56 protein-coding genes and 6 pseudogenes (2 of these 62 only partly in view) are annotated in these 55,133 nt (G+C 70.8%); 29 read left to right on the top strand and 33 right to left on the bottom strand.

Translation table 11 applies throughout. The annotated features are described in order from the left end of the window. Window positions 1-174 carry the start of an NAD(P)-dependent oxidoreductase gene (locus SACE_RS17670; protein ID WP_009946892.1) on the bottom strand. It extends 462 nt beyond the left edge of the window, so 174 of the gene's 636 nt are visible here — the first part of the coding sequence; its start codon is at window positions 172-174; its stop codon lies off the left edge, out of view. 80 nt (window positions 175-254) lie between these two features. Between SACE_RS17670 and SACE_RS17665 the strand changes: the two genes are divergently transcribed. Both SACE_RS17665 and thrS read left to right on the top strand, forming a co-directional pair. Further along, the gene (locus SACE_RS17665) at window positions 255-896 is read left to right on the top strand and encodes a TetR/AcrR family transcriptional regulator (protein ID WP_009946893.1); all 642 of its coding nucleotides are present in this window, start codon (window positions 255-257) and stop codon (window positions 894-896) included. 189 nt (window positions 897-1,085) lie between these two features. After that, window positions 1,086-2,303: a threonine--tRNA ligase gene (gene thrS / locus SACE_RS17660; protein WP_009946894.1), complete on the top strand. Its 1,218-nt coding sequence runs from the start codon at window positions 1,086-1,088 to the stop codon at window positions 2,301-2,303. A 152-nt stretch (window positions 2,304-2,455) separates the two neighbouring features. Here the strand turns inward: thrS and SACE_RS17655 are convergent, their stop codons facing one another. After that, window positions 2,456-3,652 (bottom strand): tyrosine-type recombinase/integrase, encoded by a 1,197-nt coding sequence (locus tag SACE_RS17655; RefSeq protein WP_009946896.1) that lies wholly within the window; start codon window positions 3,650-3,652, stop codon window positions 2,456-2,458. 300 nt (window positions 3,653-3,952) lie between these two features. On the opposite strand from SACE_RS17655, the gene SACE_RS17650 reads away from it, so the two are divergent. Beyond that, on the top strand, window positions 3,953-5,116 hold the full coding sequence (locus SACE_RS17650; RefSeq protein ID WP_193788363.1) for a coiled-coil domain-containing protein: 1,164 nt from the start codon (window positions 3,953-3,955) through the stop codon (window positions 5,114-5,116). An 18-nt stretch (window positions 5,117-5,134) separates the two neighbouring features. On the opposite strand, the gene SACE_RS17645 is transcribed toward SACE_RS17650, so the two are convergent. From SACE_RS17645 to SACE_RS17635, 3 genes are all read right to left on the bottom strand, one after another. Then, window positions 5,135-6,448, bottom strand: a complete 1,314-nt coding sequence (locus SACE_RS17645) for an SLC13 family permease (RefSeq protein ID WP_009946899.1) — start codon at window positions 6,446-6,448, stop codon at window positions 5,135-5,137. 148 nt (window positions 6,449-6,596) lie between these two features. After that, window positions 6,597-9,545, bottom strand: coding sequence for an FAD-binding and (Fe-S)-binding domain-containing protein (locus SACE_RS17640; protein WP_009946900.1), 2,949 nt, complete (start codon window positions 9,543-9,545; stop codon window positions 6,597-6,599). Between the two features lie 90 nt (window positions 9,546-9,635). After that, a complete protein-coding gene (locus SACE_RS17635; protein ID WP_009946901.1) occupies window positions 9,636-10,280 on the bottom strand; it encodes a pyridoxal-phosphate-dependent aminotransferase family protein in 645 nt (214 codons plus the stop codon). 277 nt (window positions 10,281-10,557) lie between these two features. Here SACE_RS17635 and SACE_RS17630 point away from each other — a divergent pair. Further along, window positions 10,558-11,636, top strand: a pseudogene (locus tag SACE_RS17630) (IS110 family RNA-guided transposase). 606 nt (window positions 11,637-12,242) lie between these two features. Here the strand turns inward: SACE_RS17630 and SACE_RS17625 are convergent. The 6 genes from SACE_RS17625 to SACE_RS17605 all read right to left on the bottom strand — a co-directional run bounded on the left by SACE_RS17625 (window position 12,243) and on the right by SACE_RS17605 (window position 15,554). Next, the gene (locus tag SACE_RS17625; RefSeq protein WP_231850022.1) at window positions 12,243-12,833 is read right to left on the bottom strand and encodes an NAD(P)/FAD-dependent oxidoreductase; all 591 of its coding nucleotides are present in this window, start codon (window positions 12,831-12,833) and stop codon (window positions 12,243-12,245) included. Between the two features lie 88 nt (window positions 12,834-12,921). Beyond that, on the bottom strand, window positions 12,922-13,314 hold the full coding sequence (locus tag SACE_RS39295) for a transposase (protein WP_009946906.1): 393 nt from the start codon (window positions 13,312-13,314) through the stop codon (window positions 12,922-12,924). Between the two features lie 23 nt (window positions 13,315-13,337). After that, complete coding sequence (locus SACE_RS17615; RefSeq protein ID WP_009946908.1) at window positions 13,338-13,727, bottom strand: hypothetical protein; 390 nt, start codon at window positions 13,725-13,727, stop codon at window positions 13,338-13,340. After that, on the bottom strand, window positions 13,709-13,933 hold the full coding sequence (locus SACE_RS39765; protein ID WP_269453548.1) for a DUF4158 domain-containing protein: 225 nt from the start codon (window positions 13,931-13,933) through the stop codon (window positions 13,709-13,711). The genes SACE_RS17615 and SACE_RS39765 overlap by 19 nt, the downstream gene beginning before the upstream one ends. Then, a complete protein-coding gene (locus tag SACE_RS38750) occupies window positions 13,911-14,324 on the bottom strand; it encodes a DUF4158 domain-containing protein (RefSeq protein WP_009946909.1) in 414 nt (137 codons plus the stop codon). Before SACE_RS38750 ends, SACE_RS39765 begins: the two co-directional genes overlap by 23 nt. A 135-nt stretch (window positions 14,325-14,459) precedes the next feature. Continuing rightward, window positions 14,460-15,554 (bottom strand): IS630 family transposase, encoded by a 1,095-nt coding sequence (locus SACE_RS17605; RefSeq protein WP_011873748.1) that lies wholly within the window; start codon window positions 15,552-15,554, stop codon window positions 14,460-14,462. Between the two features lie 221 nt (window positions 15,555-15,775). On the opposite strand from SACE_RS17605, the gene SACE_RS17600 reads away from it, so the two are divergent. Both SACE_RS17600 and SACE_RS17595 read left to right on the top strand, forming a co-directional pair. After that, window positions 15,776-16,204, top strand: coding sequence for a hypothetical protein (locus SACE_RS17600; protein WP_009951598.1), 429 nt, complete (start codon window positions 15,776-15,778; stop codon window positions 16,202-16,204). A gap of 105 nt (window positions 16,205-16,309) precedes the next feature. Beyond that, on the top strand, window positions 16,310-16,690 hold the full coding sequence (locus tag SACE_RS17595; RefSeq protein WP_009951599.1) for a VOC family protein: 381 nt from the start codon (window positions 16,310-16,312) through the stop codon (window positions 16,688-16,690). A gap of 55 nt (window positions 16,691-16,745) precedes the next feature. Here the strand turns inward: SACE_RS17595 and SACE_RS17590 are convergent, their stop codons facing one another. Further along, the gene (locus tag SACE_RS17590; RefSeq protein ID WP_009951601.1) at window positions 16,746-17,312 is read right to left on the bottom strand and encodes a TetR/AcrR family transcriptional regulator; all 567 of its coding nucleotides are present in this window, start codon (window positions 17,310-17,312) and stop codon (window positions 16,746-16,748) included. 188 nt (window positions 17,313-17,500) lie between these two features. On the opposite strand from SACE_RS17590, the pseudogene SACE_RS40180 reads away from it, so the two are divergent. Next, window positions 17,501-17,863: pseudogene (locus SACE_RS40180) on the top strand (GNAT family N-acetyltransferase); the annotation flags it as partial. Here SACE_RS40180 and SACE_RS38745 read toward each other — a convergent pair. After that, window positions 17,755-19,158 carry an IS5 family transposase gene (locus tag SACE_RS38745; RefSeq protein WP_408005363.1) on the bottom strand — a complete coding sequence of 468 codons (1,404 nt, stop codon included), beginning with the start codon at window positions 19,156-19,158 and terminating at the stop codon, window positions 17,755-17,757. The pseudogene SACE_RS40180 and the gene SACE_RS38745 overlap by 109 nt on opposite strands. Before the next feature lie 90 nt (window positions 19,159-19,248). Here SACE_RS38745 and SACE_RS17580 point away from each other — a divergent pair, with 90 nt between their 5' ends. Continuing rightward, a complete protein-coding gene (locus tag SACE_RS17580; RefSeq protein WP_009948997.1) occupies window positions 19,249-20,115 on the top strand; it encodes an alpha/beta fold hydrolase in 867 nt (288 codons plus the stop codon). A 2-nt stretch (window positions 20,116-20,117) separates the two neighbouring features. Here the strand turns inward: SACE_RS17580 and SACE_RS17575 are convergent, their stop codons facing one another. From SACE_RS17575 to SACE_RS17555, 4 genes and pseudogenes are all read right to left on the bottom strand, one after another. Further along, entirely contained in the window at window positions 20,118-21,095 is a 978-nt protein-coding gene (locus SACE_RS17575) for a phosphotransferase family protein (protein ID WP_009948998.1), read from the bottom strand. Between the two features lie 803 nt (window positions 21,096-21,898). Further along, window positions 21,899-22,378: a hypothetical protein gene (locus SACE_RS17570; RefSeq protein WP_009948999.1), complete on the bottom strand. Its 480-nt coding sequence runs from the start codon at window positions 22,376-22,378 to the stop codon at window positions 21,899-21,901. Then, a pseudogene (locus tag SACE_RS17560) lies at window positions 22,375-24,198 on the bottom strand (glycoside hydrolase family 15 protein). The gene SACE_RS17570 and the pseudogene SACE_RS17560 overlap by 4 nt, the downstream one beginning before the upstream one ends. Window positions 24,199-24,285: 87 nt before the next feature. Further along, a complete protein-coding gene (locus SACE_RS17555) occupies window positions 24,286-24,987 on the bottom strand; it encodes a helix-turn-helix transcriptional regulator (protein WP_009949003.1) in 702 nt (233 codons plus the stop codon). 88 nt (window positions 24,988-25,075) lie between these two features. Here SACE_RS17555 and SACE_RS17550 point away from each other — a divergent pair, with 88 nt between their 5' ends. Continuing rightward, a complete protein-coding gene (locus SACE_RS17550; protein WP_009949004.1) occupies window positions 25,076-25,546 on the top strand; it encodes a hypothetical protein in 471 nt (156 codons plus the stop codon). 68 nt (window positions 25,547-25,614) lie between these two features. Here SACE_RS17550 and SACE_RS17545 read toward each other — a convergent pair whose 3' ends face one another. Continuing rightward, window positions 25,615-26,169: a hypothetical protein gene (locus SACE_RS17545; protein ID WP_011874089.1), complete on the bottom strand. Its 555-nt coding sequence runs from the start codon at window positions 26,167-26,169 to the stop codon at window positions 25,615-25,617. 268 nt (window positions 26,170-26,437) lie between these two features. On the opposite strand from SACE_RS17545, the pseudogene SACE_RS40395 reads away from it, so the two are divergent. From SACE_RS40395 to SACE_RS17535, 3 genes and pseudogenes are all read left to right on the top strand, one after another. Then, window positions 26,438-26,533: pseudogene (locus SACE_RS40395) on the top strand (hypothetical protein); the annotation flags it as partial. A 99-nt stretch (window positions 26,534-26,632) separates the two neighbouring features. Then, a complete protein-coding gene (locus tag SACE_RS17540) occupies window positions 26,633-26,815 on the top strand; it encodes a hypothetical protein (RefSeq protein WP_011874088.1) in 183 nt (60 codons plus the stop codon). Window positions 26,816-26,930: 115 nt separating this feature from the next. Next, window positions 26,931-27,770, top strand: a complete 840-nt coding sequence (locus SACE_RS17535) for a GNAT family N-acetyltransferase (protein ID WP_009949008.1) — start codon at window positions 26,931-26,933, stop codon at window positions 27,768-27,770. A 350-nt stretch (window positions 27,771-28,120) separates the two neighbouring features. Here SACE_RS17535 and SACE_RS17530 read toward each other — a convergent pair whose 3' ends face one another. Next, complete coding sequence (locus SACE_RS17530) at window positions 28,121-29,083, bottom strand: asparaginase (RefSeq protein WP_011874085.1); 963 nt, start codon at window positions 29,081-29,083, stop codon at window positions 28,121-28,123. A 233-nt stretch (window positions 29,084-29,316) separates the two neighbouring features. On the opposite strand from SACE_RS17530, the gene SACE_RS17525 reads away from it, so the two are divergent. Further along, the gene (locus SACE_RS17525; RefSeq protein ID WP_009949011.1) at window positions 29,317-29,730 is read left to right on the top strand and encodes a DnaJ family domain-containing protein; all 414 of its coding nucleotides are present in this window, start codon (window positions 29,317-29,319) and stop codon (window positions 29,728-29,730) included. Window positions 29,731-29,811: 81 nt separating this feature from the next. After that, complete coding sequence (locus tag SACE_RS17520) at window positions 29,812-30,636, top strand: aminotransferase class IV family protein (protein ID WP_009949012.1); 825 nt, start codon at window positions 29,812-29,814, stop codon at window positions 30,634-30,636. Here SACE_RS17520 and add read toward each other — a convergent pair. After that, a complete protein-coding gene (gene add / locus SACE_RS17515) occupies window positions 30,601-31,620 on the bottom strand; it encodes an adenosine deaminase (RefSeq protein WP_009949013.1) in 1,020 nt (339 codons plus the stop codon). The genes SACE_RS17520 and add overlap by 36 nt on opposite strands. Before the next feature lie 244 nt (window positions 31,621-31,864). Between add and SACE_RS17510 the strand changes: the two genes are divergently transcribed. Together SACE_RS17510 and SACE_RS17505 are read left to right on the top strand one after the other, a co-directional pair. Beyond that, window positions 31,865-32,422, top strand: coding sequence for a hypothetical protein (locus tag SACE_RS17510; RefSeq protein WP_009949014.1), 558 nt, complete (start codon window positions 31,865-31,867; stop codon window positions 32,420-32,422). A 76-nt stretch (window positions 32,423-32,498) separates the two neighbouring features. After that, window positions 32,499-33,089, top strand: coding sequence for a GrpB family protein (locus SACE_RS17505; RefSeq protein WP_009949015.1), 591 nt, complete (start codon window positions 32,499-32,501; stop codon window positions 33,087-33,089). Window positions 33,090-33,171: 82 nt separating this feature from the next. On the opposite strand, the gene SACE_RS17500 is transcribed toward SACE_RS17505, so the two are convergent. Beyond that, window positions 33,172-33,729, bottom strand: coding sequence for a GNAT family N-acetyltransferase (locus SACE_RS17500; RefSeq protein WP_011874083.1), 558 nt, complete (start codon window positions 33,727-33,729; stop codon window positions 33,172-33,174). Window positions 33,730-33,932: 203 nt separating this feature from the next. Between SACE_RS17500 and SACE_RS17495 the strand changes: the two genes are divergently transcribed. From SACE_RS17495 to SACE_RS17480, 4 genes are read left to right on the top strand one after another with little or no spacing between them, the layout of a single operon-like run. Beyond that, on the top strand, window positions 33,933-34,967 hold the full coding sequence (locus SACE_RS17495; protein ID WP_009949018.1) for a s-methyl-5-thioribose-1-phosphate isomerase: 1,035 nt from the start codon (window positions 33,933-33,935) through the stop codon (window positions 34,965-34,967). Further along, the gene (gene mtnC, locus SACE_RS17490; protein WP_009949019.1) at window positions 34,964-35,686 is read left to right on the top strand and encodes an acireductone synthase; all 723 of its coding nucleotides are present in this window, start codon (window positions 34,964-34,966) and stop codon (window positions 35,684-35,686) included. The genes SACE_RS17495 and mtnC overlap by 4 nt, the downstream gene beginning before the upstream one ends. Further along, on the top strand, window positions 35,683-36,300 hold the full coding sequence (mtnB, locus tag SACE_RS17485; protein ID WP_009949020.1) for a methylthioribulose 1-phosphate dehydratase: 618 nt from the start codon (window positions 35,683-35,685) through the stop codon (window positions 36,298-36,300). Before mtnC ends, mtnB begins: the two co-directional genes overlap by 4 nt. A 33-nt stretch (window positions 36,301-36,333) precedes the next feature. Beyond that, window positions 36,334-36,906: a 1,2-dihydroxy-3-keto-5-methylthiopentene dioxygenase gene (locus SACE_RS17480; RefSeq protein ID WP_009949021.1), complete on the top strand. Its 573-nt coding sequence runs from the start codon at window positions 36,334-36,336 to the stop codon at window positions 36,904-36,906. 81 nt (window positions 36,907-36,987) lie between these two features. Here the strand turns inward: SACE_RS17480 and aac(3) are convergent. Together aac(3) and SACE_RS17465 are read right to left on the bottom strand one after the other, a co-directional pair. Further along, a pseudogene (gene aac(3), locus SACE_RS17475) lies at window positions 36,988-37,869 on the bottom strand (aminoglycoside 3-N-acetyltransferase). A gap of 165 nt (window positions 37,870-38,034) precedes the next feature. After that, complete coding sequence (locus SACE_RS17465; RefSeq protein WP_009949024.1) at window positions 38,035-38,739, bottom strand: GAF and ANTAR domain-containing protein; 705 nt, start codon at window positions 38,737-38,739, stop codon at window positions 38,035-38,037. Window positions 38,740-39,018: 279 nt separating this feature from the next. On the opposite strand from SACE_RS17465, the gene SACE_RS17460 reads away from it, so the two are divergent. Beyond that, window positions 39,019-39,471 carry an STAS domain-containing protein gene (locus SACE_RS17460; protein ID WP_009949025.1) on the top strand — a complete coding sequence of 151 codons (453 nt, stop codon included), beginning with the start codon at window positions 39,019-39,021 and terminating at the stop codon, window positions 39,469-39,471. 207 nt (window positions 39,472-39,678) lie between these two features. Here SACE_RS17460 and SACE_RS17455 read toward each other — a convergent pair whose 3' ends face one another. Beyond that, a complete protein-coding gene (locus tag SACE_RS17455) occupies window positions 39,679-40,857 on the bottom strand; it encodes a macrolide family glycosyltransferase (protein WP_009949027.1) in 1,179 nt (392 codons plus the stop codon). 196 nt (window positions 40,858-41,053) lie between these two features. Continuing rightward, window positions 41,054-41,875, bottom strand: a complete 822-nt coding sequence (map, locus tag SACE_RS17450; RefSeq protein WP_011874080.1) for a type I methionyl aminopeptidase — start codon at window positions 41,873-41,875, stop codon at window positions 41,054-41,056. A gap of 25 nt (window positions 41,876-41,900) precedes the next feature. Here map and SACE_RS17445 point away from each other — a divergent pair, with 25 nt between their 5' ends. After that, on the top strand, window positions 41,901-42,170 hold the full coding sequence (locus tag SACE_RS17445; RefSeq protein WP_009949030.1) for a helix-turn-helix domain-containing protein: 270 nt from the start codon (window positions 41,901-41,903) through the stop codon (window positions 42,168-42,170). A 90-nt stretch (window positions 42,171-42,260) separates the two neighbouring features. On the opposite strand, the gene SACE_RS17440 is transcribed toward SACE_RS17445, so the two are convergent. After that, complete coding sequence (locus SACE_RS17440; RefSeq protein WP_009949032.1) at window positions 42,261-43,451, bottom strand: RtcB family protein; 1,191 nt, start codon at window positions 43,449-43,451, stop codon at window positions 42,261-42,263. A 521-nt stretch (window positions 43,452-43,972) separates the two neighbouring features. Continuing rightward, window positions 43,973-44,383: a hypothetical protein gene (locus tag SACE_RS17435; RefSeq protein ID WP_009949033.1), complete on the bottom strand. Its 411-nt coding sequence runs from the start codon at window positions 44,381-44,383 to the stop codon at window positions 43,973-43,975. A 108-nt stretch (window positions 44,384-44,491) separates the two neighbouring features. On the opposite strand from SACE_RS17435, the gene SACE_RS17430 reads away from it, so the two are divergent. Beyond that, window positions 44,492-45,439 (top strand): hypothetical protein, encoded by a 948-nt coding sequence (locus SACE_RS17430; protein WP_231850021.1) that lies wholly within the window; start codon window positions 44,492-44,494, stop codon window positions 45,437-45,439. A gap of 76 nt (window positions 45,440-45,515) precedes the next feature. On the opposite strand, the gene SACE_RS17425 is transcribed toward SACE_RS17430, so the two are convergent. From SACE_RS17425 to SACE_RS17415, 3 genes are all read right to left on the bottom strand, one after another. After that, window positions 45,516-45,968 (bottom strand): DUF6314 family protein, encoded by a 453-nt coding sequence (locus SACE_RS17425; protein WP_009949038.1) that lies wholly within the window; start codon window positions 45,966-45,968, stop codon window positions 45,516-45,518. Next, window positions 45,955-46,656, bottom strand: coding sequence for a histidine phosphatase family protein (locus SACE_RS17420; RefSeq protein ID WP_009949039.1), 702 nt, complete (start codon window positions 46,654-46,656; stop codon window positions 45,955-45,957). The genes SACE_RS17425 and SACE_RS17420 overlap by 14 nt, the downstream gene beginning before the upstream one ends. 108 nt (window positions 46,657-46,764) lie before the next feature. Continuing rightward, window positions 46,765-47,586 (bottom strand): undecaprenyl-diphosphate phosphatase, encoded by an 822-nt coding sequence (locus SACE_RS17415; RefSeq protein WP_011874077.1) that lies wholly within the window; start codon window positions 47,584-47,586, stop codon window positions 46,765-46,767. Window positions 47,587-47,838: 252 nt separating this feature from the next. On the opposite strand from SACE_RS17415, the gene SACE_RS17410 reads away from it, so the two are divergent. The 3 genes from SACE_RS17410 (at window position 47,839) to SACE_RS17400 (ending at window position 50,182) form a co-directional block, all read left to right on the top strand. Continuing rightward, window positions 47,839-48,822 (top strand): aldo/keto reductase, encoded by a 984-nt coding sequence (locus SACE_RS17410; protein WP_009949042.1) that lies wholly within the window; start codon window positions 47,839-47,841, stop codon window positions 48,820-48,822. Window positions 48,823-48,977: 155 nt separating this feature from the next. Beyond that, the gene (locus SACE_RS39760) at window positions 48,978-49,964 is read left to right on the top strand and encodes a YncE family protein (protein ID WP_009949043.1); all 987 of its coding nucleotides are present in this window, start codon (window positions 48,978-48,980) and stop codon (window positions 49,962-49,964) included. After that, a complete protein-coding gene (locus SACE_RS17400) occupies window positions 49,961-50,182 on the top strand; it encodes a DUF5703 family protein (RefSeq protein ID WP_009949044.1) in 222 nt (73 codons plus the stop codon). Before SACE_RS39760 ends, SACE_RS17400 begins: the two co-directional genes overlap by 4 nt. 4 nt (window positions 50,183-50,186) lie before the next feature. Here the strand turns inward: SACE_RS17400 and SACE_RS17395 are convergent, their stop codons facing one another. Then, window positions 50,187-51,236 (bottom strand): lipoate-protein ligase LplAB, encoded by a 1,050-nt coding sequence (locus SACE_RS17395; RefSeq protein ID WP_009949045.1) that lies wholly within the window; start codon window positions 51,234-51,236, stop codon window positions 50,187-50,189. A gap of 147 nt (window positions 51,237-51,383) precedes the next feature. On the opposite strand from SACE_RS17395, the gene SACE_RS17390 reads away from it, so the two are divergent. Both SACE_RS17390 and SACE_RS39285 read left to right on the top strand, forming a co-directional pair. After that, a complete protein-coding gene (locus SACE_RS17390; protein ID WP_009949046.1) occupies window positions 51,384-52,946 on the top strand; it encodes an N-acyl-D-amino-acid deacylase family protein in 1,563 nt (520 codons plus the stop codon). Between the two features lie 192 nt (window positions 52,947-53,138). Next, window positions 53,139-53,300, top strand: coding sequence for a hypothetical protein (locus SACE_RS39285; RefSeq protein WP_193755463.1), 162 nt, complete (start codon window positions 53,139-53,141; stop codon window positions 53,298-53,300). 24 nt (window positions 53,301-53,324) lie between these two features. Here the strand turns inward: SACE_RS39285 and SACE_RS36550 are convergent. Beyond that, window positions 53,325-54,788: pseudogene (locus SACE_RS36550) on the bottom strand (FAD-dependent monooxygenase); the annotation flags it as partial. Here SACE_RS36550 and SACE_RS39280 point away from each other — a divergent pair. Then, window positions 54,724-54,876, top strand: a complete 153-nt coding sequence (locus tag SACE_RS39280; protein ID WP_231850131.1) for a hypothetical protein — start codon at window positions 54,724-54,726, stop codon at window positions 54,874-54,876. The pseudogene SACE_RS36550 and the gene SACE_RS39280 sit on opposite strands and share 65 nt — an antisense overlap. A gap of 71 nt (window positions 54,877-54,947) precedes the next feature. Here the strand turns inward: SACE_RS39280 and SACE_RS17380 are convergent, their stop codons facing one another. Then, a protein-coding gene (locus SACE_RS17380) for an acyl-CoA-like ligand-binding transcription factor (RefSeq protein ID WP_011874075.1) crosses the window boundary here: on the bottom strand, window positions 54,948-55,133 show its 3' portion. Its footprint extends 435 nt past the window's final position; 186 of the gene's 621 nt are visible here — the last part of the coding sequence; its start codon lies beyond the right edge, outside the window; the stop codon is at window positions 54,948-54,950.

Below are 55,133 nucleotides of genomic sequence, written 5' to 3'. Positions count from 1 at the left end.
CTTCACCGAGTCGGCGTCGAGGGCGTCGGTGCGCACCACGGTCAGGTCGGCGTGCCGGGTGGCCACCTTGGCGGGGTTGCGGACGGCGGCGGTGACCTGGTGGCCGTCGGACAGGGCGTGGGTGAGCAGGTGCTGCCCGACGCCGCCGGTCGCACCGAGCACGGTGATCTTCATCGGAGGTCGCTCCAGGGGGTGAGTGAGTACTCACCCACTATGGTGAGTGTCCACTCACCTGTCAAGGTAGGGTTGCTTGCATGACTGACGACGCCGCTGCGCCCGCGCTGACCGGCGGGGCGCTGACGCGGTCGCGGATCCTCGACGCCGCCGCCCGGCTGATGAGCACCGCGGGGATCGTGCGCACCACGACCAAGGAGATCGCGCGCGCGGCGGGATGCTCGGAAGCGGCGCTGTACAAGCACTTCCGGGACAAGGAAGAGATCTTCGTGCGCGTGCTGCACGAACGCGCACCGCGCCTGGCCCAGGCGGTGACCGAGCTGCCGGGCCGCGCCGGCGACGGGGAGGTGGCCGGGCACCTGCGGGAGGTCGTCGGGATCGCCGTGCGCTTCTACCGCGAGTCGTTCCCGATGGCGGCCTCGCTGTTCGCCAGCCCGGAGCTGCTGGCCGCCCACCGGCGCAAGCTCGTGCCGGGCACCGGCCCCGAGGTCCCGACCCGGCACCTGGCCGACTACCTGCGCGCGGAGCAGCACTTGGGCCGGGTCGCGGCCGACGTCGACGCGGACGCGGCGGCGACGCTGCTCATCGGCGCGTGCTTCCACCGGGCGTTCCTCGATCTGTTCTTCGACGCCGCTGCCACCTCGGGGCCGCAGGACGATGAGCGGTTCGCCGCCGGCATCGTGCGCGCGGCGCTCGGCGGCATCGCCGCGGACCAGCACTAGCGGGTCCGCAGCGGAAATTCGGGTGCGCGGTGGCGGGGCGTCCCGCTACTGTCGCCGCCATGCAGCGCGCTGGCATGACCACGACGCCGGAGAAGGTCCCGGCGCGCTGAGCTGTTCGTATCCGAAGCCCCGGGGCGAGTGCCCCGGGGCTTCGGCCTGTGGTCACCCGCCCCCTGTGAGGAGACCACGATGCCCGACCACCGCAAGCTCGGCCGCGAGCTCGGACTGTTCGACAGCGACCCGCTGATCGGCGCGGGACTGCCCTACTGGCTGCCCGACGGCGCACTCGTGCGCCACACCCTGGAGGAGTACATCCGCGACGCCGAGCGTCGCGCCGGCTACCAGCACGTGTACTCGCCCGTGCTGGGCAAGCGGGAGCTCTACGAGATCTCCGGCCACTGGGACCACTACCGCGACGACATGTTCCCGCCCATGCGGCTGGGGGCCGAGCAGGTCGTCCTGCGTCCGAGCCTGTGCCCGCACCACGCGCTGATCTACCGCTCCCGCTCCCACAGCTACCGCGAGCTGCCGCTGCGGATGGCCGAGCTGGGCGGGATGTACCGCTCGGAGCTCTCGGGCGTGCTGGGCGGGCTGACCCGGGTCCGGGCCATCCACCTCAACGACGCGCACATCTTCTGCACCCTGGAGCAGGTCGCCGAGGAGGCCGCGGCCGCGCTGGAATTGATCCGCCGCGCTTACGACGCGCTGGGCATCCGGGCCGCCCGCTACCGGTTGTCCCTGCCCGGTTCGGGTGGCAAGTACGTCGCCGCCCCGCGGATGTGGCAGCGGGCGGCGGCTCTGCTGGTCGACGTGCTCGACCGGTGCGGCGTGGTCTACGAGTCCGTCGAGGGCGAGGCCGCGTTCTACGGACCCAAGATCGACGTCCAGGTCGCCGACAGCGCGGGCCGGGAGGCGACCCTGTCGACCGTGCAGGTCGACTTCCACCAGCCCGATCGGTTCGACCTGCACTACATCGGTGGCGACGGCGACCGGCACCGGCCGGTCATGGTGCACCGCAGCATCATCGGCAGCGTGGAACGGGCGGTGGCGCACCTCGTCGAGCTGCACGGCGGCGCGTTTCCCGCCTGGCTTGCCCCGACCCAGCTGGTGGTGCTGCCGGTGTCGGACGCCGAAGCCGAGCAGGCCCGCGCGCTCGTGCGGGGCTGCCATGAGCGGGGACTGCGGGCCGAGGTGGCCGGTCCGGAACGAGGAAGCCTGGGCGCCCGCATCCGCGCGGCGCGGCTCGTGCCGTACCAGGCGGTGATCGGCGCGAAGGAAGCCGCGGCGGAAGAGGTCGCGCTCCGGCTGCGCGACGGGCGTCGCCTGGATTCCCTGCCTGCCGCGGACGTGCTCGCCCGCATCGGTGAGCTCGTCGGTGCACGCAGCACCGACCTGTGGCAGGTGTAGCTCCTCGGGCTCCTGGTGGTGGTCGCGCTCCCTCCGGCCACCACCAGCGTGGGGTGCCCGTGTCGCGGCTGCACCGCGAACCCCTGATCATTTCGTCACCGTGACGGAGATCGTCTTAGTGACTGGATGTGTGTGATTACGTCGAAATGCGCTCACGGAGTGGTTGTGGTCGTGGGAAATCCGCGGTGCAGGGCCGGGGACAGGTCGTGGGCGGCGGAGTTGGCCAGGTTCTCGGCGTCGTGCAGGTAGCCCTCGGTGGTGCTCAGGGAGGTGTGGCCGAGGTCTTTTTGCACCTGGCGGGCTTCGGCGCCGCGGTTTTTGGCGTGCGTGGCGTAGGAATGCCTGGCCGAGTGGGGGTGGATGCTGTCGCGCAGCGGTGCGAGGTGCTCGGCGATGAAGGCGGCCCGCTCGGTGGCCAGCAGGTCCCGCAGCCATCGCGCGCGCGGCGGCGGTGCGTCCGGGTCCGGGGCGAAGGTCGTGCACAGTCGGCGCAGGACGGCCTGGACGTGGGAGACGTGCACCCGAGCGCCGGTGCGGGTGAGGAACAGCGGTTCCCGGGTGGCGGGACCGGTGTGTCCGGGCAGGGCGGGCACGGTGGGCGGCAGGCGGACGGCGAGGTAGGCCTCGACCGCGTCGGCGACCGGTGGTGCGAGTGCGACGAGACGGTCCTTGGCGCCTTTGCCGTGCACGCGCAGGGATGCGCTGCCACCGGGGGTGGGGCGGTCGTAGTCGTCGAGGTTGACGCCGACGAGTTCCTCGGCGCGGACGCCGGTGCCGACGAGGATTTCGACCATGGCCCGGTCGCGGGGGCCGTCGCGGCGGTGGTCGGCGAGCAGGCAGGCGGCCAGCAGCAGCGCGCGGCAGGCTTCGAAGGACCACATCGTGGTCTGCGACGGGGTGCCGCCGGGGCGGTTGAGGTGCTGGGCGGCGCGGTCAACGAGTGCGGCCGGGTTGTGCTCGGCGAGGCCTTCCCGCATGAGGTACTTGCGGTAGAAGGCCGAGACCGCGGAGAGCATCCGGGCGCGGGTGGCGTCGCGGTAGCCGGCTTCGGCCAGTTCGGCCAGCCAGCGTTCGACGTGCTCGACGCGGATGTCGACGAAGGAGTCGAATCCGTTGCGCACGCACCAGGTCAGCCATTCCAGCCCGGTGGGCTGCGTGCGGCGTGCGCGGCCGCGGCGCCGGGTCGGGTCCGGTGGGCGGTAGCCGGGCACCCATTCCAGCGGGATGCCGAGGTCGGTGGCGTAGGCCAGCCGGGTGTTCAGCGAGGCGTAGATGCGCAGGAACTCCGCGAACCGCTCCCGCGTGGTTTTGTCCGCCCGATCCTCCAGCGGGACCACCGCCTTGGTCATCGCCGACTTCTCCTCTCCGTCCTGTCCCTGTGGTGTGCGGCCGAGTCGAGTACGGCCGCCCGGGTGGCAGCTTGCCGCGCCGCCGTCCTCCCCTGCTCACGAGATCATATCCATAATCCTCCTTATCCATATGATCTCCCCGTTCGACGTGTCTGCCGCAGGTTTGAGATTCAGAACTAGAAGTTGATGTTAGAGTTCTGTATCAGAAACCGATGTATGACTGAAAGTGCAGGTCAGGGCAGGATGGAGGTCACGGTGGATGGACAGGGTGATGCTGCGGTCGCCAGTGCGGAGGACAGGGTGGTTCCGCCTGCGCGGCGAGGCAGCAGAGACCAGCGGCGGGAGACGACGCTGCGCGCCCTGGCCGCGGGCGATGAGGCGTATTGCGCCTATTGCGGGCAGGTGCTGCCGCCGTTGCCCTCGCGTGGTGGTCGGCCCACGCCGTACTGCCCGGCCGATCCGCAGCGCTACGGGAACTGGGGGGCCAAGACCATCACCTGCGCGATGCTGGATGAGCACCGCGAGATCTGGGTCCAGGTCTACGGTCCCGACCAGCCCATGACCCAGCTCGACGTGCACGCCCTGGACGAACGGATGTCGGCCGTGCTGGCCGTGCTCGATCCGGTGCGCACGGAGGTCGCCGCCCTGCAGCAGCACGCCACCGGCGAACTCTCCTCCGCTCTGGATTCCCGCGACACCGCGGACGCCGAGCGCCGGCAGGCGGAGAAAGCCGCGCGGGCCGCCGAAGCCGAACGGGACCGGGCCGTGGCCGACGCGGAACGCGCCCGCGCCGAAGTCGAGGCAGCGCGCGGCGAGCAGGCCGCTGCCGCGCAGCAGGCGGAGCAGGCGCTCGCTGACCGGGACCAGGCGCTCAGCGAACGTCGGGCGGCCCAGGAGGAAGCCGAGGCCGCTCGCACCGATCGCCAGCACGCCTTGGACCGGGTCAGCGCGGCCCACGAGCGCATCACCGGGTTGCAGAGCGCGCTTGCCGAGGAGCGCGCCACCGCGCTGGAAAGGCTCGACGAGCTGCGGCGCCAGGAGGAACAGGCCCGGCAGTCGCTGCGGGCCGCTCTCACCGAGGAACACGAACAACGGTTGCGGGAGCAGAGCCAGGACTTCACCCAGCGCCTGCGGGACCTCCAGCGCGCGGCTGATGAGCGCGTCGCGGAGCTCACCGAGCAGCTCACCTCATCCACCCGCGGGTATGCCGAGAGCCTGGCTCCCCTGCACGAGGAGATCGGCACCCTGCGCCGCGACCTGGCGGCACGGACCGCCGCGGCCACCGACGCCCATCGCCGGCTCGACGCGCTGCGCGACAGTCTTGGCCACGCCCTGGACGCCACGGGAGACGATGAGGTCCGGCAACGCCTGCGCGGCATCCTCGAACGCCTCCCGGTGGCCGACGCGCATGCCGACGACCACGCGCAGCCTCAGGACGCGTCGCCTTCCGACGACGCGTCCTGAGGTGCCGGGCGGAATCCGTCAGAGCCAGCCTGGCAACACGAAGATCGTGAACAACAGCACCGGCGCGACCAGGATCATGCTCATGCCCCACACCATGAGTCCCCGGAACGTCGCGTCGCGGTTGTCCTCCGGGGTGCTGGCCACGACCAGGGCGCCGCTGGTGGAGAACGGGGAGGAGTCGACCACCGACGAGGAGATCGCCAGGGCGATGATCAGCCCGACCGCGCCGATCTGCCCGGTGTGCAGGAACGGCACGGCGAGCGGGATGAGCGCGCCGAGGATGCCGGTGGTCGAGGCGAAGGCGGAGACGCCGCTGCCGATGAGGCAGATGACGAACGCGGCCAGCAGCGGGATGCCGATGCCCGCGACGCTGTTGCCGAGGTAGTCGATGGTGCCCACGCTTTCCATCAGGCCCACGTAGGTGACCACGCCGCAGATCAGCAGCACGGTGGGCCAGGCGACCTCGGCGACGCACGTCTTGGTGGTCTGGGGCCAGAGCAGGATCATGACGGTGGCGATGCTCATCGACAGCAGGCCCACGTCGAACTCCAGCACCAGCGCGCCGACGGCGAGCACGACCAGTCCGGCGAGGGTCGCGGTGCGCTGGGTGTTGAGGGCGGTGGCCTTGGTCAGCACCGCGGTGTTCGTGCGGGTGGTGGTCGCCGTGCCGCCCGGTTCGCCGCCGTGCTCGTCCTGCGGCGGCGCGTCGGTGGCGGTGACGCGCCGGTCGAGCAGTTTCCTGCCGCCGAACAGGAAGAACACCACGATGCTCAGCAGCGTGTTGAACAGCAGGGAGCTGATCCACAGCAGGATGGGGTTTCCGGGCAGTCCGCTGCGTTCCACGACGCCGTTGGTGATGCTGCCGAAGATGCTGATGGGTGAGAAGCCGCCGGCGCTGGCGCCGTTGATGATGAGCAGTCCCATCAGCATCGGGCTGATGCGGTAGCGGGCGGCGAAGTTCAGCCCGATCGGTGCCATCATCGCCACCGCGCCGGGCACCACCGCGCCCACCATCGTCAGCAGGCCGGTGACCAGGAACATCACCCAGGGGATGAGGGCGATCCGCCCTCGCACGGCGCGTACTCCGGTGTGGACCAGCCAGTCGACGGTGCCGTTGTGCTTGGCGATGGCGAACAGCAGGGTGACGCCGACCAGCACGACGAACAGGTCACCGGGGAAGCCGGCGAACAGGTCGTCCTCGGAGGTGCCGAACACGAACGTGCCGAGCAGGAAGGTTCCCAGGAAGGCGACCGCGCCCATGTTGACCGAGCGCAGGGTGGCGCAGAGGAAGATGAGAACCAGGCCGGTGATCGAGATGATTTGGGCGGACATCGAGGCTCCTCGAGGCAGACGTTGGCTCGCAGGGCTTGATGGGGTTGGCCGGATGGGTCTGGGGGTGGCGGCGGGTTCTGCCGGGCATCCGGCGTGTGTTGCTGTCCACCGCTTGGTTCTCGTGGGTGCGCGGCCGCCGTGGCCGCTCTTACGAGTTGCCGGTGGCCAGCGCTTCGCGCACCAGCTCCACGGGGTGCCATGCGGTGCGCCCCGCGCCGTGGAAGATCTGCTGCCGGCACGACACGCCGGTCGCGGCCACGATCGTGTCCGCCGGTTCGGCGGCCAGCGCGGGGAGCAGGCGGTCCCGGCCGATGGTCATGGACGTCTCGTAGTGCTCGGCCTCGAAGCCGAACGAGCCGGCCATCCCGCAGCAGCCCGCGTCGATCTCGACGACCTGCGCTCCCGGGATCCGGCGCAGCAGGGCGAGGGTGGCGGCCGTGCCGACCTCGGCTTTCTGGTGGCAGTGACCGTGCAAGACGATGCGCCGCCCGGCGAGCCAGGAGTCGGCGCGCAGGGGCAGCCGTCCTGCGTCGATGGCGTCGGTGAGCAGTTCCTCGACCTGCTTGACACGCGCCGCGACCGCCTGCGTCTCCGCCGTGCCGGGAAGCAGCGCGGCGTGCTCGTCGCGCAGCATGAACACGCACGACGGCTCGCAGCCGACGATCGGCGAGTCCGGCTCGGTGCCGGCGGTCAGCGAGGTGACCAGTGCCGCGGTTTTCTTCTTCGCATCGTCGAGCATCCCTTTGGACAGGCTGGACCGTCCGCAGCAGCCGCCGCCGGCGAGCTCGACGCGCCAGCCGCAGTGCTCCAGCAGTTCGATGGCGGCCTGGCCGATGTGCGGCTCGGTGAAGGTGGTGAACGAGTCGGCGAGCCAGGTGACGGTGCCCATCGGTGCCGGGGCGTCGCTGCGCCGGTGGCGGCGGAACCACCGCAGCAGGCTGGTCCGCTGGAACGCCGGCAGCGGCCGGGCGGCGGTGATGCCGAGGGCTCGCTGCATGAGCCGGCGCAGGAATCCGGTGCGCCCGGGCAGGTTCGACAGCGGAGCGGTGGCCGAGCCGATGCGGTTGAGCAGGCGGATCGAGGCGAACAGGCGTGAGCGCAGCGGCACGCCGTGGATCTGCTGGTGGTGGGCGAGGGTTTCGGCCTTGAGCGAGGCCATGTCCACGCTCATCGGGCATTCGCTCTTGCACGCCTTGCACATCAGGCACAGGTCGAGGATCCCGTGCAGCCGCTCGTCGCCCAGCGCGGCGTGCGGGTCCGGTTCGGACAGCGCCTTGACCAGCGCGTTGGCGCGGCCGCGGGTGGAGTGCTCCTCGCTTCTGGTCGCGATGTAGGACGGGCACATCACGCCCGAGGTGGACTTGCGGCAGGCGCCGATGTTCATGCATCGGTCGGCGGCTGCGCGCATGCCTCCGACGACCTCGAAGTCCAACATCGTGCGCAGTGGCGCGGCGGGTGGGAGGGCGTCGCGGTCGCGCAGGTTCTCCGTCATCGGGGGCGCGTCGACGATCTTGCCCGGGTTCATGACGTTGTGGGGGTCGAACAGGCGCTTGACCTCGCGCATCAGCTCGTAGAGGTCGTCGCCGAAGACCTGGCGGTTGAACTCGCTGCGGGCCAGGCCGTCGCCGTGCTCGCTGGAGTTCACCCCGCCGTATTCGGCGACGAGGTCTCTGACCGCTTCGGCGACGGCGCGCATCCGTTCGACCTGGTCGGGGTCTGTGAGGTCGACGAAGGGGCGGATGTGCAGGCAGCCGACCGAGCAGTGGCCGTAGAAGCCGGCCTGCATCCGGTGTTCGTCGAGGATCTTGCTGAACCGCTCGGTGTATTCGGCGAGGTGCCGCGGGTCGACGGCGGTGTCCTCGACGAAGGCCAGCGGGCGGCGGGTGCCCTCGCCGGCGGCCATCAGCAGGCCGAGGCTGGACTTGCGGACCTTCAGCAGCGCTGCCTGTTCGGCGGGTGTGACGGCGCGCAACGTGTGGTATCCGTGCCGGTTTTTCTGCCACAGGGCGTCGAGCCGGTCGAGTTGGGCGGTGAGCTCGGTGTCGTCGTCGCCGGTGAAGGACACGAACAGCAGGGCACCTGGGTCGCCGACCAGGACGTCGCCGAGTTCGGCGAACTCGATCTTCTGCCGCGACAGTTCCAGGATCGTGCGGTCCATCAGCTCGACCTGGTGGGGGTGGCAGCTCAACGCGTCGGTGGTGGCCGAGATGGCGCCGGCGGTGTCGGTGAAGTGGCCGACGGCGTAGACGGTGCGCGCGGGTTTGGGCACCAGGTCGACCAGGGCGCGGGTGGCGACGACCAGTGTGCCTTCGGCTCCCACGACGAACTTGGCCAGGTCCAACGGTGCACCGGGCCCGGAGTCCGCCAGGCGGTCGAGCCGGTAGCCGCAGGCGCGGCGCCAGAACGCCGGCATCCGGGAGGTGATGGTGTCCTCGTTGCCGGTGACCAGTTTCGGGAGTTCCCGGTAGATGCGGCCTTCGAGGGTGTCGGCGGCGGCGCGGCGTTGCCGTTCCCGCTCGTCGACGGGTTCCAGCCGGGCTCGTGATCCGTCGGAGAGCACGACGTCCAGTGCCCGCACGTGGTCGATGGTCATGCCGTAGGTCAGCGAGCCGCTGCCGGCGGAGTTGTTGCCGATCATCCCGCCGATCGTGGCGCGGTTGCTGGTGGAGGTGTCCGGGCCGAACATCAGCCCGTGGGCGGCGGCTGCCTGGTTGAGCTGGTCCTGCACGACGCCGACCTCCACCAGCGCCGTGCGCCGGCCGGGGTCGATGTCGATGATCTGGTTCATGTGCCGGGACAGGTCGAGCACGAGGCCGGGGCCGACGGTCTGGCCGACCAGGCTCGTGCCCGCGCCCCGCGGCACGATCGGCACGCCCAGTTGCCCGGCGGCCTTCACCGCCGCGGCGACGTCGCCGGCGTGGCGCGGGAACACCACGCCGAGCGGGGTGATCGAGTACATGCTGGCGTCGCGGGAGAACAGGTGGCGGGTGTAGTCGTCGAAGGCGACCTCGCCGTCCAGCGCGGTGCGCAGCGCTTGTTCCAGGCGTGCGCTGACGGTGTCGCGGGTGGTGGCTGCGTCGGAGGTGGAGGCGGTCATGCGAGTCCTTCCGGCCGTTGTCGTGCCGCGGCCGGCGCGTCGGCGGCGCCGGGTCGTCGGCCTCGTCGTCGGATGCCGTGGCACCGCGTCTCACTCGGTGCGCAACACCCGCAGGGCGGCTTGGAGTCCGGCGGGGTCGACGCGCACGCCTGCCAGTTCGAGTCCCATCTGGACGCCGGCGAGGGTGCCGGCGAGGGTGAGGTCGTTGATGTCGCCGAGGTGGCCGATCCGGAACACGCGTCCGGCGAGCTTGCCCAGTCCGGTGCCCAGTGACATGTCGAAGCGGTCGAGGATGATCCGGCGGACCTCGTCGGCGTCGTGCCCCTCCCCCAGCAGCACGGCGGTCAGGGAGCTGGAGTGTTCGCGTTCGTCGGCGCACAGGACCTCCAGGCCCCACCCGCGCACGGCGGCCCTGGTCGCCGCCGCGTGGCGGTCGTGGCGCGCGAACACCGCGGGCAGTCCCTCCTCGTCGAGCAGGTCCAGCGCCGCGTGCAGGCCGTAGAGCAGGTTCGTCGCCGGGGTGTACGGGAAGTAGCCGCGGCGGTTGGCTTCCAGGATGGGTGTCCAGTCCCAGTACGACTTGGGCAGCCGCGCTTTCTGCGCGGCGGTGAGGCGCCGGGCGAACCGATCGCCAGCCTCAGCGTGAACATCCCGATGAGCCGGCTGTCCGAGGACGCCGAGGAGGTCTACGGCCTGGCGGTGAGCGAGGCGGCGGCCAAGCTCAGCGCGATGCACGACCGCACCGGGCGTCCCGGTAGCACACGCCGAAAAACCAGCTACAGGCATGATGATCTCGGGTGCTCGCCCGCCGGTCTGACCCGAAAAAACAAGGGCCGTGGTGCCTTGTAAGCGATACGTCGGCCGGACGGGCGGGCGCCACCGGCACGGCCGGCGGCGGGGATGTGGCCTGATAGGAGCCCGAGCGATCCCACTGTAGTTCTGCCCTCCATCGCAGCCGGTCGTGCACGCCGGAAGGTCATCGATCTGCGAGGAGGGGCACGTGCTCACTGGTGTGCAGGACGCCGAGGTCGCTGTGACGGTGGGAGTCGACACCCATGCCGATATCCATGTCGCGGCGGCGTTAGACCAGTTCGGGCGCCTCCTGGGCACCACAACAGCACCGACCACCGAGGCAGGCCACGATCACCTCGTGACCTGGGCAGCGAGTTTCGGCACGCTGCACCGATTCGGCCTGGAGGGCACAGGCTCGTACGGGGTCGGCCTGGCCCGCCATCTGCGCGCTCAGGGCCTGGAAGTCGTCGAGGTGATCCGCCGAACCGACAGGCCCGGCGCCGCGCGGGCAAGACCGACGCGGTTGACGCGGAGATCGCTGCCCGGGCCGTGCTGGCGGGAACCGTGCTCGGCGAGCCGAAAACCGCCGATGGCCCGGTGGAGATGATCCGCACGCTGCGCGTGGTGCGCCGTTCAGCCATGAAGGCACGCACCCAGACAGCCAACCAGCTCCGCTCGGTCCTGGTCACCGCGCCGCAGAAGCTGCGGGAACGCTTCCGTGGGCTGGCCATGCATCACCTGGTCGCCACCGCTGCACGTCTGCGACCTGGATCAATGCGGTCCCCAGAAGCCGCGGCAAAGCTGGCGTTGCGGATGCTTGCTGCCCGCTATCAGCAACTCACTGCCGAGATCGAAGAGCTCGACGCCCAGATCAGCGGCCTAGCAAGCGAAGCCGCACCCGACCTGGTCGCCATCAAGGGAGTGGGCACCGACATCGCCGCCTCGCTGCTCGCCGCGGCCGGTGACAACCCCGAACGACTGCGTTCGGAGGCCGCGTTCGCCCATCTCTGCGGGGTCTCACCGATCCCAGCCTCCTCCGGCAAGACCAACCGGCACCGGCTGAACCGGGGCGGCAACCGCGATGCCAACCGCGCCCTCTACCTCCTGGCCGTGGGGCGCCTCAGCTACGACCCACGCACCCGCGCATACGCCACCAAGCGCACCGCCGAAGGCAAGTCCAAGACCGAGATCATCCGCTGTCTCAAGCGCTACCTCGCGCGCGAGGTCTTCCACGCGCTGACAAGCAAAAACAGCGCACTACAGCCACCAACGCCACTACCCAAGGACACGGCAGCTTGACGCATAGGAGCATCGCTTAGCTCTGTACGTCCTGGTCAGGCGCTCGGCGCTTGATGTTGGTGCCACCGTCGCTCGGTGTGGACCAGGTGATCAGCGGTGATCGCGGCCGGTGAGGATGTCTGCCGTCCGCGGCCACGATGGACATCGCCGCGATCGCGTCGATACCCGGGATGGTCATCAACCGGCGCACCCGAGCCCGGGAGACGTACTTGGCGCGAGTAGCGGCGGCCAGCGGAGCCCCGCGCTAGTAGCCGGCGAGGGCGGCCGCGAACTCAAGCGGCAACAGCGGTGCTGCCCATTCGTCGTCCCGGTCGGTGTTTCCGGAAGCTGGTTCGACCGGCTGGAGCCCGGTATCGGGGGTGTTTCCGGAAGCCATGGTCATACTTAATTCCGGGAATGACGGTTCCCGGAACTGTGTGTGGGCCGGATGGAGTAGCCGATCCTTCAACGGGACATGATCGAGGGCTCGTGCCCGCTGCGCGTGGGTCAGGGCACTTCGCTCAGGTGTCCACTCAGCCAGTTGTCGACGCACCGACCCACCTGCGAGGGCCAGCAGAACCCGACGTGCTGCTGCGGCACGATGGACAAGATCGAGTGATCCGACGATCAATTGGCTGGTGCGGGCTCGGTGTGGCCGTTGAGAGCCTTCTCGACGTCGGCGGCGACCAGATAGTGGTTGTTGAGCGCGATGGCGGCGGCGGACCCGGCGGCCGCGGCGTTGATCAGCTGGGCGGTGTGGTCCACGACGTTGCCGGGCGCCCACACGCCGTCGATGCTGGTGCGACCGGTGCGATCGGTGGCGACCCAGCCCTCGTCATTGAGTTCGCAGCCCAGGGCGGTCAGCAGCTCGTCGGACGGTACGAAGCGTGGGCCGACGAACAGCGCCGCGCGTCTGATCATCGGACCCTCGGCGAGCTCGACACCGCGGACGCCGGTCTCGTCGGACACGATCCGCGTCACTTCGCCATCGACGATCCGCACGCCGCGAGCGACCAACTGCTCCCGCTCCTGGGCCTCCAGGTCGATCCGGTGGGGAAAGAACACCACATCGTCGGACCACTGCCGGATCAGCTGCGCCTGGCGCAGGCTGAACGCACGGTCCTCCCCTCCGATCACTCCCAGCGCGCTGTCGCGTACCTCGTAGCCGTGGCAGTACGGGCAAAAATGCACATCCTGGCCCCGACGCCCTGGGCGCACACCTCGCCCACGCCGAACGAGTCCTCGCCGACGCCGCCTGGGAAGCCCTTCGACGCCCCGTCCCGGGCGACGATGCCGATCAAGCGCGCTAGTAGCGGTCAGCGGCGGCGCGGCAACAACCACTGGTGTTGCCCGCTTTCGCGGCCTGGTCGAGGTAGCCGCGCCAGCGGGTCGGTACGAACTCCGTCGGCGCACCCTCGGGCACTTTGCGCCCGCCCCGGGCATACAGCTCACGCAGCACATCCACCGCGGCGGCCAGGGGTTTGGCCTCCACCGACGCCTCGAACCGCAACGTGGAGATCACGTGCGGGACGAACTCGCGCAGGTAGGTGAAGCTCGCGTCGATCAGCGCCAGGTGCCCGTGGTCGCGCTGCAACCGGTCCTTCGGATCACGCCGGGCCGCCCGCATCCGCTCCAGCCCGACCCCGGCACGTAGCTTCGCGCCGACTTCGGCGTCGGGGACGTTCGGGTCGGTGGTCACCGTCAGGATCTCCTCCAGCAGGCTCAGCCGGTCCTCCGAGGCCCGCGCTCGCTGGGCAGCAGCTCGTCGAGCTTGCGGCGCGCACGGTTCTCGGTGCCGGAGATGGCCTGGTCGAACATCTGCACCACCTCGTCGAGCACCTCCACGGCGCACTCGGCGAGCGTGGCCAGCAGTACCGGGTAGCGCTTGTCGACCTCGCGCCGGGCGAGCGCCTGGTTCGTCGCACGGCGCCCGATCCCGGCCGGCCGCCGGCGCCGCGCGCCCGGCAGCGTCGACAGGTCCAGGGCGTGCGCGTCGAGATCGCGCAGGTAACGCAGCTTGTCCAACTCGGCGCGGATCGACATCGGCGACGCGCTGGTCGCCCCGTGGTGCAGCCACGCCAACCGCGAGGTCGTCATGCCGGACTCGACCACCAGCAGACCGTCCAGCTCGCCCTGGCGGTGCTCGGTGAGCAGGTGCTCGACGCGGGTGTAGACCTCGGCCCCGCCCGCCGGCGCACCGTGGCGATCCGCTCCATCAGCGTGATCACCCCGGGCCGGATCACCTTCGCCGAAGCCAGGTACTCGCAGGCCAGCCGGAACAGCACGCTCGGCGCGTCATGCTCGACCGCCCGCGCCAGCAGGAACTCCTCCAGGTCCTTCCACTCCGCCGCGTCCGCGGTGCAGCCACCCCAACCGGACCGCGACCAGGCGCAGATGCTCGGTACGGGTCTGCTCCCGTGCCCCGTACCCGACCAGCTCCGACATCGGCGTCCCCAGCTGCATCGCCACCCGCGACACCGCCGCCACCGGCGCGTCCGCGACCTCGTCGGGCACGAACCCCAGCCACGGCAGCGCGCACAGCTGAAGCGCCTGACCCATCCGGTTGCCCGCACCACGCGCCGCCGTGGACAGCCACTCCCGATCGTCGGAGCCGAGCGTGAAGTAGCGGATCAGCTCGTTACGCCCCAACTCCTCCGGCCACGACCGCAGCCGCTTGATCTCCGCATCGGAGAAAAACCTCGTCGACACCCAGCACTCCGCATGTCCGCTTGATCACTGACCGCGGACATCCTGGACGCACCCCAACCCGGCTGATCAGCGGGTCCACACCCGAAAAACCCGCCACAAGATCACGAAACGAAGGGCTGAAGTGCGAAGACAGGGCTAGTGTCGTGAGTCGTTAATTCGTTGGCAGTAGGCTGCGAGGGTTTGGAAGATTTCGTCGGCGGTCTTGGTCCAGACGAAGGGTGTGGGGTCGGCGTTCCAGGATTCGATCCAGGCGCGGACGTCTGCTTCGAGTTCGGTGACGCTGCGGTGGGCGGATCGGCGGAGTTTGCGGTTGGTCAGCTCGGCGAACCACCGTTCGACGAGGTTGAGCCAGGAGGCGCTCGTGGGGGTGAAGTGCACGTGGAAGCGCGGGTGGCGCAACAACCATTTCTTGATCACGGGTGTCTTGTGCGTCGCGTAGTTATCACAGATCAGGTGCAAGTCCAGTTCGGCGGGAGTGTTCTTGTCGATGGTCTTCAGGAATTTCAGGAACTCCTGATGGCGGTGCCGCCGGTAGTGCTGGCTGATGATGGATCCGGTGGCCACGTCCAGGGCGGCGAACAGGCTGGTGGTGCCGTGCCGGACATAGTCGTGGGTCATGCGCGCCGGGGTGGTGGGCATGACCGGCAGGATCGGCGCGGTGCGATCCAGAGCCTGTATCTGGGATTTCTCATCGACGCAGAGGACCAGGGCGTTTTCCGGTGGGTCCAGGTAGAGGCCGACGACGTCTCGGACCTTTTCCACGAACAGCGGATCGGTGCTGAGCTTCCAGGTCTGCACCAGGTGCGGCTTGAGCTCAAAAGCCCGCCAGATCCGGGAAATCGCCGTCTGCGACATCCCGACCGCGTTCGCCATCGAACGAGTCGACCAATGCGAGTCCTCGTTCGGCGGCGCCTCCTCCAGTGTCTTGGCGATCACGGTTTCGACCTGTTGGTCAGTGATCGTGCGCGGGGCACCCGGCCGGGGCTCGTCCGACAATCCCTCCAGGCGATCAGCGACAAAGCGGCGGCGCCACTTCGTCACCGTCGGAGGGGAAATCTGCAACTGCCGCGAGACGTCCATGTTGGACACTCCCTCGGCGCAGGCGAGCACGATCCGTGCCCGCAACGCCAACGCCTGCGCGGTTTTCGGGCGACGCGCCCACCTCTGAAGCGTCTCCCGTTCAGCGTCCGTCAACGCCAAATCGGGCAAACGCGGACCTCTACGACCCATCACCAAAACATACAACAAACTTCCAACTCAGGACACTAGTCGCTGGTTTTTCGGCGCCTGCTACCGGAGGGCCCACCGGGCCTGAGCTGACCGGATAGCGCGGTCTCCTTCGGGGCCACGGGAAAATGTGCTGACTCGGCCTGCGCGGACCGGCTACCGTATCGGTCGTCGGCGCCCGGTGACGCCCGCGGGCGCTCAGCGACCTCTCGCCTGGAGCACGTGTGACCTCTGCCCATCTGTTCGAGATCCAGCTCGGTGTCTATGCGACCGAAGACGACGTCGCGGATCTGGTCAGCGGTTGCGCGCGACTGCTGGACGACCGGTCGCTGCCGTACGACCTCCGCGTCGTCGGTCCGGACCAGGACCAGGACCAGGAGCGGATGTCGCCGGCGGAACGCTACGGGGATCTGGCCCACCAGTGGAAAGTCACGCATCCCGATGCCGACGCCGGTGCGCGCGACTTCCACGAGATCCAGGTCGGCCTTTTCGCTTCGCGGACGCAGGTGGACTCCGTGCGCGAGGCGCTCACGCGAGTCGTGTGCGCCGATCCGCAACACCGCTCCCCCTGCCCCATCCCTTGGGAGTCCGCCTACTCCGGTGCGGAGCAGCCAGATGTGGCCGAGCGGTACGGACATCTGCGTCCGAGTTGACCGGGATCGCTGGGAGTGTGGCGGCGCGCTGCCCTCGCCTGTCTGCCGGCCGGAATGCTGGAAAGCATGCGGGGACATCACCGCGTTGATCCCTGCACTCGGCGGATGGTGAGGCTTGGGTTCGCCGTGATCGGGGTGCGTGACCTCGCCCGCGCTGTGGAGTTCTGGACTTCGGCGTTGGGTCTGGTGGCCGGCGAGGAGTGGGCCGGTGAGAACTGGCGGACGCTGGAGTACGCCGACGGGTCGGGGCGGGCGTTGGCGTTGATGCGCAGCGAGTCGCCGGCCGAGGCGCGTCCGCGCATCCACCTCGACTTGGTGGTCGACACCACCGAGGAGCAGGAGGCCGAGGTGCAGCGGCTGGTGGCGCTCGGGGCGAGCCGGGTCGACTGGGACCTCTACCCGCCGAACCCGGATTTCGTCGTGCTCGCCGACCCGGACGGCAACGTGTTCTGCGTCGTCGACCTGAGCCGCGCGCCTTCGGGCTGACGCCGGCAGCGCGATGCCTTCAAGTCCCAGCCGGGGTCTTTCCGGGCTGGTGAGGTCAGGAAGGCCAGTGTTGCAGGGCGGTGTGCAGGGCGTCGATGACGCGTTCCCATGTGGCGGCGGGATCGCGGGTGTGGGCGAAGCCGCCGTTGGTTTCCAGGCTGATGTAGCCGTGCAGGGTGCTGCGCAGCAGCCGCACCGCGTCGGTCGCGTCGGGTTCGGCGAGTCCGTAGCCGCGCAGCACGGCGTAGGAGATCTCCACGGCTCGCCGGTGACCGGTGGAGTCGGCGACGGCGTCGGGGTCCAGCGGGCTCTGGGTCGCCGCGTAGCGGCCGGGGTGTTCCAGCGCGTACTGGCGGTAGGCGTGGGCGAAGGCGGCCAGGGCGTCGCGTCCCGCGCGGCCCGCGACGGCGTCGGCGATGCGGTCGGTCTTCTCGCGCGCGGCCAGCACCGCGACCTGGGTGCGCAGGTCGCGCAGGTTGCGCACGTGTGAGTACAAGCTGGCGTCCTTGACACCGAAGCGGCGGGCGAGCGCGGAGACGGTGAGGTTGCCGAATCCGACCTCGTCGGCCAGTTCCGCGGCCGCCTGCACCACCCGTTCGGTCGTCAGGCCGGCTCGCGCCATGCGCCACTCCTGTCGTCGCCGGATCGGCTTGCGGTGTCTCGCGATCAGCGTAGCGGGCGGGGTGGGAGCGGGGCGGGTGTGCGGTTGCGGTGGTCGTCCGGGGCGGGAACGGTGCTGGCGGGGTGTCGGCGCGTCCGCGACGGGTGCGGATCGCTGGTTTACTGGCGGGTGCGAAAGGGAGTGGGACGATGAACGGCGCTGAAGTCGCCGCCGAAGGCTCGATCGGCGTGGTGCCGATGCGGATGTCGCACCTGGAAGGCGTTCTGGACCTGGGTTTCCGTGCTTTCGACGTGTCCGCGATGCCCTACACCTCGTGGTCGTTGTCGAGCGTGGCCGCGCATTTCGACGCGCAGCCCGAGGCGTGCTGGGTGGCCGAGTCCGATGGTGCCGTGGTGGGTTTCGTGCTCGGGTCGATGTCGTTCGACGAGCGCGAGGACTGGGGCTATCTGGAGTGGATCGCGCTGGCTCCGTCGGCGCAGGGCAAGGGGGTCGCCAGCCGGTTGGTGGAGGCGTGCTGCCAGGCGCTGTTCGCGGCCGGGGCGGCGCGGATCATCACCGATGTCGAGGCGGGCAACCAGGCGTCGGAGCGGATGATGCGCCGCAACCACTTCAGCGAAGGGGTGACGGTGACGCTGCTGGTGCGGACGCGACCGGACGAGCGCGGCGGTGTGCGCCACCCCGCCGCGCGCAGCAGGCCGGAGGATCCGGCGCGGGCGCGGCTGCGCGCGGTGGCGCGCCGGTCCGGTAGCTGAGTGGCTGTTTTTGATCTTGGTTGGTGGGTGAGTTGGCGGGTCATGAGGGTGATGGCGGCCCAGTTGATGACGGTTTCGGAGTGGGCGGGCAGGCGTTCGTAGTCGCGGACGGTGCGGCGGGCTTGGGTGATCCAGGACAGGGTGCGTTCGACGACCCAGCGTCGGGGTAGTGCCTGGGAACCGATCTGTCCGGTGATTTTGCGGACGATGTGCAGGGTGATGCCCAGGGCGGTGTCCGCCCAGGTGATCAGGCGGCCCGCGTAGCCCGCGTCGGCCCGCAGCAGGCTGAGCCGCTGCTGGGTTGTGCGGAGGTAGCGCAGGAGGAGTTCGGCGCCGCGTCGGTCGGTGACGTGGGCTCCGGTGACGCACACGCCCAGCAGCAGGCCCAGTGTGTCGGTGGTGATGTGTCGTTTGCGTCCGTTGACTTTCTTGCCCGCGTCGTAGCCGCGGGTGTCGCGGCCTGCGGTTTCGGCGGCGCGCACGGATTGGGAGTCGATGATGCCCGCGCTGGGCTGGTGGTGGCGTCCGGCGCGGGTGCGGATCTGCTCGCGCGGGCTGTCACGCAGGGCGAGGACGACGTTGTCGCGGCTGCAGCGGTTGTAGAAGCCGGAGACGGTCTGCCACGGAGGGAAGTCCGCGGGCAGTCCGCGCCATTTGCAGCCGTTGTCGATGACGTAGCGGATGGCATCGACCACGTCGCGACGCGGGTGCTGTTCCGGGTGACCGCCGCTGGAGGTCTCACACGCCGGAGTGGGCAGCAGCGGTTCGATCAATGCCCACTCGGCGTCGGTGGTGTCGGTCGGGTAGCGGCGTGGGCGGGCGGTAGAGCTGTCCTGGGCTGTTGTGGTGTACAAACGGATCGGGCCTTTGCTGTGTCGATCTTGATGTGGTGTCACGATCACTAGCAAAGGCCCTCTTCCACCCCACCCCCGGGGATCAAAAACAGGCACTGAGGTTGCGGGGGCGCGTCGGTCCTTCGTGGACACGACGCTGACGAGTGCGGTGGGGCGGCGACGGGGTCTGCCGGGCGACGTGGTGGGCCCTGGACATGGGCGGCAACGGTGAGTTCCACGCGCACCTCCCCGATGACACATACTTCCCTATCGGAATAAATAAAAGGAAGTTAGGGGGTGATGTGGTAGTTTTCGGCTCGCTGGGGTGTTCATCATCGAGGAGCCGGGCCCATGAGCGAGATCTACCGATCCGAGGCGGGGGCGCGCCTGCTGCGCGAGCAGTACCTGGCGGCGCTGGAGCACTGGCCGGTCGACAACGAGCGTTTGCGCGTGCCCACCCCCGAGGGCGAGACGTTCGTCCTCGCCTGCGGTCCGGCCACCGCTTCCCCGCTGGTGCTGCTGCACGGTTCGGGAGGCAACTCGGCGCAGTGGATGGACAGGATCGCCGAGCTGGCGGCGCGTTTCCGGGTGTATGCCGTCGACGTGATCGGCGAGCCCGGGCTCAGTGCCGCGTCCCGGCCGCCGGCGGCCTCCGACCGCTACGCGCTGTGGCTGGAGGCAGTGCTGGACTTCCTCGGGGTGCGGTCCGCGGCGGTCATGGGGTCCTCTCTCGGCGGGTGGCTGGCGCTGGACTTCGCCACGCGGCGACCGGAGCGGGTGCGACGGCTGGCCCTGTCGTGCCCGCTGGGTCTTGGCCGGAACAGGAAGGGATTCTTTGTCGAGGCGGTGCTGCTCAGCGTGCTCGGTCGTCGCGGGCAGCGCAGGACGGTGGCGCGGACGCTCGGTCCGGGGTTGTCGACGATGGAACCGGCGGTGGCCGAAGCGGTCGTCGAGCAGGTGTGTGTGCTGTCGAAGCACTACCGCTACCGTTCCAACGTGCTCCCGGTGTTCGGTGACGAGGCGCTGCGCCGGCTGACCATGCCGGTGCACGTGCTGTTCGGGCGCCTGGACGTCATGGTCGACGCCGTGCATGCCACGCGGCGGCTGGAGGCCGCCGCACCGCACGCGACGGTGCGTCTGCTGCCCGGCATCGGTCACTTCATTCCCGCGCACAGCGAGGCGGAGCGGGAGTTCCTGACCGGCAGCCGGCGCGTGTGAGGCTATGCCTTCCGGGGCGGTTCGTGGTGCGGGGTCAGCGCAGGAGCGAGGTGGCCGCCGTTGCCGTCGGCCAGCGCGGTGAGCCGCAGGTAGGGCTCCAGCGCGGTGGGATCGGCGGCGGTGGCCGCCTCGTTCTCGGTCAGCCAGGCTTCGAGCATGATCGAGTGGCCGAGCAGGACGTCGATGCCGCCTGCTCGCGGGAGTGCGGCGTGGGCGATCGCGGTGGCCGCCTCCCGCATGGGCCCCGCGTCCACGTGGTCTCCGGTGGGTGGGCCGAAGGCGAACTTGAGAATTTCGTTGAGGTCGACCGCGATCGGTGCGATGACGGCGAGCTCGAAGTCGAAGACAGAGACGACCTGGCAGTCTCGCCAGAGCACGTTGCACAGGCCGAGGTCGCCGTGGTTGAGCGAGGCCGGCGCGTCGGGCAGCTCTGCCCAGAACCGGTCCATCGCCTCGTCGAGGCCCCGCAGTTGGTGTTGGTCCAGCAGTCCGGCCGCGGCGAGGCGGCGCAGCCTGGCGGTGGCTTCGCCGGGTGTGGTGGGGAAGAACGGTGAGCGGGACCGGGCGTGCGGTGCGACCCGGGCGGGGTCGAGGCGGTGGACGTGCTCGGCCCGTTCCCACACCTGTCGCAGTGCGGTGGCGCGCTGCTGCGGGTCCAGCCGAGGCCAGACGTCTTCGAGGTTCTCGGCGCGGATGCGACGGCTGAGGACCCATTGGTGGCCGTGCAGCACGCCGTGCTCGACGACGTCGGGGTAGCCGACCTGCGCCGGCAGCAGCCGCGCCAGCCGGGCCTCGCGCAGCAGGTCGGCGGGGCCGGGCCGCTGGGCGACGCGGATGACGAGCTCGCCGGCCAGCCAGGTCGCGTTGGTCCACCCGTTGGCGCGGACCGCGGTGGTGAAGTCCTGGCCGTGGGCGCTGAGCACGTCCGCGGCGACGCGTGCGGCTGCCGGCTGCGGGCGCATGGGGTCGGGCTGCGTCATGGTCTGCAACCTAGGGGCGAGGTCGCCTCGGCGCCCCTGCTTTTCACGCCGTGTCGGCGCGGCCCGCAGAGCACGCTGGGCGGGCCAGGGCGCGTCGGGTGCCTGTGGCGCGGCGGGCCCGGCGTAGCGCAGTGCGCGGGCGATGAGCTGCTTGGCCGAGGCGACCTCGGCGGCCGGGTCGGGGCTTGAGGAACTTCGGAACGAAAACCGACGCTAAGCCCTGGGGCGCCCGACCTGGACGTTGACGCCCTTGACCGGGATGCTGAAGCTTCGCTGCGGTTCCGCCGCAGTGGGCGGATGTAGACCCGGGAGACGACGGGTTGCCTGTTGAGTTCTCTCCGATGAGCAGGCCGCGGCCTGCGGCCGGTTGCCCGAGACGCTGTCTCGGGCGGAGCTGGAGCGGTACTTCTTCCTCGAGGATGTCGAGCGGCTTGGTGGAGGCCAAGCCGCGATCACAACAAGACCAGGCAACTCGGTTCGCCGATCATCAGCTCGCCCATCATCCAACAGCAGATCGATGAGCGCGTCCTGCCGTTCACGGGCGAGGTGGTCCCACTGCCTCGCGAAATCCTGGTGGTAGGCGGCGTTGGCTCACGCCTCGGCGAAATCCTCCGCACCAGCGGGATGCGCCGCGAGTACCACGTCGCCCGGATCACGTCGGCCAGCGCTCGACCGCTGCCGGCAGAAGCCGGTGTTGACCCGGGTCGCTGCGGCGGGATCAGCCGCGGGCTTTCGGTGCGGCGAAGTCGGCATGGGATTGCTCGACGGCCTCGGGGTGCGGCTGGACAGCGCGCGACGATCGCCTAGCCGAGGGTTAGGACGGTCGCTACGACGGTGCCGTAGAGGACGTGCGCGAGGACGGTTACCACCGGGGTTTGCGGGCCATAATTGCGCAGGAGGAATCCGGGCGGCTCGAGCAGGGCCACGGTGGTGGTGTCGCTGAGCGGTGTTCCCATCCTGGGGTGTACCAGGGGCAGGATTTCGTTGACCAGCACTGTGCCGGCGAACAGTCCGTGTCCCAGCCCGAAGAGCGCTCCGAGCCACCAGTCGCTGCGGCCGATGGCGAGGAACAGCGCGTAGTAGCCCAGGGCGAAGAGCATGCCGAATACGAAGTGGGTCATATACCCGATGACCTTTGCTCGCAGCCGGTGGGCAGTGATCGCGGTGCCGAGCAGGAAGGGCAGGTCGATGCGGGTCAGGCGCAGCTCGGTTGCGGTGCGCAGAACGGTGGTGAGCACCAGGGTTCCGGCGAAACCGCCGACGATCGCTGCCCAGATGTTCATCGGGAGGTCTCCTCGGCGATCGCGGTGGCTGCGCTGATCAGTGCCAGGTGGCTCAGTCCCTGGGGGAAGTCGCCCAGGAAGGCGCGGTTGCTCGGGTCGATTTCTTCGGCGTAGAGGCCGACGTCGTTGGCGAGGTCGACCAGCTGGTTCAGCAGAGAGGTGGCCTCGTCGATGCGTCCGGCTCGGGCGAGTGCTTCTGCGAGCCAGAACGAGCAGGTCACGAACGCGCTTTCCGTGCCGGACAACCCGTCCTCGCCGGTGTAGCGGTAGACGAAGGGGCCGTAGCCCAACTGCCGGTGGACAGCGTCGATCGTGCCGCGCCACCGGGGCGAGCGGGCTTGGCCGTAGCCGGAGATCAGTCCTAGGAGGACGCTGGCGTCCAGCTCGCTGCTGTCGGCGAATCGCGTGTAGCTGTGCTCCTACGGCGAGAAGCAGCGCCGTTCGACGAAGTCGGCGATCGCTGCGGCGTGCTCGCCCCATCGCCGGCGATGGTGGCCGGGAATCAGTCCGCGGTCGGCGAGCCGGGCTGCCCGATCAAGGGCGACCCAGCACATCATCTTGGATTGGGTGAACTGCGCTGGTTTGCTGCGGACCTCCCAGATCCCGGCATCGGGCTCACGCCAGATCCGGCAGACGAGGTCGGCGGTCTTGGCAAGGCGCCGGCCGATGCCGGGGTCGAGTTCTCCTCCGCCTTGGGCGTAGAGCCACGCGGTCTCCAGCAGTTCTCCATAGATGTCCAGTTGCAGCTGGCCGCCTGCGGCGTTGCCGATGCGGACCGGCCGTGACCCGCGGTACCCATCCAGCGGCAGGGTGCGTTCGGGAGCATGTGCACCGCCGTCGAGGCGGTAGAGCGGTTGCAGCCTGGGGTGGGTCAGCTGTGTGGCGTGCGACAGCCACCAGAAGTAGGCGTGTGCCTCTGGCGCACAGCCCAAGCGGAGCAACGCGGCCAGGGTGAACGCCGAGTCGCGAACCCAGGAGAACCGGTAGTCCCAGTTGCGTTCGCCGCCGAGCTGTTCGGGCAGTGAGGTCGTTGCGGCGGCCGCGACGGCGCCTGACGGCGCGTGCACCAGGAGTTTGAGAGCGAGCGCGCTGCGGATCACCGCATGTCCCCATGGCCCGGTGTAGGTGCGCGTTTCGGCCCACCTCTCCCACGCTGCCACGGTCTGCTCGAACCGGGCGTCGAGTTCGCCGCGGGTGGGAAACAGCAGCGGTTCTTGGTGGGCCGCGCACAGTGCGATCAGCGATGAGGATCCCGCACTGGTCTCGAAGCTGCCCCGGATGGTGTGGGCGTCCACCTCGTCCGTCCCGGCCTCGAAAGAACGGACCACGAAGGCGTCGCTGCCCGAGAATGCCACGGGAAGCCCCTCGCGCCTGGCCAACTGGGTCGGCCGCTGCCCATAGCCGAACCGCGGCCGCACGCACCACGACATTGGCACTCGGCCGGAGATGCCCTTCACTCGGCGCTGCAGTTCACGAAAGGGCCCAAGCCCGCCGCCCCGCATGGTCATGGCGTCCAGGACCCGGACCACGCCCGTCTCGGTGGAGAAGGTCGTTTCCAGCACGTTCGTCCGGGGCAGATAGCGCCGCGTGACCTCGTGTCCGACGGTGGGCGTCAGGACGAAGGAGCCGCCACGCCGGGCATCGAGCAGTGCCGCGAACACGCTGGGCGAGTCGAGGTTCGGCACTGCCAGCCAGTCGATCGTCGCGTCGTCAGCGATCAGCGCGACCGTTCGGCCGTCACCGATTGCCGCATACGAGCGCAGCGGGGCGTAGCCGTCGCGTCGAGACGTGGTCTGCCGCAGGATCCTGCCCGTACTCATGTTTTCCCCCTTGCCCGCACGCGTGCCCGCTGCCGGCCGCGGTGATGACCGCCGTGCGCCTACCCGTCAACCGGCCGAGCGGGTCTGTCACGGTGGCCCCTCTTCCCCTGCGGCCCCACAGGTGGCACGGCCGGATTTGTGGATCACCACGCAGCAGCGCCCCGCCCGTGGATCGAGCTCCGCGTTCCCATCAGGGTGCGCCGAGCCTGCGATGACGCCTTGGATGAGACGGAGGTTGAGTCCACACACCAAGTCCCGGTGGTCTTGCGCGAGCCGATGGAACGGACAGTTGCGTAGCTCGATGTCCGCCTCTGCTTCGCGCGGCTGGAATCCACACCCGGCCAGTGCCGCCAGCACGTTGCCGTCGGACTCGGCCACCGATTGACGGCCGGCCTCATAGGCCGCCGCCCCCACGGCGGAACGGACCGTCCCGGAGGGGTCTCGTTCTGCGGACTCGATCAGCAGCCTCGCCAGCAACTCGTAATCCCGCGGAGGCACAGTCACCGCCAGCTCGCGTTCCGCGCGCATGTAGAGCTTCGCGGGTCGCCCGGCGCCCGGACCGCCTTTGCCCTCCGGGCGCCGGTAGGTGGCCGCCAGCAGGCCGGCCTCGGCCAGCTTGTCCAGGTGGTACGCGGCGAGTGTTCGTCCGATCCCGGCTGCGGCCGCCACCTGATCGCGCGAGACCGGCTCGTCGTGCTCGGTCACGAACTCGTAGAGCCGCCGCCGGAGCGGATCGTCGAGGCTGCTCAGGCTGGCCAGTCCTGCCAGGTCAACGGGTTGCTGGGTCATGCCCAACTCTAACACCAAAAAACGTTGACAAAACCCTTCGGCGGGGTGACTCTAAAACCAGTATCCATTGTTTTTACAGGAGGCTCCGATGGCTACCACCGCGCTTGGCCACACGCCGACCATCCACGGCCTGACCGCGTTGCTGCGTCGCGCACGCACCGAACCCGCGTATGGCGCCTACCTGCTGCTGCGAGTCGGGTTCACGGTCCTGCCCGTCGTGTTCGGCGTGGACAAGTTCGTCAACGTGCTCACCGACTGGCAGCACTACCTGGCCCCGTGGATCGTGACGTTCCTTCCCATCACCGCCCACCAGGCCATGCTCGCCGTAGGGGCGATCGAAATCGCCGCCGGACTCGCGGTCGCGGTCAAACCCCGCTACGCGGCCTTGATCGTCGCCGCCTGGCTCGCCGGCATCGTGATCAACCTGCTCACCTACCCGGGCTTTTTCGACATCGCACTCCGCGATGTCGGCCTCCTCGCAGGGGCCCTGACGCTCACATGCCTGGCCCGGAGCTACGACCCCGCTTGGCACCCACGCCACACCGGCACCAACAGCTAACTCCATCTCGAGGCAATGGGCCGCCGCACTGCTGTGCGCGGGCGGGGGCGGGTGCACTCGGAAATGAGTTACCGGCGGCTGTCGCCGGGGGCCAGCAGGCTGGTGGACCTCGGCGACAGCCGCCGGCCGATGGCTTGGAGTAGCGGCGGACGTTGTCGGGCTTCTTGTGCCGGGACGTCGCCATGAGCAGCAGCAACGCCCCCCAGTAAGCCGAGGTGGGTCAGCGCCGAATGGCGAGATTCGTGCAGGTCCCACCCGGTGCCGGGCCCGCGCAGCGCGTGCGGGCCGTCGAGCAGGGCGCGGGCCTGGCCGTAGGACAGCCGGGCCAGCCCGGTGTCCGGGCAGACGTCGCGGGGCCCGAGGATCTTGCCGAGGTCGGGTCGGCGGCGGGTGAGAAACATCGGGACGCGGGTGCGGTCCTTGAGCAGCCTGGGCCGCCGCCGGGCGGTGCCGGCGTCCCAGTAGACGGCTCCAGCACGACGTCCTCGCGAGTGTGGCCCCGCCTGCGGGTCTTCGACCGCGCCTCCTTGGCCTCCACCGGGGCGCGGCGGCCCGCCAGGTCGAGCGTCATCGATGTCGAGGTCGAGGATTTCCGCGGCGCGGGCGGCGGTCTCATACGGCATCCGGTACAGCGTCTTCTCCCGGATCGCGACCTCGCGGCGCGCTACAGCAGGTCGATCGCCAATCGGGAGCGGACCAGGGCTTGACATCCGAACGGCGAACAGCGCTAAGCCCTGATTCCGGGTTGAGCTGCTGTGATGGATGTTGACCGGCACTGCGTGCTGCTGATCTTGTTCCCCGCGGTTCCGCCGCGGTGGGCGGATGTGACAGCAGGAGTGATGCGGTGCCGGTTGAGTTCCTGCCCGACGATCAGGCGTCTCGGCGTATGGCCGTTTCCCGAGCGGGTTTAGCCGCGGTGAGCTGGAGCGGTACTTCTTCCTCGACGACGTCGACCGGGGCCTGGTCCAGACGAAACGGCGCCCGCACGACAAGATCGCCGGTGCCCGCCGTGCCGCGGCGCACCGCCGCGGAGTGCTCGCGCTGCCCGTTGACCCGGCACCCGCTTGCGTGGTCGAGGACCAGGCGGTGAGCTGGCCGGTGCACCGGGTGCTGCTGCGCGCCGAACGCGGCGCCTCCGCTGTGACCGGCACCAAGGTGTACGGCATCGACCAGCGGCGCCGCCTGGTCGAGCTCGACACCGTCGAGGCCCGCCTGGTCGCGACCTGCGCCGGCTTGGCCTGCTGGCCCGGGGCGAGCTGCTGTCGCTGAGCCCGACCGAGACCACGAGAGTTCCTGACGCGTTGCTCGAGAATCGCGCGATTGCGGCCCTGTCGACGGGAAGCGACCATGGCGCCCGAATGGGAGCACCGGTTCCTGGAGGTGGATGGTGTCGACTACCACCGGCGCTGCCGCTTCTGCCGGGACCGGCGTGTCGGTCCGCCCGCTCCAGGAGGGTGACCTCGACACCGCCGACCTGATCATGCGCACCGCGTTTGGCACCTTCCTCGGCGTTCCGGAGCCGGTCACGGTGTTCGGTGACGCGGAGTACGTCCGGTCGCGTTTCACCGCCGAGCCGGACTGGGCGTTCGCGGCGGAACGCGACGGGGAGATCGTCGGTTCCAACTTCGTCACCCGCTGGGGAAGCTTCGGATACTTCGGCCCCCTCACGGTCCGACCGGACCTGTGGGGGCAGGGGATCGCCAGTCTCCTCATGCGGCCTGTCATGGACCTCTTCGACAGGTGGCGGGTACGCCAAGCCGGCCTGTTCACCTTTCCGCAGAGTCCGCGGCACATCGGGCTCTACCAGAAGTTCGGGTTCTGGCCGCAGTACCTGACGCCGCTGATGGACAAAGCGGTTTCCCCCGTCACCGAGGCCCGTGGCTACACGACGTACTCCGAGACTCCCGAAGCCGAGCGCGATGGCGTTGTGCGCGGATGCTTCGCCGTGACCAACGCCATCTTCGACGGTCTCGACGTGGCACACGAGATCAGGGCCACGCACGCCCAGGATCTCGGCGACACCGTGCTCCTGCACGACGGCACGAACCTCTGCGGGCTCGCCGTGTGCCACTGCGGCGCGGGTGAGCCGGTAGCGGAACGTGCTTCGTCAAGTTCGGAGCGGTGCGGCCAGGGCCGGAGGCACCGGAACTCTTCGGTCGGCTGCTCGACGCCTGCGAAGATCTGGCGGGTGAACGCGGCCTCGAACGAATGGTCGCCGGTGTGAACGCGGCTCGGCACGATGCCTGCCGGCGACTGCTCGCGCGTGGTTACCGCATGTGGCTCGAGGGCGTGATCATGCAGAAGCCGAACGTACCTGGTTACTGCAGATCCGACGCCTACGTCATCGACGACCTTCGTTGACCAGCAGCCGCGACCCGTCTCCTGAGGGATCCCTCAGCGAGACGGGACCGGGAGGTCGAGCCGGGTGTCCATGTCCAGGCGGAGTCGGCCGTACGGGTTGTGGCTGGACGACCGGTCTCGCACGCCCGCGCTGCTGGCGCTGTTCGCCGTTCGGATGTTCCTCAAGCCCCGGACTGGGGTCTCCGGGTCCGGAGTCGCATTGCAGGAAGCCGTTCAGAGGCGGCCGAACCAGTCGCGGACGGCCGCGACTCCGCCTGTGCTGAGCGCGGCCATCAGCGCGATGCGGGCGTGCGAGGCGCTCAGGTCGCGGGCGCCGATCGCGCCGACCTCGGCCGCCAGGCCGGTGCCCAGGGGCAGTTGGTCGAGATCGAGCACGCGTGTCTCACCGCGGGTGGCGATGACCACGGGGATGTCCCACTCGACGAGCTCGCTGATGGCGGTGAACAGATCGACGGGGACGTTGCCCATGCCGGTGCCCTCCAGCACGACACCGCGCGCTCCGGCGTCGACCGCCGCGGTCAGCAGCATCGGGGTCATGCCGGGATGGGTTCTGATCAGCGCGACGTCGGTTTCGGGCAGGCCCAGCGTGCGCGGTGGCCGCTGCGGTGCGGTGCCGAGCAGCTCGACGCGGCCGTCGACGAGGTGCCCGAGCCGCGGGTGCGGGCCGGAGGTGAACGACGCGGCGCGCCAGGGGTCGGTGAGCCGCGCCCACCGCGCCGCGTGCAGCTGGTCGCCGGCGCAGACCACCGCGCCCTGACCGCGCAGCGCCGGGTCGGCGGCGGCGCGCAGGGACGCGGTCAGATTGGCCGGGCCGTGGCCTTCGGGCTCGTCCCACCCGAAGCCGGCGCCGGTGAACACGATGGCGGCCCGGCCGGCGGCGGGGCCGGCGGTCAGGTCGGTGAGGAAGGCGGTCTCTTCGAGGGTGTCCAGGCCGTGGGTGACCACGACGCCGTCGTAGCCGTCCTCCAGCACCGCGGCCCGCACCCGGCGGGCCAGGGCGAGCATCGTCGAGGGTGAGGTGTCCCAGCTCGGCTCGGCCATCACGTCCTCGGCGCCGACCTCGGCGGCCACCGCGCCGGGCAGGTCGGCCAGCAGCTCGGCGCCGGAGGCGATGCTGGGGCCGGACTTGCGGTAGGCCAGGGTGTCGCCGGTGGCCACGAGCAGCACGCGTGTCATCGCAGGGAACTCCCGGGTGTCGGGTCGGGCGCGGGGATCAGCCGTCGGCCGAGGCGTTGCGGTCGATCTTGCCGGATTGGCCGCGCGCCCACTCGGGCGGCCGCCGGAGCAGGTCCGACCCCGGGGCTGCGGCTGTGCTGTCGTGGCCATCCTCGGGATACTGGGGTTGTGGCCGCGGCAATGCCTGGTGGAGAGACGACAGCGGTGGCGGGCGATCGGTGAGGAGGACGGTCATGGGCGAGCGCAAGCCGGCCGACATCGGTTTCGAGTCGTGGGTGGACAAGCAGATCCGCGAGGCCACCGAGCGCGGCGAGTTCGACGACCTGCCGGGTGCGGGCAAGCCGCTGCCGGGGCTCAACGCGCACATGCCCTACGACGAGCTGTGGTGGGTCAAGCAGAAGCTGCGCGAGGAGAACGTCTCGGCGCTGCCGCCGACGCTGGCGTTGCGCAAGCAGGCGCAGGAGGCGCGCAAGGCCGCCGCCCGCGCCGGTTCGGAGGCCGAGGTGCGCGAGACCGTCGCGGAGATCAACGACAAGATCCGCGAGGCGATCCGGAACCCGCCGGCGGGTCCGCCGCTGAACCTGGCGCCCTTCGACGTGGAGCGCCTCGTGGCCCAGTGGCGCGAGAACCATCCCGGCCGGGACTGATTCCAGGTGCGCCGGGGCGGGGTGTGATCCGCGGCGCACCGGCTTGAGTCTCACATCGGTGTCAGACTCTAGGTTCGTGGCATGACCTCTTTCACCGTGCAGCGCAACGGCCGGGCGGCCGGCGCCGAGGAGCTGGCGCCGCTGGCGTTCGCCGGTTATGCCCACTTCACCGCGATGCAGGTGCGCGACGGCCGGGTCCGCGGCCTGGACCTGCACCTGGGGCGGTTGCGCTCGGCGTCGCTGGAGTTGTTCGGCCGGGCGTTGCCCGACGACCGGGTGCGTTCCTACCTGCGGGCCGCGATCGAGGCGGGCCCGGCCGACGTGTCGCTGGGGGCCACGGTGTACGCGCCGGCGGGCGAGTTCACCACCGCCGTCGGCGAGGCCGAGCCGGAGGTGCTGGTGCGCACCGGCCCGCCCGCGTCGGGGCCGCGGGGTCCGCTTGCCTTGTCGGTCGTCGAGCACGAACGGTTCGTACCGGAGATCAAGCACGTCGGCGAGTCGGCCAAGACCTACTTGCTGCGTCAGGCCGTGCGCGACGGTTTCGACGACGCCGCCTTCGTCGACCGCCACGGCAGGATCAGCGAGGCTTCGATCTGGAACCTGGCGTTCTGGGACGGTTCGGCGGTGGTGTGGCCGGCGGCCGGGATGCTGGTGGGCACGACGATGGGCGTCGTGCGCCGCCGGTTGGAGCGTCTCGGTGTCGCCCAGCGGGAGCAGGAGATCACTCCCGCCGACGTCGCCGACCTGGCCGGGGCGGTGGTGATGAACTCCTGGACGCCGGGTGTCGCGGTGCACCGGATGGCTCGGCGTCGCTGCCGGAGGCGACGTCCTTCGTGGACCTGCTGCACCGCGCCTACCAGGAAGAACCGTTCACCGCACCGTGATGTCCGATCCATTGTGGACTGACGTGTCGGCTGCGGGTGCGGCGAGCCAGGCGTCGATTCCGTGGTGCAGGTCGCGCTTGGTCTGCTCGTCGGCGAAGCAGGCCTGCACTGCGGTGCGGGCGAGTGCGGCCAGGTCGTGGTCGTCGTAGCCGAAGGTGTCGCGCACGAGGGCGTATTCGTCGGTCAGCGTGGTCCCGGCGATGGCGGGGATGTCGGTGTTGACGGTGACGGCCAGTCCGGCGGCGCGCATGTGCGCCAGCGGGTGGGCATCGGGCGAGGCGGCGAAGCCGAGCAGGACGTTGGAGGACGGGCAGACCTCCAGGGCGATGCCGCGGTCGCGGATCTCGGCGGTGAGCGCGGGGTCGTCGAGGACGCGGATGCCGTGTCCGATGCGCTGGGCGTGGCCGGTGTGGATCGCCTCGCGGATGCTGTCGGCGCCGCAGGCTTCGCCGGCGTGGTGCACCAGGGCCACCCCGGCGTCGCGGGCCGCGTCGAGCACGTCGGCGAAGGGCTCCAGCGGGTAGGACTCCTCCCCCGCCATCCCGATGCCCGCGACCTCGTCGTAGCGGGTGGCCAGGTGCAGGGTGCGCCAGGCGCGGCGCACCGAGCGGCGCCGGGAGTGGTCGAGCAGCACCCGGCAGCGCAGCCCCGTTTCGGCCTGGCCCAGCGCGAGCCCTTCCAGCACCGCTTCCAGCGGCATCTCCGGCGCCCCGAGCCGCTCGCCGTGGGAGGCGGCGGTGAAGGTGACCTCGGCGTAGCGGGTGCCCTGGGCGGCTTCGTCGTGGCAGAACTCGCGCGCGACGCGGGTGAAGTCGGCGGGCCGGACCAGGCAGTGGCGCACCAGGGAGTTGTGGTCGGCGAACTGCCGGAAGCCGGTGAAACCCGCGGGGCGGTCGGGGACGGCGACACCGTTGGCGCGGCCGAGCTCGCGCAGGGTGTCCCAGCGCACGGTGCTTTCCAGGTGGACGTGCAGGTGGGCTTTGGGCAGCAGGGCGGGATCGCGCACCGCGGCACCGTAGTCGGCGGGATGTGACCGGCGATACCGGTTTTCGGTCGCGGCGGCGGGAGAGGATCTCTCACCTGCGGCATCGTGGTTTTCCTCGGCGGCTGGTGGCGCGGCGGCGGGCCCGCTACAAGATCTTGTGGGCACAGGGGTGGTGCTTTACCGGTCCGTTACCGGTAGGGTCTGACCCGCCGGTGGGGCGACCCGCCGGCGACCCTGGCCGTTTGCTCCCTCAGAGTCGATACGGATGACACTTCAAGACGACCTCGCACGACCCTGGTTCCAGCCGGCGGTTCCCCAGGATCCGCGCCACGACGGCGCGCGAGCCGACGCCGGGCCGGTGACCACTCGCATCGTGGGGGAGCTCTCCCTGGACGAGGCGGGAGTGCCGGCACGCCCCGAGGCCCCGAGGCAGCCTCCGCCGCCGAACCGGGTCGAAGTGACCCAGCCCTACATCCCGGCGATCCGGGATGAGCAGCCGGAGTTCGCCAAGAAGCTCAGTCCCGAGCGGCCGTCGACGGTGGGCGCCTCCGGTCTGGTGACCGATCCGGTGCCCGCGGTGGCCCCGCCACCGGCTGCCGGCCAGACCTCGCCCACCCCCGAGTCCGCACCCGCGCCCGTGCCTGCCGTGCCTGCTCCCCCGCAGGGGCTGGCGACGACAGCGGGCGCGCCTGCGCCGACGGCCCCGGCCGCGCCCGCCAAGCCGGGTGTGCCGGTCAAGCGGCGCAGCCTGGTCCGGCGGGTGGTGCGCAAGATCATCGGTCCTGACCTGCTGCGCAAGGATCCGCCGAAGAAGCGCCGTTGACGCTGCTGCCGCCGCCGGGCACCTCGGGTGTCCGGCGGCGGTTTCGTTGGCCGGGGTGCGGGTGAAGGAGCGGGCGATGTCCTCGACGCCGGAGGGTTTCCCGGTCCCGCCCAGCAGCGACGCAGCCCTGCAGGAGGTCACCGTCGGCCGGCGCGTCCCGCACAACGCGCCCGTCACTCTCGTCGACTACGACCCCCGCTGGCCTGAGCTGTTCCGGCGGGAGGCCGACCGCGTTCGTGGGGCCCTCGGTGAGGCGGCGCTGCGGGTGGAGCACGTCGGTTCGACCTCGGTGCCGGGGCTGTGCGCGAAACCGGTCATCGACATGCTGCTGGTCGTGGCCGACTCCGCCGACGAGCCCTCCTACGTCCCCGCCCTGGAAGCGGCCGGGTATGCGCTGCGCATCCGCGAGCCCGACTGGTTCGAGCACCGCCTGTTCAAGGGGCCGGACACGGCCGTCAACCTGCACGTGTTCCGTGCGGGCTGTGCCGAGGCGGCGCGGATGCTGCGCTTCCGGGACCGGTTGCGGGCTCACGACGCCGACCGCGAGGCTTATGCGCGCACCAAGCGCGACCTGGCCCGGCGCGTGTGGCGGCACGTGCAGCACTACGCCGACGCCAAAGGCCCGGTGATCACCGAGATCATGCGGCGCGCCGACGCCGTGGGCTAGCAGCTCACTGCCCGGGAGCGTGCGGCGGAGTCGGTCGGCGATGGTCTCGCCAGCGTGGCGTTGCGGCGGTGCCGTGTGCGGTTCAGGCGGGGCGGGTGGCGCGGCGGTAGGTCAGGCCGGTGAACACCGCGCCGTCGGGGGCGCGCTGCTCGGTGGGCTCGCCGTCGACTCCGAAACCGCAGCGTTCCAGCACGCGCTGCGAGGCGTGGTTGGCCAGTTCCGTGCGGGCGGTCAGCTCCCGGATGCCGTGGCCGTGGCTCCATTCCGCCAGCAGTTCCACGGCCCTGCTGGTGGCGCCGAGGCCGCGGGCGGCCGGGGCGAGCCAGAAGCCGACCTCCGCGCTGTGGCCGTGGATGCCGAACAGGGTGATCGAGCCCAGGAAGCGGTCGTCGGTGGCATCGGCGATGGCCAGCACCGCCAGCTCCCCGCTGCGCAGGCCTTCGGCGATGACGCCGCGGATCTGCTCGCGCACGATGTCGGCGGTGTAGTCGGCCAGCGGCAGGTGTCCGAAGCGGCGCACGGCCTCGTCCGCGGTGCCGCGCGCGAACGCCTCGGCGTCGCGGTCGGCCAGCGGGCGGACGGTGATCACGCCGTCGCCGAGGCCCTCGGGGGGCAGGGTGATGGGCTTGGCGGTCTGCATCGGGCCTCCAGAGCACGCCGGCGGGGCACCGGTTGGTGATCTTGTACCGTCCACGGTAGCAAGCCTGCCGGTTCCGGCCGGGCCGCCGGGCACCTGCTCGGACGTCCCGCGATGCGGATCGGTGTGGCCGTGCCGCGGCGCCGATCGCCTACCCTGGCGGAGGCCGCCGACCCCTTGTTCGTGACTTTCCATTGAGGACACCGATGACGTTGCCCCCCGAGCACGCCGGGTTGCCGGTGCTGGCCGACAGCGTGCGGCTGGCCGACGACGGTGTGCACCTGCTGGACCGCCGGGTGTTCCCGCTCGAACGGGTGTGGGTGCACGCCCGCACCGCCGAGGACGTCGCCCGGGCGATCGAGCAGATGGTCACCCAGTCCTCCGGTCCCTACTTCGCCACGCTGTGGGGCATGGTGCTGGCCGCGCGGGAGGCGGTGGCCGACGACCCGGCCTCGGCGCGGCAGCGCCTGGCCGAAGCCGGGCGGCGTTTCGTGGCCACCCGCCCCACCAACGACCAGCCCCGCAAGGCCGTGGACCAGGTGCTCGCGGCCGTCGACGCCGACCCGGGTGCGGACGTGGCCGAGGCGGCGCTGGCCGGTGCCCGCGCCGGTGACGCCGACTACCGGCGCCGCAGCACCGAGATGGGCCGGGCGGCCGCGGCGCTGCTGCCCGACCGAGCCCGCGTGCTGACCCACTGCTGGGGCGACCTGTACCTGGTCGGCATGGTCCAGGCCGCCCTGGAGCTGGGCAAGCAGCCGGTGTTCTTCTGCACCGAGACCCGCCCCTACCTGCAGGGCGCGCGGCTGACGGCCGAGACGCTGGACGAGATGGGCGTGGACACCACGCTGATCACCGACGGCATGGGCGCCTCGCTGTTCAGCCGGGGCGAGGTCGACGCGCTGGTGACCGCCAGCGACCGGGTCAGCATGGACGGTCACGTCATCAACAAGGTCGGCACGCTGCAGCTGGCGGTGGCCGCGCACGCCTTCGGCGTGCCTTTCCACGCGCTGTGCCACGCCCCCGACCCGCACTCGCCGACCGGGTCGGACGTGCCGATCGAGTACCGCGACGGCGAGGAGGTGCTGCACGCGCTGGGCCACCGCACCGCCAGCACGCGGGTGCGGGGGCTGTACCCGGCCTTCGACGTCACTCCCCCGCGTTTCGTCACCACCATCGCCACCGACCGCGGCGCCTTCGCCGCCGAGCGCGTCGGTGACTACTGGAAGGAGTCCCAGCGGTGAGCGCGTCGGTTGCCGCCCGGTGGGTCGTGCTCGACATCGAGGGCACGCTGACCCCCACCAGCCAGGTGCACGTGGTGCTCTACGACTACGCACGGCCCCGGCTGGGCCCGTGGATCCATGACCACCCGGAGGACCCGGTGGTGCGCAAGGCCGTCGAGGACGTCAAGTCCGAGGCGGGCCTGCCGGCCGAGGCCACGGCCGAGCAGGTGGTGGCGGTGCTGCACGGCTGGATGGACGCCGACCGCAAGGCCGCGCCGCTGAAGACGCTGCAGGGCCTGATCTGGCAGGACGGCTACGCCCGCGGGGAGCTGACCACCGACTACTTCGCCGACGTGGTGCCGGCGCTGCGGGCGTGGCGGCAGCGGGGCCTGGTGCTGGCGGTCTTCTCCTCGGGCTCGGTGGCCGGGCAGGTCGCCTCGTTCTCCCACACCACCTCCGGGGACCTGCGGGGGCTGTTCGCCCAGCACTTCGACACCGTCAACGCCGGCCCCAAGCGCGAACGCGGCTCCTACGAGGCGATCGCGGCCGCGCTCGGCGCGGCGCGGCCGTTGCAGATCGTGTTCCTGTCCGACGTGCCCGCCGAGCTGGACGCCGCCGCGCAGGCGGGCTGGCACACGGTGGGCCTGGCGCGGCCCGGCGAGCCCTACGCCGACGCCGACTTCGGCTCCCACCCGGCGGTGGGCGCCTTCGACGACATCGACATCGAGGTGGTTTCGTGAACACCGTGGCGCTGAAGGAGGCCGGGGCGGCGCTGGCGGCCGAGTCCGCGCGCTTCGCCGCGCTGGGCTGGATGCGCGGCACCTCCGGCAACCTGTCGCAGACCCTGTCCCGCGACCCGTTGCGGCTGGCGGTGACGGTCAGCGGCCGCGACAAGGGCGAGCTCGGCGAGCAGGACGTGGTCGTGGTCGACGCCGACGGCGCCGCCGTGGCCGACCAGCCGACCCCGCAGGCCCGGCCGTCGGCCGAGGCGGGGCTGCACGCCCGGATCGCGCGGGTCGCCGGGGCGGGCGCGGTGGTGCACGTGCACATGCTGGCGCCGGTGGTGGCCGCGCAACGCTGGCCGCAGGGGGTGGTGCTGCGCGACCTGGAGATGCTCAAGGGGCTGCAGCGCTCGGCCCACGACGACGAGATGACCGTGCCGGTGGTGGCCAACAGCCAGGACATGTCGGTCCTGGGTGATGCGTTCGAGGCGGGTTTCGACCCGGCCACCCCGGCGCTGATCGTGGCCCGCCACGGCGTGTACGTGTGGGGTCGTGATCTCCAGCAGGCCCGGCACCGCACCGAATGCCTGGAGTGGCTGCTGCAGTTCAAGCTGGCCACCGAACAGCGCTAGGGCACCAGAGGAACCGTCGCAGGAGGCGATCGCATGTCATTGCTGACCGTGTGGCCCGACACCGATGCGGGCACGGTGGAGTTGCGCACCGAGGATCCGCAGGAGATCACCGACGTGCTCAAGCAGTTCGGGGTGAGCTTCAGCCGCTGGGAGCTGCGGGAGCTGCCGGAGCGGCCGTCCTCGGAGGAGGTGCTGGAGGCCTACCGGGCCGAGGTGGACGAGGTCATCGAGCGCGAGGGCTACATCAAGGTCGACGCGGCGGTGATGGCGCCGTCGCAGGACCCGCAGTGGCCGGCCCAGGCCAAGGCGGCGCGGGAGAAGTTCCTGTCCGAGCACACCCACGACGATGACGAGGACCGGTTCTTCGCCCGCGGTGCCGGGGTGTTCTACCTGCACATCGGGGACCGGGTGTATGCGATGTTGTGCGAGGCGGGCGATCTGCTGAGCGTGCCCGCCAACACCACGCACTGGTTCGACATGGGCACCGAGCCGGATTTCGTGGCGATCCGCTTCTTCCACGACGACGACGGCTGGGTCGGTGCGTTCCTCAACACCGACACCGCCGAGAAGTTCCCGACTTTCGACGAGTTGATGGCTTCGCGGTAGTCGCGCACGTCGGCGGGTGTGGGGTCGTGGCCTGTTTGGCTGCGGCCCCACATCTGTGTTCGGCGGTCGTTGTGTGGGGCGTCAGGGTGTGGTGGGGGCCGGGTCCGTGTGAGGCGCGGGGTTGAGCCGGCGTTGGATCCAGTCCACGCCGAAGCGCACGACCGCGGCGGCGTCGAACAGGTGGCTTTCGGCGGCGGCGACGTGGGCGCGGGTGCCGATCCCGGCGGCGAGCATGTCGCGGGCGATGACGGTGAACGGCCACTGGTCGCCGGGCACGACCGGGCTGTAGTCGAAGGCGGCGTCCTGGGTGTCGATGTCGTGGAAGTGCTGCCAGGTGCGGCGGCCGTCGACGAGGATGGGCTGCTCGTAGTTGACGTGGCGTTTGCCGGGTGCCTCGGCGAGGGCTTCGGCGTGGTGCAGGATCGTCAGCGAGTCCAGCGGCGCGCCCAGCAGCAGGACCCGCCCGCCCGCCTCGGCCAGGCGGGCCAGCGGGGTGCCGGGGCCGTGGGGGTCGTCCCAGGGGTGCTCGTCCATCAGCGCGTGCGCGCGGGCGCCCAGGGCGGCGAAGCTGGCGTCGGGGTGGCGGCTGCGCACCGAGCCGGGCCGGCGGCGCAGCGCTTCGGGCAGCCGTCCGTTGGCGTGGTCGGCTTCCGACAGCAGCGGGTCGAAGGCCGGGTGTTCGGCGCGCAGCGCGTCCTGCTACGGCTGGGGCCAGTCGGTGAAGTCGTAGGGTGGCGCGTCGTTCCAGCCGCAGGTGACCATCAGCGTCCCCTGTGGACCGACGACGTCCAGCAGCGCGTCGATGACCGTGGTGGTGCCGCCGGCGACGTAGCCCAGCGCCGACATCCGGGTGTGGACCATCACGGTGTCGCCGCGGACAAGGCCCAGCTCGCCCAGGTCGGCGGCCAGGCGGCTGCGGGTGACCGGCCCGCCGCTGCGCCACAGCAGCTGCTGCTCGTCCATGCCGGGCACGGTAGCGGCCTTCGATCCGCGGCGCGCCTGGTTTTCCCGTCCGTCTTCCGCTGCCGGCGGCCCGTGGCTGAACCGGGGGTTTTGGACCGGTGAGCGCTCGAGCGCGTCCGTGGGGTGCCGGTCGTCGGCGGGGGGCGAACCGGGTGCGGTGCGGCCTTAGCGGGCGCCGGGGATCTCCCCGGTGGAGGTGACGTGGTCGGCGATGTCGCGCAGTTTGATGTTGCGGTGCTGGGAGCTCCTCTTGAGCACCTGGAAGGCCTGTTCCTCGTCGATGCGGTAGCGCTCCATGACGATGCCCAGGGCCTCCCCGATCCGCTGGCGGGTGGTGATCGCGGTCTGCAGCTGGGCGTCCATGCGCGCCGAGGAGAAGGCGACCGCGGCGTGGGAAGCCACGACCCAGCCGACCAGCTCGGAGTGCTCGCCGAACGCTTCGGGCCGGGAGGAGTAGAGGTCCAGGGCGCCGTACTCCTCCTCGTCGGTGTAGAGCAGCAGGCCCATCATGCTGGCGATACCGAGGTCGCGGGCGTAGGGGGCGTACTGCGCCCAGCGCTGCACGGAGCCGGTCATGTCGGCGATGCGGTAGACCTGCACGCCGTTGTCGGCGGCGTCGAAACACGGCCCCTCGCACAGCTCGCCCTGCAGCGTGTCGGAGCGGCGGACCAGCTCGGAGGTCGCCGCGGCGGTCTCGACCTGCCGTCTGTTGTGCAGCAGCAGGATGCCGGCGTGCTCGCAGCCGTCGACCAGGTCCACGGCGTGTTCGACGATGCTGTTGAGTGTGTTCTGGACGGTGTCCTGCGACAGCAGGTTCCTCGACATCCGCGCCAGCGCGATCGCCAGCTCCTGATCGCTTGCGGTGTCCATGCTCACCACCTCCCGGGCCCGCGCGCGCCGCGGGCGACTGCCCTCTCGCCTACCCGTCCAGGGGTGTCCTCGACACCGGGCGCACCGGTCCGTACGGTGGAGGGCGTTGGTTGAGCGAGCAGCTGGCATGACCTGAGAGGTCGGGCCGGGCACGCTCCCGCTTTCCTTTCCGCCCACGTCAGGCGGTGTTCTCACGTCCTCGGCCCGCTCCGGTCCGGTGTTGCCTGCCGCTGCCGGGCGGCCGGTGCGCCATTCCTTCGGCGACGAGAGGAGCCAGGCGTGCTCGTGCGCACTCCGGTGACCGAACCCTTCGACGACTCTCCCGGCAGGCGCGGCGGCGGCCGGCCGGCGGTCCACGAGCGCGGGCTGCGGCTGCGCATGGACTTCACCGAGCCGCCGGTGGCGGTGCTGTTCGTCAGCGGCGAGCTGGACGCGGCCACGACCCCGCGGCTGGCCGAGGTGCTGTGGCCTCGGTTGCTGACCGAGCTGCGGGCGCTGGTGATCGATCTCGACGAGGTGGGCTTCCTCGGCGTGGACGCGCTGCGCCTGTTGGCAAGCGCCCACAGCTACGCCTCGCACCGCGGCATCACGCTGTGCCTGACCGACAGCTCTCGCCCGGTGCGCCGGGCGCTGGCCGCGGCAGCGCTTCAGGACGCGCTGCCCTGCTTCGGCGACGTGGACGCCGCCCGCGCGGCCGTGACCACCGCCGAGCGACCCGTCGCACCCCGTTGACCACCATGAATTCCAGGAGGAACACGACCATGACCCAGAACGCATCCACCATCAGGACGCTGCTGCGCGCTGTGCGTGCCGAAGCGGCGACCATGGCCGCCGCCCGCCACCGCTTCCTGCGCCCCGGCACGCGGCCGTAACCCCAAAGCCCGTACAGGGGACCACCGCGCGCCGGATGACCCGGCGGCCCCTGCCGGCTGCGGGGAGTCAGGCCAGGTAGGACTCCAGGGCGTCGGCGCCGGCCCGGGCACCGCCGCACTCGCGCAGCGTGCGCTGCATGTCGGCGAGGTTGGCGCGGACGTCCTCATCGCCCGAGACCTGCTCCACCGCCGCACGCAGCTGCTCGGCGGTGACCTCGTCGGTGACCAGCCGCCGGCCCAGGCCCAGCTCCTCGACCCGCGCGGCGTTGAGCGCCTGCTCGGGCATCTGCGGCACCGCCACCAGCGGCACCCCGTAGTACAGCGACTCCATGGTGGAGTTCATGCCGGTGTGCGACAGGAACACCGACGCCTGGCGCAGCACCGCCAGCTGCGGGAACGACTCGCGCACCTCGAAGTTGGCAGGGGCCTGGCCGAGCTCGGAGACGTCGGTGCCGGCACCGACCGACAGCGCCACCTGCCAACCGCTGCCGCCGAAGGCTTCGAAGCACATGCGGTAGAAGTCCGGGCGCTTGTTGAACGCGGTGCCCAGCGAGATGTAGAGCAGCGGCGCGCCGGGGTCGCGCGGTTCCCACTGCTCGACCTCGCGCTGGCCGAACATCGGGCCCAGGAACCGGAACCGCTCGTCGAAGGAGTCGCCTTCGAGCTGGAACCGGCGGGGCAGGAACGACAGGTTCAGCCCGGCGATGTCGTGCTCGTCGAACCCGGTGCCGGCCGACACGCCGAACTCCTCGCCCAGTTCCTGCAGCTGCCGCACGAACTCGGCGACGTGGGCGGGGTCGAACCCGGCCGTCGGCGTCATCCTCTCGCGCAGCGAGAACGTTTCGTTGGAGGCGAAGCTCGGCATCAGCTTGACCGCGGGCACCTCGTGCTTCCGGGCGGCCATGCGCCCCATGACGGTCATCATGTCGTAGCAGACCGCATCGGGGGTGTCGGCGGCGAAGCGCTCCAGCAGCAGCGGCAGGCTGGTGCGGGTGTTGTCCAGCATCAGCTGCATCATGAGGCGGATCTCGGCGCCGTCGAGGCGGTCGGTCATGGGTGGGACGTCGGGCATGCGGAAGGGCACGTCCAGGATTTCGGCGCCGGCTTTCTCCGCGCCGGCAAGGGACTGGCGCGCGCCGGCGTAGGTGACCCGGTGGCCGCGCCGCACGAGTTCCTCGACCAGGGGGATGGTCGGGTTGATGTGACCCGCGGCGGGCAGGGAGACGAACGCGAAGTGCTTGGTCATGGGTTCCTCACGCGGACGATGGCGGCCGTGGCGAACGCTCGGCGGGCGCTCAGGGTTCGATTATCCCCGCCTCCGACGCTGTTGAACATGTGTTGAATTCAACGTGCGTGCGGGTGGCGCCCGCGGCACCGTGGCGGAATGTCCATTTCGGCCGGTCCGGTTCCGGTGGCCGGATTCCGGGAAAACGGTGGCGGTTTCAGGTGGTGAGCACGCGGGCACCGTGGTCGGTGATCGCGAGGGTGTGCCCGGCGCGCGCCACGCGGCTGCCATCGCCGGTGAGCACGGTGCACCCGTCCTCGGCGGTGCACACCTCGTCGCCGCCGGCCAGCAGCACCGGGCGCAAAAGCAGCACCATGCCCGGACGAAGCGGCGCGCCGCGGCCGGGCCGTCCTTCGCCGGGCACCGAGGGCTCTTCGCGCGGATCGCGACCGATGCCGTGTCCACCGGAGGCGGCGGGGATGCCGTAGCCGCCACTGCGGGCCACGACGCCGAGGGCGTGGGAGAGGTCGCCGATGCGCCGCCCTGGGCGGGCGGCGGCGATGGCGTCGTCGAGCGCCTGGTGGGCGGTCTGCATCAGGGTGAGGTCCTGGGGATCGACGGTGCCGATGCCGACGGTGGTCGCCGCGCGGGCGCACCAGCCGTCGACGCGGGCCAGGCAGTCGATGCCGAGCAGGTCGCCGTCGGTCAGGCGGGTGGCATCGGCCACACCGTGGGCGACGACGTCGTTGACCGACGCCGAGATCGCCGCGCCGGCCGCACGCGGGTGGCCGACCAGCGGCAGCGGCACGGCGGCGTGTTCGCACAGCACAGCGCGGGCCAGCTCGTCGAGTTCGCTCAGCCGCACACCGGCACGTGCGTGGGTGCGCACGGCCCGCAGCGCGGCGGCCACGGCGCGGCCGGCCTCACCCAGCGCGTCCAGTTCCCCGGTACTCCTGAGCTCGATCAACCCCTGCCACCCCATCGGCACCGGTATCCCATCCACTCCGGTGTCCCGCGACCGGCGAGCTGGACCGGGCATCCGCGGCGACATTACTATCACGCGCATGGTGCGTGTTCCGCTGAACCAGCACGAACGCGACCGGGGCGAACACCTCGGGCGGATCCTGCGCGAGGCCCGCGGCGGACGCAGCATGATCGAGGTCGCGGCGTGCTCGGGCATCTCGGTGGAGACGCTGCGCAAGATCGAGAAGGGCCGCATCCCCACCCCGGCGTTCTTCACCGTCGCCGCGATCGCCGAGGCGGTCGGGCTGTCGCTGGACGCGCTGCGCGACACCCTGGCCGAGCAGGAGCCCCGGCCCTCCCTGACAGCCTGATCTGCCCTCCTTCCACTGCGGGCCGCTGGGACCGCGAGTCTTCCGGCCTGCCACAGGCTCACGGGCTCGGGCGATGTCGGCTCGTCGTGGTCAGCCCTTGACGCAGACGACCTGCTTGAGGTGGGCCACGACCTCCACCAGGTCGGTCTGGGCCTGGATCACCTCGTCGATGTCCTTGTAGGCCGCCGGGATCTCGTCGACCACACCGGCGTCCTTGCGGCACTCCACCCCGGCGGTCTGCTCGGCCAGGTCGCGCGCGGTGAAGGACTTGCGGGCCCTGGTACGCGACATCCGCCGGCCGGCACCGTGGGAGGCCGAGGTGAACGCCTCGGTGTTGCCCAGTCCCCGCACGATGAACGAGCCGGTGCCCATGCTCCCGGGGATGATGCCCAGCTCCCCGCTGCCCGCGCGGATGGCGCCCTTGCGAGTGACCAGCAGCTCCACGCCGTCGTAGGTCTCCTCGGCGACGTAGTTGTGGTGGCAGGAGATCGGCTCGTCGAACCGCGTGCCCGCCACGGTGTCGGCCAGCGCCCGCTGCACCAGCGACACCATGACCGCGCGGTTGCGGCGCGCGTACTCCTGGGCCCAGAACAGGTCCCGCCGGTAGTGGCGCATCTGCGGCGTGCCCGCCACGAACACCGCCAGGTCCCGGTCGGGCAGGTCGGCGTTGTGCGCCAGGCCCTTGGCGATCTCGATGTGGCGCTCGGCCAGCTCCTTGCCGATGTTGCGCGACCCCGAGTGCAGCATCAGCCACACCCGCCCGTCGTCGGCGCCGCCCTGCTCCAGGCACACCTCGATGAAGTGGTTGCCGCCGCCGAGGCTGCCCATCTGCGCCAGCGCCCGCTCCCGCCGGTTCTGCACGCCCTCGTGCAGGTCCCCGAAGCCGCGCCAGAACTCGTCCCAGTCACCGGTGCCGGCCACGCGACGGACGTCCACGGGGTGGGTGTGCATGCCGAAGCCCACCGGCACCGCCGACTCGATCCGCGAACGCAGCCCCGAGAGGTCGTCGGGCAGGTCGGCCGCGCGCAACGAGGTGCGCACCGCGCTCATCCCGCAGCCGATGTCGACCCCGACCGCCGACGGCGAGACCGCGTCGCGCATGGCGATCACGCTGCCGACCGTGGCTCCCTTGCCCAGGTGCACGTCGGGCATCACCGCCACGCCGTGCACCCAGGGCAGGTCTGCGATGTTGCGCAGCTGGCGCATGGCGGCGTCCTCGACCCGGCGCGGGTCGGCCCACATGCGGATGGGCACCCGGCTGCCCTGCACGGCGGTGAACACATCGTCCTCCCTGATCGGGCCACCACCGGATCCGCGGTGGTGGCGAACGAAAAAGCGGCAGCCGCCGGGGTCGCTCGCCCCGGCGGCTGCCACTGCTGGACTCGGTGTGGATCAGCGTGGTGGTCTCGCGCGGCGACCGGGGGCACGGCGGCAGGCCTGCCGTGGTTGCTGTGCGGTGACCACGGGTGCCTCCTCCCGGTGCGGCGCGAGCTGCCAGGCGGTGATCATGCCGGTCCGCCGGGTTCGACGACAACCGAATTCCCCGGATCCACCGCGCCCACACCCGCCACGTCCGGTGACCGCGGCACCGCCCTGCGCGATCACCGCATAGCCCTGATCGACACGTGCCCCACCTCACACATCGGCTTCCGCGAGCTCGTGCGCTCGAAAGATCCGACTCGCCCGGGCGTGTCGATCACCGATTCGGACACGGGAAGATCACGCATTCGCTACGATTCGGCGGCCAGGTCGGGGTTGGCTACGAGATGCACGCGAGGAGAGTCGGCGACGTTGTCTTCGGATCACCCCGGTCTGCTGCGCCGCTGGTGGTGGAAGAGCCCGCTAGCCGCGCGGCTGGTCCCCGCCTCGGGACTGGTCGCGGCGGTCGCCTTCACCGCCGTCGGTGCCCTGCCCGACCCGGCACCCGCCACGGCACCGGCCGCGCGCCACCTCGCCCCGGCCCCGGCACCCACCAGCGCTCCGGTGCTTCCTCCGGCGCCCTCGCCGACCACACCGCCTCCCCCGGCGCCGCCGCCGGAGACCACACCTTCCGCGCCACGGTCGACCACCACCACGACGACCGGGGAGCCGTCGAGCCCGGCGCCCACCACGACCACACCTCGCCCGGCCCCGCTTCCGCCGCCACCACCACGGCCGCAACCGCCGGAGCCGACCACGACGACCACCACCGAGGAGGCGGTCCCGGTGGTCACCCCCGGCAAGCGCTGCGAGCGCCAGGGCGATGCCGGCCGCACCTACGAGGGTGCCGCGGCCAGCTGCCAACCCGACGACGACGGCGATCTGAGGTGGACCACGCAGTGGTGAACGACTCCCGCCCCACCGGGGCCCTGCACCTGCTCGAACACGGCCCCTACGCGCCGCGCTGCCCGCACGGCCACGGCCCGCTGGCCGCCACCACCGACCCCCAGGCGCCCACCGGCGCGGCCATGGTCTGCCCCACCTGCGGCGCCCGTCGCGGGCTCGAGGTCACCATGCTGAGCACCCTGCTCAACCCCGGCGGCCCGGCCTCCCGCTTCGACGTCCCGCTTGCGGTCGGCCCCGACACTCCCTCGCCATCCTCGACTGAGCAGACCACCGAGATCCCCGTGGTCAAGGAGCCCGTGCTCGCCACCGACGAAATCGCTGAGGCCGACGAGCCCACCGCGCCCGAGGAACCCGCCGGGGCTCAGGCAACAGCCTGCGTACCGCAGACTCCCGCCGCCGGACCCGACGAGCCGTCGGCAGCCCTGGCCGACGACGACACCCAGCGGCTGCTACTGGACACCCTGTGGAAAGCCCGCGCCGAAGGCACCCGCGACGACATCGAGGAGCCGGTCACCGCGCCGCGCAGCCCGACCCGCGGACAGCGCCGCGACGGCATCATCCGCACCACGGGCTGGCTTCAGATCGGCGGGCGCATGGTCAGCTCCGGCCTCTGGGCGCTGCTGGCCGGGCTGGCCCTCGGTCTGGCTCTGCTGCCGGTCTCGCCGTGGTTCGCGGCGGCGCTGCCCCTGGCCTTCTACCTCGTCTGGCGCGTGAGCACCCGCTGGATCTGGCCCGCCACCCGCGCGGTCAACCGCGGCCGCGCCCCCGCCGAAGAACTGCTGCCCGGCACGGCCGTGCGCCTGCACGGACCCATCGGGCCCGTCGGCATCGTCGAACGCGTCCAGCCCGCGCGCCGCGACCGCGTCCGCATCGACTACGAAGGCGGCACCCGCCGCGTCGTGCCCGCGGGCACCCGCTGCCACCTGGTCGAGCTCCGCGACTAGGGAACGTCAGGCTGGTCGAGCTGCGCGACTAGGGAACGTCAGGAGTCACCGAACACGACGGGCGTGCAAGGCAGCCCTAGGAACCGCCGGGCTCCCGGACGAAGTCGGTGAACAAGGCGTGATCCTTGGCCGGACCGACCACAGTCCACTCCTGCCGCCACCGGTCGCGGTCCCACACCCGGAACTCACCCCGGTACTCATCGTCCCGGCACGGATGGCCCACCCGCCACAGCCCGGTCCGCAGGTCCAGGTCGTGGAAGAACGTGCCGTAGTCGAAATACACATCGGCGCGCCCCTCGCCGGACACTCGGTAATGCAGGCACCGGTGCGCCGGCCCCCGATGCGCCCCCAGCTCCAGCAGACCCTCCTCCCGGAACTCCAACCCCCACTCCACCGGCGAGAACACCGCCACACCCGAGAACGACCCGATCCGCACCCCCGCGGCATCGACGATCTTCCGCTCCAGCCGCCAGCGCCCCCCGAAGAACCCCACCAGGTCCCGCACACCCCACAGCTCAGGCTCCGGCACCCGTCGAACCCCCCACCACCGCATCAGACGACGACGAACCCGAGTCCTCTTCCTTCGGCGGCAGCAACCCCGACACGTCCCCACCGGTGTCGTTGACCCGCAACACGAACGGCCGCGTCTCGGTGTAGCGCACCACGCTCACCGAACACGGATCCACCACGATCCGCTGGAACCCGTCCAGGTGCAGCCCCAGCGCATCGGCCAGCACCGCCTTGATCACATCACCATGGCTGCACGCCACCCACACCGCGTGCGGCCCGAACTCGCCGCTGATCCGCCGATCGTGCTCACGCACCGCCTCCACCGCCCGCGCCTGCACCTGCGCCAGCGCCTCCCCACCCGGGAACACCGCCGCCGACGGATGCTGCTGCACGACCTTCCACAACGGCTCCTGCGTCAGGTCCTTGACCGCCCGGCCCGTCCACTGCCCGTAGTCCACCTCGGCCAACCGGTCCTCCACCGCCACCGGCACACCCAGCTTCTCGGCCAGCCCCGCCACCGTGTCCTGGCACCGCTGCAACGGCGAAGCCACCAACGCGCTCACCGGAATCCCCGACAACCTGCCCGCAAGCCCCTCGGCCTGCACCCGCCCCGTCTCGTCCAAACCCACACCGGCGGTACGACCCGCCAGCGTCCCGGAACCGTTCGCCGCCGACCGCGCGTGCCGCAGCAGGATGAGAGTCGCCACGCCGCCGAGGGTAGGCCCACCACCACCGGCCACCCCACACACCCCGGCGCACGAAAAAAGGGCGGCCCGGCGCAACGCACCGGACCGCCCCACGGCCACCTCACCCGATCACGGCTGGATGACCCCGAAACCGAGCAGCCCGAACAGCACCAGACCCAGCACGATCCGATACCACACGAACAGGTACACGCTGTGCTTCTGCACGTACCGCAACAACCACGCGATCACCGCGTACCCGACCACACCGGCCACCACCGTCGCCACGATCATCTGCGCACCCGTCGGCTGCAGACCGTGCGCACTCGGCTCGAATACGTGCGACACCTCCGACACCCCGGCGGCGAACACCGCCGGAATCGCCAGCAGGAACGAAAACCGCACGGCCGTCGGACGGTCCAACCCCAGCGACAGACCCGCCGTGATCGTCCCGCCCGAACGCGACACCCCCGGGATCAACGCCAACGCCTGCGCCGACCCCATCAACACGCCGTCCCGCATCGTCAACTTGTCATGACCACGCCGCTGCGCACCGAACCGCTCGGCCAACCCCATCAGGATCCCGAACAGGATCAACATCGCACCCGTGATCCACAGGCTGCGCAACGCACCCCGGATGTAGTCCTGGAACAGAAAACCCAGCACACCGATCGGCAAGCTGCCCACGATCACATACCACGCCAACCGGTAATCCTGCGTCCTGCGCACCTCGGCGTTGACCAGACCGCGGAACCACGTCACCACCAACCGCACGATGTCGCCGGCGAAGTAGATCACCACCGCCAGCTCCGTGCCGATCTGCGTGACCGCGGTGAACGACGCACCCGCATCCGAGCCGAAGAACAACTTCGACACGATCGACAGATGCCCGGACGACGAAATCGGAAGGAACTCAGTGAGCCCCTGGACCACGGCGAGCACCATGGCCTGCAACCACGACAACTAAACCCACTCCAGCACGATCGAGAGATTTCCTGTGCGGCACCGGCCCCACGCGCCGGCCACCTCGCTCCTCCGGCCAGAGATCTTGCAGTATCGCCTTCACCCACCCGGTAGCGGCCCGCCCTTACCAGCCCCACGACCGCGCCACCCCAGCACACACCGCGTGACCCGCACCACCACCGAAACGCCGACCGACCACACCATGAACCCACCACGACCACGCAGCGAATACGCTCCAACACCGTGGAACACCGACAGCTCGGCCGCAGCGGCCTGCGCGTCTCCCGCCTCGCCCTCGGCACCATGACCTGGGGACTGGACACCGACGCCGAACAGGCCGCCGACCAGCTCGTCACCTTCCACGACGCCGGCGGCACCCTCGTCGACACCGCCGACGTCTACCAGGACGGCCACAGCGAGGAAATCCTCGGCGACCTTCTCACCACCGTCCTCACCCGCGACGACGTCGTCCTGGCCACCAAAGCCGTCGCCCGCCGCCACGACGGACCCTTCGGCGGCGGCGCCTCCCGCGCCGCACTCCTGTCAGCCCTCGACGGCTCACTGCGCCGCCTGCGCACCGACCACATCGACCTCTGGCAACTGCACGCCTGGGACCCCGCCGTCCCCCTCGACGAAACCCTCGCCGCCCTCGACACCGCCATCACCAGCGGCAGGGTCCGCTACGCCGGCGTCTCCAACTACGCGGGCTGGCAACTGGCCACCGCCGCCACCCACCAGCAAGCCCACCCCACCCGCACCCCACTGACCTCCCACCAAGCCGAATACTCCCTGGTCGAACGCGGCATCGAACGCGAAGCCCTGCCCGCCGCCACCCACCACGGCATCGGCACCCTCGCCTGGGCCCCACTCGGCCGCGGCGTGCTCACCGGCAAATACCGCAACACCACCCCCGCCGGCTCCCGCGGCGCCGACCCCCACCTCGCCAGCTACGTCGACCACCACCGCACCCCACGCGCCAACCGCATCGTCCAGGCCGCCGCCACCGCCGCCGAAGGACTCGGCACCACACCGCTGACCGTCGCCCTCGCCTGGGTCCGCGACCGCCCCGGCATCACCGCCGCCATCATCGGCACCCGCACCACCACCCAGCTCAAAGCCGCCCTCAACGCCGAAGAACTCACCCTGCCCCCAGCCATCCAAGCCGCCCTCGACGACGTCAGCGAACCCGAACAGGGCTACCCCGAACGCGGCCCCGCCCGCCGCTGACACCACCCACCGACCGGACCAACCCCCTACCCCGAACGCCACCACCGATGTCAAGCTGGAAGTTCGCCCCCACCCACACCACCACCCCCACATCGGGGATGCTGGACGCAGCACCGCACCGCACCCCGCGGGCACGCAGAACCGGGAGGTCCTCGTTGCGTCGTCTGGCAGCCACCTGCATCACCGCGTCACTCGCGCTCACCGGCTGCGCGGCCAACACCCCCAGCGACCCCCTCCAGGTCACCGCCCAGCTCAGCGCCGCCACACCCGCCACCGCACCACCCACCCAGCCCCCGGCAGGCACGATCCTGCCCACCCCGGCAGCCCAGCACAGCGCCTACGACACCACCACCCACACCCTCATCACCGCAGGCGGCCCCACCCTCACCCTCACCGACACCCGCGCACCCGGCGGCGCCCCACGCACCATCGGACTGCCCGGCACCCCCGCCGCACTCCACGCCACCGGCGGCACCCTGCTCGCGGCACTTCCCGACCAGGACCTGCTCGCCCGCACCGACCTGCGCACCGGACAGACCACCACCACCCACGTCCCCGGCGGCCCCACCGACGCCACCACCCTGCCCGACGGACGCACCGCAGTCGCCCTGCGCACCACCAAGACCGTCACCATCCTCGACGGCAACCGCGCCACCACCACCGCCACCGGCTTCCAGGGCCCCGCCCAACTGCTCACCACCGGCAACGACCTCTACGTCCTGGACCGCCTCACCACCGCCATCACCCCCGTCGACCCCGCCACCGGCGAAAAAGGCGCAGGACTACGCGCAGGCGACGGCGCCACCAACGCCGTCACCGACCGCTACCACCGCATCCTCACCGTCGACACCCGAGGCCAGGAACTCCTCGCCTTCTCCGTCGGCCCGCTGATCATGAAACAGCGCTACCCCGTCCCAGGCGCCCCCTACGACATCGCCTACGACCCCCACCGCGACCTCGCCTGGATCACCCTCACCGCGACCAACGAACTCATCGCCTACGACATCGCAGGCGGCGAACCCCGCCAACGCCACCGCCTGCCCACCGTCCACCAACCCGACTCGGTGACCGTCGACCCCGACACCGGCGAGGTCTACGTCACCTCCGCGACCGGCCAAGGAACACAGGTGGTGAAAGTGTGATCGACAACGCCGAAGGAACCCACGACCAGGACTGGGAGTACCGGCCGCTGCGCCTGCCCCCGGGAGTCACCCGCCGCAACGCAGCGACCCAGCTCAGCATCCACGCCGAGTTCGCCGGATGGGAACTCTCCCGCGTCCTGCTCTACGCCGACGGAACCCGCAAGGTCTGGCTGCGCCGCCGCCGCAGCACCCCCGGCGTCCCCGAACTGCTGACCTGACCCGTCACGGCACCCGGCCCAGCCACTGCGCGGTCCCGAACTTCGCGGCCACCAGCTCCTGCGCACGCAGCCGCTCGGCCTCGGTCACCGCACCCCCGGACAACCCGTAGCGCTGACCGAACCCGGCGATCAACCGCGCGATGACCTCCTCCCGCGCCAACCCCGTCTGCCTGCGCAGCGGATCCACCCGCTTCTTCGCGCTCGCCACACCCTTGTCCGACAGCTTCTCCCCGCCCACCCGCAGCACCTCGGCCATCTTGTCCGCATCGATGTCGTAGGACATCGTCACGTGGTGCAACACCACCCCACCCGACACCCGCTTCTGCGCCGCACCACCGATCTTCCCGGTATCCGAGGCGATGTCGTTCAACGGCTGGTACCACACGTTCAACCCCAGCTCCCGCAACACACCCAGCACCCAGTCGTCCAGGAACGCATACGACTCCGCCATCGACATCCCCGCCACCAACGACACCGGCGCGTACAACGAGTACGTCACCGTGTTGCCCGGCTCCACGAACATCGCCCCACCACCGGTGATCCGCCGCACCACCTCCACACCCAGACGTCGCGCACCCTCCGCGTCCACCTCGTTGCGCACCGACTGGAAACTCCCGATGATCACCGCCGGAGCGGCCCACTCCCAGAACCGCAACGTCGGCGGCCTGCGACTCGCCGCCACCTCCTCGGCCAGCACCTGGTCCAACGCCATGTGCATCAGCGGCGACTGCGGACCGTCGTGCACCAACCGCCAGTCGTGCTCACCCCAGTCGCTGGCCCGCGTCACCGCCCGCCGCACCGCGACCGCCACCGCCTCCGCGCTGAAGCCCGCCATCCGCACCTCAGGCCCCAGTCCACTGTGGATGCGCCGCACCAGCGACTCGGCGTCCGAACCCACCGCGGCCCCCTCCAGAGCCCGGTTGATGTCCTCCAAGGCCTCATCCGGCTCCAGGAAGAAGTCCCCGCTCAACCGGACCCGGGCCAACCGCCCGTCCTCGACGTCCACGTCGACCACGACCAGCTTGCCACCCGGAACCTTGTACTCACCGTGCACCGCGCACCCCCACCGAACGACCAGCCCTGCCAACACACACGAACACCAGCACCCGGCACGTATTCCCGCCACACCACGCGCCCCCGGCACCGCACCGGGGCAAGATGAACGAGGACACCGCGGGCACGCGAAAGGCGGTACCCAGCCGTGAACCCCACGCTCACCGACACCGCACTGCTCACCGGAGCCCTGCTCGCCGACGGAACCGGCCGCCCACTGCGCCCCGCCGACGTCCTGGTCCTCGAAGGTCGCGTCGCCGCCGTCGAACCCCCAGGCGTCCTGCCCCGCACCCACCCGGCGCGCGACCTCACCGGACTCGTGCTCGCCCCCGGCTTCATCGACGTCCACTCCCACGCCGACAACGCCGCCCTGCTCGACCACGACGACACCACCAAGATCCTGCAGGGCGTGACCACCGAGATCGTCGGCAACTGCGGCTTCAGCCTCGCACCCAACGACCCCGCCCGCACCACCACCCTCGCCACCTTCCTCCAGCGCATCTTCCCGCCCATCGACCTCACCTGGACCGGCTTCCACGACCTCTACGCCGCCACCGACACCGCCGGATACGTCACCAACCAGTGCCCGCTCATCGGCCACGGCACCCTGCGCATCGCCGCCACCGGCATGAGCGACGCCGCCCCCGACGACCACGCCCTGCGCACCATGCGCGACGCGCTGGAAGAAGGCATGACCGCAGGCGCCTTCGGCCTCTCCAGCGGGCTGATCTACCCGCCCGCCGTCTTCGCCACCACCGGCGAACTGCTCGCGCTCGCCGAAGCGCTCGGCGGCGACGGCCTCTACGCCACCCACATGCGCGACGAAGGCTCCGGCCTGCTCGACTCCGTCGACGAGGCCCTGCGCATCGGACGCGCGGCCGGCCGCACCCACATCTCGCACCTGAAGGCCGCGGGCGCCGAGAACTGGGGAACGGTTCCCGAGGCACTCACCAAGCTCCAGGACGCCCGCCGCGACGGACACCCCGTCATGCAGGACGTCTACCCGTACACGGCGTCCTCGACCATGCTCACCGCCACCCTGCCCAAGCACTTCCTGGCCTGCGAGGCCGACGAACTCGTGGCCAGGCTCGACAGCTCATCGGGCCGGACCGAGCTCGCCGAGGCCAACCGCGACCGCGACTGGGACACGATCCTCATCGCCACCACGGCCAGCCATCGCCACGAAGGCCGCACGATCGCCGAACTCGCGGCCGAACAGGACGCGCGGCCCGTCGATGTGCTGGCCGACATCCTCGTCGGCGAACGGCTGCGCGCGTCCATGGTCCACTTCTCCATGCACGAGGACGACCTCGTCGCCGCGCTGGCCGACCCGCACACCGCCATCGGCTCCGACGGTCTCCCGCCGGGAATCGGCGGCAAGCCGCACCCCCGCCTTCACGGCACGTTCCCCCGCGTCCTCGGCCGCTACTGCCGCGAACGCGGCGTGCTCTCGCTGCCCGAAGCGGTGCGCCGGATGACCTCGATGCCGGCGGAAGCCTTCCGCATCCCCGAACGCGGCCTGGTCGCCCCCGGCCACATCGCCGACCTGGTGGCCTTCAACGCGACCACCGTGACCGACGTCGGCGACTACCGGGACCCGGTCCACCCGCCCGCGGGCATCCCATGGGTCGCACTGGCCGGCTACACCGTCGTCGACCACGGGATGTATGTCGGCCTCCGCAGAGGTCGACGTCTCACCCCGGCCTGGTGAGTGCTCATTCTCGTTGCTGGTCTTTGTTTTTGGTGATCTTGGATTGATTTTAGTCAACACTGAAGCAATGAATGCATTCAAACTCAATGGGTGCACGAGGTCGGTTCGTCCTACTTGTGGAGTATCGAACGTGCGAACCGCCTGCCGACCGAGCAATATCGACAGATGGTTCCCCGAACGAGAGGTGCCGGAATGGAACGCTCCGACTCCCCCTCTGCTGCTCCTCCCCAGCACCTGCTCCCCGCGGAGCTGGCACCGCGGCCCAGAGACCCCCTCTCCCCCGAGCGGCGCGTGCCGGTCACCACCGAGATCGACGAGTTCGACGAGAGCCACCTGATCCGCGGCTACGACTGAGCAGCGACCGGCCGGACAGGTGCGGCGAAACCACCGTCGCAGCGCCGCCTGGAGAGCCTCCACCTCAGCGGGACCGGGATGTGGCGACGCCGACGCCACGTAGCAGTCCGGGCGGAGCAACAGCCCGGTCACCTCGGAGGTCGGCGCGCTCGCCGTGACGACGTCCACGTGCTCGCACCGGCCGGACAACACGTCGGCGAGCGCTCCGTCCGCCGTCAGGTCGAGCAGCAGCGGACGCGCGTCCCGCGTCAGCTCCGCGAGCCGGACGCTGCCGGTCGGCGTTGACAGCTCCAGGTCCGGCGCGAACCGGCCCACCAGCGGATGCTGACCGGCCGACCCCATGTCGTAGCGGACGTCGGCACCCGCGGTGAGCTCGGCGAGGCGCTGGACCGTGCCGCGGTCACCGAGAAGCTCGCCGAACAGCTCCCGCAGCGCGGTGACGTCGCCGCCCGGCGCGAGCAACGCCGACTGCGCCTGCGAGTACATGCTCATGCGCCGAGCCGCCAACCGGCGCTCGACGTCGTAGGTGTCCAGCAGGTCCGCCGGGGCGTCGCCGCGAAGCGCGGCGGCGAGCTTCCAGCCGAGGTTGACCCCGTCCTGCATGCCCAGGTTGAGCCCCGGCCCGCCACCGGCGGTGTACACGTGCGCCGCGTCGCCCACCAGGAACACCCGCCGGTCCCGGAAACGTGCGGCGATGCGGGTATTGCCACCGTGCAGCCGGCGCAACACGTACGGCCCGTCACCCGCCGGCGTTTCGAGCGGCACATCCACCCCGAGCACGCGGCGAACGCTCCCCCGCATCTCCCCCATGCTCATAGGCTCGTCGCAGGCAGGCTCGTCCCACTCCTCCGTCGTGACCAACGGCGGCTGCCCCGGCAACGGCGCGTAGGAGAACCCGCCGCGCTCGGTGCGTTGCGGCAGGAACGGCAGCACGCGGCCGTAGCCGGGCACCTCCAAAGCGCCCGTCGCCGGATCCACCCACTCCTTCGGAACCGCGGCGTGGGCACTGCGCCGGGTGGCCCGGTCGTAGGTGACGCCCGGAAAGCCGATCCCGGAACGCTTTCGGGTGATGCTGTGGGCCCCGTCGGCCCCCACGAGATAGCGACCTTCCAGCTCGTACCGCCCGTCCGGCCCCATGACCTCGGCGGTGACCGACTCGTCGTCCTGTGACAGCCCGACCAGCTCGTGGCCTCTGCGGACGTCCACTCCGAGCTCGGCCGAGCGCTCGTCCAGGACCTGCACGATGCGCCGCTGCGGCACCGGCAGGGCGTAGATCGGGCTGTCCTCCAGCAGGCTCAGATCCAGGCCCATCGCGGCGAACATGAAGTAGGCCGAGTTCGGACGCGGCGGCTCCGGACTCCCGCTGAGCCGCTCGTGCAGACCGCGCCGGTCGACCATCCTCACCACCTGCCCCAGTAGGCCGTTGGCCTTCGGCTCCGCACTCGGCTCCGGCAACGCCTCCAGCACCACCGGCCGGACACCGGCCAGGCTCAGCTCGCAGGCCAGCATGAGCCCGTTCGGGCCCCCTCCGGCGATGACGACATCGGCGATCATCGAGGTCCTCTCCACGGCTTAGAAGGGCATGACGCGTACCGGCCCGATCGCACCGGGCCGGGAAGAACCGCTGGTGGAAGCGGGCCGGACGCCCTACGGGACGGGCAGACCGGCCCTGACCCGGTCGAACGCCTCGCGCAGCAGTGCGGTGACCTGCGCGCCCGGTTCGCATTGAAGCCAGTGCTCGGTCGCCACGGCGGTGGCCGAACCGACCGCCGCGGCGACCAGCTTCGGATAGAGATCCTGCTCGGCGTCGGTGCCGGTGCGCTCGGCTACCGC

It is taken from the genome of Saccharopolyspora erythraea NRRL 2338 (assembly GCF_000062885.1).
GTDB classification, from domain to species: Bacteria; Actinomycetota; Actinomycetes; order Mycobacteriales; family Pseudonocardiaceae; genus Saccharopolyspora_D; species Saccharopolyspora_D erythraea.
Note: the sequence above shows the minus strand (reverse complement) of the source record. Positions and strands in the feature narration are given on the sequence as shown.

Excerpts from the sequence above, each read along its gene's own strand:
- SACE_RS17545 (WP_011874089.1), bottom strand. The coding sequence starts at position 26,169 with ATGCCGTATGAGACCGCCGCCCGCGCCGCGGAAATCCTCGACCTCGAC.
- SACE_RS17530 (WP_011874085.1), bottom strand. The coding sequence starts at position 29,083 with ATGACACGCGTGCTGCTCGTGGCCACCGGCGACACCCTGGCCTACCGC.
- SACE_RS17520 (WP_009949012.1), top strand. The coding sequence starts at position 29,812 with ATGACCTCTTTCACCGTGCAGCGCAACGGCCGGGCGGCCGGCGCCGAG.
- SACE_RS17655 (WP_009946896.1), bottom strand. The coding sequence starts at position 3,652 with ATGACCAAGGCGGTGGTCCCGCTGGAGGATCGGGCGGACAAAACCACG.
- SACE_RS17465 (WP_009949024.1), bottom strand. The coding sequence starts at position 38,739 with ATGGACACCGCAAGCGATCAGGAGCTGGCGATCGCGCTGGCGCGGATG.
- SACE_RS17590 (WP_009951601.1), bottom strand. The coding sequence starts at position 17,312 with ATGGCGCGAGCCGGCCTGACGACCGAACGGGTGGTGCAGGCGGCCGCG.
- SACE_RS17525 (WP_009949011.1), top strand. The coding sequence starts at position 29,317 with ATGGGCGAGCGCAAGCCGGCCGACATCGGTTTCGAGTCGTGGGTGGAC.
- SACE_RS17445 (WP_009949030.1), top strand. The coding sequence starts at position 41,901 with ATGGTGCGTGTTCCGCTGAACCAGCACGAACGCGACCGGGGCGAACAC.
- SACE_RS17595 (WP_009951599.1), top strand. The coding sequence starts at position 16,310 with ATGGTGAGGCTTGGGTTCGCCGTGATCGGGGTGCGTGACCTCGCCCGC.
- SACE_RS17455 (WP_009949027.1), bottom strand. The coding sequence starts at position 40,857 with ATGACCAAGCACTTCGCGTTCGTCTCCCTGCCCGCCGCGGGTCACATC.
- SACE_RS17555 (WP_009949003.1), bottom strand. The coding sequence starts at position 24,987 with ATGACCCAGCAACCCGTTGACCTGGCAGGACTGGCCAGCCTGAGCAGC.
- SACE_RS17665 (WP_009946893.1), top strand. The coding sequence starts at position 255 with ATGACTGACGACGCCGCTGCGCCCGCGCTGACCGGCGGGGCGCTGACG.
- SACE_RS17500 (WP_011874083.1), bottom strand. The coding sequence starts at position 33,729 with ATGCAGACCGCCAAGCCCATCACCCTGCCCCCCGAGGGCCTCGGCGAC.
- SACE_RS17575 (WP_009948998.1), bottom strand. The coding sequence starts at position 21,095 with ATGACGCAGCCCGACCCCATGCGCCCGCAGCCGGCAGCCGCACGCGTC.
- map (WP_011874080.1), bottom strand. The coding sequence starts at position 41,875 with ATGCCCGGTCCAGCTCGCCGGTCGCGGGACACCGGAGTGGATGGGATA.
- SACE_RS17640 (WP_009946900.1), bottom strand. The coding sequence starts at position 9,545 with ATGACCGCCTCCACCTCCGACGCAGCCACCACCCGCGACACCGTCAGC.
- thrS (WP_009946894.1), top strand. The coding sequence starts at position 1,086 with ATGCCCGACCACCGCAAGCTCGGCCGCGAGCTCGGACTGTTCGACAGC.
- SACE_RS17645 (WP_009946899.1), bottom strand. The coding sequence starts at position 6,448 with ATGTCCGCCCAAATCATCTCGATCACCGGCCTGGTTCTCATCTTCCTC.
- SACE_RS17480 (WP_009949021.1), top strand. The coding sequence starts at position 36,334 with ATGTCATTGCTGACCGTGTGGCCCGACACCGATGCGGGCACGGTGGAG.
- SACE_RS17510 (WP_009949014.1), top strand. The coding sequence starts at position 31,865 with ATGACACTTCAAGACGACCTCGCACGACCCTGGTTCCAGCCGGCGGTT.
- SACE_RS17505 (WP_009949015.1), top strand. The coding sequence starts at position 32,499 with ATGTCCTCGACGCCGGAGGGTTTCCCGGTCCCGCCCAGCAGCGACGCA.
- SACE_RS17550 (WP_009949004.1), top strand. The coding sequence starts at position 25,076 with ATGGCTACCACCGCGCTTGGCCACACGCCGACCATCCACGGCCTGACC.
- SACE_RS17495 (WP_009949018.1), top strand. The coding sequence starts at position 33,933 with ATGACGTTGCCCCCCGAGCACGCCGGGTTGCCGGTGCTGGCCGACAGC.
- SACE_RS17570 (WP_009948999.1), bottom strand. The coding sequence starts at position 22,378 with ATGAACATCTGGGCAGCGATCGTCGGCGGTTTCGCCGGAACCCTGGTG.
- SACE_RS17535 (WP_009949008.1), top strand. The coding sequence starts at position 26,931 with ATGGTGTCGACTACCACCGGCGCTGCCGCTTCTGCCGGGACCGGCGTG.
- SACE_RS38745 (WP_408005363.1), bottom strand. The coding sequence starts at position 19,158 with ATGTGTCATCGGGGAGGTGCGCGTGGAACTCACCGTTGCCGCCCATGT.
- SACE_RS17605 (WP_011873748.1), bottom strand. The coding sequence starts at position 15,554 with ATGGGTCGTAGAGGTCCGCGTTTGCCCGATTTGGCGTTGACGGACGCT.
- SACE_RS39285 (WP_193755463.1), top strand. The coding sequence starts at position 53,139 with ATGGAACGCTCCGACTCCCCCTCTGCTGCTCCTCCCCAGCACCTGCTC.
- SACE_RS17580 (WP_009948997.1), top strand. The coding sequence starts at position 19,249 with ATGAGCGAGATCTACCGATCCGAGGCGGGGGCGCGCCTGCTGCGCGAG.